Here is a 45463-nt window from a genome sequence, read left to right on the forward strand (position 1 = left end):
CTGATCACCGAGCGGGACGCCGGTTCGCACGGCGTCACCGGTCTGACCAACCCCTGCGTCAACGACCGCGTCGACACCTACCTGCTCACCGGCAAGGTGGACGCCCGGGACGTGACCTGCGCCCCGCACGCCACGCCGAAGCCGTAACCCGTCAGGGGCAGGGGCGGCCGGTGCTCGTCCGGCCGCCCCTTCCTCATGCCCTGCGCCCCGCCAGCCAGGCGTCCTCCGCCGCGTAGTCGAAGAGGTCCCCGTAGTTCCGGGCCATCTTCGGGTACGCCTCCCGCCAGTCCCGCCCCCCGGCCAGCCGCTCCTCGATGAAGGCGACGGTCTCCGGCAGCGCCTCGGCGTACCGGGTCACCGGCCGGTAGCCCAGCTCCCGCTCCGCCGCGCCCATGCCGCACACCACCGGCGCCGGCACCGACCAGGGCGTGTCGCCCACCCGGGGCGCGGGCGGAGCGCCGTCCACCAGGACGTCCTCCACTGCCACGCCCATCACCGCGTCGATCGCCCGGGCGATCTCGGCCACCGTCGGCGCGTCCGGGTCCACGGCGTTGAGCACCCGGCTGCCCGGCCGGGCGGCGGCCAGCCGGATCACCTCGGCGACGTTGCGCACCCCCGCCGGATGGAAGCGGCTCGCGCCCCCGTACGCCAGGACACGGCGGCGCCGCCCGTCGAGGTTGCGCTTGACGAAGTACAGCTCGCGCGGCGTACGGCAGTACGGCCCGTGCACCGCGCCCGCCCGCACCAGCGTCACCGGCAACCGGTCGCCCGCGGCCAGCAGTTCCCGCTCCAGCGCCGCCTTGCGGGTGCTGTAGCCGGCCTCGCCCGGCCGGACGGTGCGCTGCTCCTCGGTGAGCGGCACCGGATACTCGGGGAAGCCGCCGGGCTCCTCCTGGGTGTCGAAGCCGCGGCCCTTGTCGTCCTCGTACACCGACACGCTGGAGAGCACCACCGCCGAGCCGATCCGCCCGGCGAGCGAGGTCAGCTGCCGCGCGTGCTCCGGGCCGAACGCCACCGTGTCCACCAGGGCGTCGCAGCCGTCGCCGACCGCGGCGGCCAGGGCCCCGTCGTCCTCCCGGTCGGCCCGCACGACCCGTACCTCCTCGGGCCACCGCGCGTCTCGTCCGCCGCCGCGCGAGACGGCGGTCACCTCCCAGCCGTCCCGGGCCAGCGCACCCACCGCCGGCCGCCCGATCTGTCCCGTCGCCCCGATCACCACAGCACGTCTCATACCGGGACCGTAGGCGCCCGGGACCGGTGCCGTCCTGCTGGTCTGCCGAGGGCAGAGCGGCGCTACCCGAGCGGCAACCGGGGGAACCGGCGCGCCCGCGCGGCCTTGCTCTCCTCCTCGGCCTTGACCTCGGCGGCGTACCGGTCGACGTACTCCTGCCCGGAGAGCGCCATGATCGCGTACATGATCTCGTCGGTGACGGCCCGCAGGACCGCCTTCTCGTGCTCCATGCCGGCGTAGCGGGAGAAGTCCAGGGGCGCGCCGAAGCGGATCGCCACCGGGCGGACGCGGGGCAGGCGCCGGCCCGGCGGCTGTGCCTCGAACGTGCCGATCATCGCGCACGGCACCACCGGCACCCCCGCCGTCAGCGCCATCACCGCGACCCCGACCTTGCCCTTGTAGAGCCGTCCGTCGTGCGAGCGGGTGCCCTCCGGGTAGATGCCGAGCAGTTCGTCCCGGCCGAGCACGCCGAGCCCCTCCCGGATCGCGGCCCGGCCCGCCTCCTTGCCGGAGCGGTCCACCGGGATCTGTCCGGCACTGCGGAAGAAGGCCGCGGTCAGCCGCCCCTTGAGGCCGGGGCCGGTGAAGTACTCGGCCTTGGCGAGGAACGTGATCCGGCGCCTCAGCACGGCGGGCATCAGGAAGTGGTCCGAGAACGACAGGTGATTGCCGGCGACGATGGCCGCCCCCGACGGCGGCACATGGTCCAGGCCCTCGATGCGGGGGCGGAAGACCAGTCTCAGCAGCGGTCCCAGCAGTACGTACTTGAGCAGGTGGTAGAACACGGCTCGCCCCTCACTCCAACCGGATCCGTCATGTTGACAGCCGACCGCACCGCCTGAACAGCCCGCGGGTCCGCACGGCGTGTCCGGTTCTGGCCCGTCCGCCGTAAATGCCTGGACTGGCGGCCTCTCCCACCGGGAAACTTCCGAGTTCCGACCTTCGGGAGAGTGATGGGAACAGAAGATTCGCGCCCACCGACGCCGGGCAGGAGCGCGGTCGTCCTGGCGCTGCGCCACTACGGCAGGGAACTGCTGAGACTGCGACGGCTGACCCTGCCCGCCCTGCTGCTGCCGGCCGTCGGCAACATCGGCATCCGCTACGTCGCCCCCCTGCTCATCGCCAAACTGGCGGGGCAGGCCGCCGGGGACGGCGGTGTCACCCTCGCGTCGGCGCTGCCGTACGTGCTGGCCTTCGGCGTGACACTGCTGGTCGCCGAGGCCGTGTGGCGGATCGGGCAGCACTGTCTGAACCGCGTGGACGCCCTCGGCATGGAACGCCTGTACGTCACCGGGATGGACGAACTCCTCGCCAAGGACGCGGCGTTCTTCCACGACAACTTCGCCGGGTCCCTGACCAAGCGGGTACTGAGCTTCGGCAAGCGCTTCGAGGACTTCGTCGACACGGTGACGTACCGGATCGTGGGCAGTCTCGTCCCGCTGGTGTTCGGTGCCGTGGTGCTCTGGCGCTACGAACCGATGCTCGTGGCCGGCCTGCTGCTGATGATCGCGCTGACCGTGCTGGGCGCGACGCCCCTGATCCGCCGCCGGCAGAAGCTCGTCAACGACCGGGAGGCGGCGCTCGCCCGGGTCTCCGGGCACGTCGCCGACAGCCTGGCCAACATGGAGACCATCCGGGCGTTCGCGGCGGAGCGGCGGGAGGCCGGTGAACACCGCCGCCGGGTCGCGGACTCCCGGCGCCTGACGCTCAAGTCGTGGGACTACGGCAATCTGCGCGTGGACACCCTGGTCGCCCCGATGTCCGTGCTGACCAACGTGCTGGGCCTGTTCGTGGCGATCGCCCTGGGCGGCCCGGGCCTCGGGGTCGAGGAGATCGTCGTCGCCTTCACCTACTACTCCAACGCCACCCAGATCATGTTCGAGTTCAACCAGATCTACCGGCGGCTGGAGAGCTCCATGACCGAGGCCGCGCAGTTCACGGAGCTGCTCCTCGACCCGCCCACCGTGCTGGACGCGGCGGTGCCCGAGCCGCTCGCGCCGCGCGACAGCGGCGTCCGCTTCGAGGCGGTGACCTTCGCACACGCCGGAGCCGAGCCGATCTTCAAGGGCCTCGACCTGGACGTGCCGGGCGGCGCGCGGATCGGCCTGGTCGGCAGGTCCGGCGGCGGCAAGACCACCCTCACCCGGCTGCTGCTGCGGATGTCGGACGTCGACGGCGGACGCATCCTGATCGGCGGTCAGGACATCAGCGCCCTGCGCCAGACCGACCTGCGCTCACTGATCGCCTACGTCCCGCAGGAACCCGCCATGTTCCACCGCAGCCTGCGGGAGAACATCGCCTTCGCCCGGCCCGGCGCCACCGACGAGGAGATCCACGCGGCGGCGCGGGCCGCGCACGTCACGGAGTTCGCCGACCAGCTCCCCGACGGCTTCGCCACCCTGGTGGGGGAGCGGGGCGTGAAGCTCTCGGGCGGCCAGCGCCAACGGGTCGCCCTCGCCCGGGCCATCCTGCGCGACGCCCCGATCCTGCTGCTCGACGAGGCGACCAGCGCGCTGGACTCGGAGAGCGAGATCCTGGTCCAGGACGCCCTGTGGCGGCTGATGGAGGGGCGTACGGCCCTCGTGGTCGCCCACCGGCTGTCCACGGTGGCCGGCATGGACCGTCTCGTCGTCCTCGACCGGGGCAGCGTCGTCGAGCAGGGCACCCACGAGGAGCTGCTCGCCGCGGACGGGGCCTACGCCCGGCTGTGGCGGCACCAGTCCGGGGGCTTCCTCGCGGAGACCGTGGAGCCGGTGCCGGGAGACGGTGGCCCGGGGGCGTCTCTCGCCGGGCTGCCGGAGCCGGCCGGGCCGTCTGAGCACGCGGCGGACCGGTCCGCCGCGACGAGGCGGTGACGGGCGGCCTCGGCCTCGGCTGATCACGGGCCCTGTGGCCCGGGCGACGGGGAGGGGAGCGGTTCGCGGGCGGGCGGCTGCCTCGTACCGTCCGCGGCTCGGGCCCTATGCCGCGTCGGCCCGTCCCGCGCCGTCCCGTCCCGCTCCGCGTCGGCTTCGGGGACGGCACCGGCGTGGACGGGCCCCACCGGTCAGTCGCCCGGCCCCGGGTCCGGGTGGACCGGGGACGCGAGACCGGCGCGGGCCGCCTCCAGCTGCGCGGCGAAGGCGATGCCGAAGAAGAGGGCCACGGCGGTGAGGTTGGCCCACAGCAGCAGGGCGACGAACGCGGTCAGCGGCCCGTACAGGGCCCCGAAGGAGCCGCTCTCCTCGACGTACAGCGCCAGCAGCCAGGTCGCCGTCACCCACAGGAGGATCTGCAGGGCCGAGCCCAGGGCGAGCCAGGTGTAGCCGGGCTGGACCCGGCGGGGCGACCACCGGAAGATCACCGCGGAGGCGATCCACGCCAGTGCCAGCCCGGTCGGCACCTCCAGCGCGCTCCACCAGCCCGGCACGCCGCCCGCCCGCCCGGTGGCCCGCATCACCGCGTCACCGACCGCCTCACCGGCGACCAGGACGACGAACCCGAGCACCATGGGCATCCCCGCGGTGACCGCGAGAGCGATCGCCCTCGCGTACTTGAGGGGGAGGGGACGGTCGCGCTCGATGCCGTAGATGCGGTTGGCGCCCCGCTCGATCTGGCCCATGGCCGACGCGAGGTTCAGCAGCGCGAAGCCCAGGCCCAGCCAGAGGGCGAGCGTGCTCCACACGTCACCGTGAGCGGACCGCCGGGTCCGCGCGAAGGCGTCCGCGACGACGTCGCCGCTGGCCCCGGGCACGATCCGGCCCAGGGTCAGTTCGACGACGCGCCCCACGGTCTCGGTGTGCGCGCTGGTGGCGAGGCCCACCAGGGCGACGGTGAACGGCACCAGCCCCAGCACCACCTGGAAGGCGAGCGCCCGCGCGTTGGTGAAGCCGTCCGCGTAACGGAACCGCGCGAAGGAGTCGGCCAGCAGCCGTACGCCCCCGTAGTGCCGCAGCGCGGTGAACGCCTCGTCCCCCGACAGCTCCTCCCCACGCATGTCCCTGGTCTGCGGGACGTGTACGGCGGTGCCCACGGCGCCCACCCTTCCTCGCGGCGGACCCCTTTCCCGGTGGCCGCCGAGTGACGTGTTCCGTCCGTCCAGACTGCCCCCGTTCCGTCCGGGCATCCCGTCAGCCGACGCGGGTGTGCGGTGCGAGCCGGCCGCCGTCCGGTCAGACGCCCGACGCGGCCCGGTGGTCGTGCTCGTCCTGCGCGGCTCGATCCGCGGCCCGCGGACCAGCAGTCGCGCCGCCGCCCGCGTCGCATGGAGCGCGCCGCCCGCGTCGCCGCCGCCGACGGCCTGCCGTTCCACCCCGGCCGGGCCCGGCCCGGCAACACCGCCGACGCCCGCCGCCTGGTCCGTCCGGCCACGCGACCGACCTGGTGCTCCGCCTGTACACCGCGTACCGGGCCGAGTGCCGCCCCGTCGCCGACCGGGCCCGCGAGGTGCTGCACCACGAGGGGAGGGCGGCATCCACGCCCGCCCGGACCTGGCCGGCGCCGCACTGCTCCCCACCCATCTGGCGGCCTTCGCCTTCGGCGTCCTGTCCTACGTCTTCTGCATCGCCCTGCCCCGCTTCGCGCAGACCGGTGGTGCTGCCGGGCCCCACACCGCGCAGTGGCACCACCTCGTCCTCTACGCGGTCGTGGGCGTCGGTACGGGGGTGGTGATGGCCGCGCTGCCCAAGCTGATCGGCGCGCTCGCCCCGCCCACCCGCATCGGCACGGCCCGCCGGCACCGGACCGCCGGACCCCGTGAACGCCTCAGAACCTCGGCGCGGGAGCCAGCTCCTCCACGATGGCCGCCGCCTCCTCCTCGCTCTGCACCGACGGCGGGGACCCCTCCAGCGGCTGCCGCGCGGTCTCCTTCATGCAGGCCACCGCCACCACACCGACCAGGGCCGCCGCCATCGCGTAGTACGCCGGCATCATCTCCGAGCCGGTCGCGCCGATCAGCGCCGTGATGACCAGGGGAGTGGTGCCGCCGAACAGGGACGTCGACAGGTTGTAGCCGACCGACAGGGAGCCGTAGCGCACCGAGGTGGGGAACATCGCGGGCAGCGCCGCCGACATCGTGCCCAGCAGACACACCAGCGACAGGCCCAGCATCAGCATCCCGCCCGCCACGGCGAGCAGACTGCCCTGCCGCACCAGCAGGAACGACGGGGCGGACAGCACGAAGAAGCCCAGCATGCCGGTCATCAGCACGGGCCTGCGGCCGTACCGGTCGGAGATCCGGCCCACCTGGTTGATGACCAGCATCAGCACGATCATGGTGACGACGAGGATCAGCAGCCCGTGCGTCTCGCTGTAGTGCAGCTCGTCCGAGAGGTACGTCGGCATGTACGACAGCAGCATGTAGTCGGTGACGTTGTAGGCACCGACCAGGGCGACGCACAGCACCAGCATCCGCCAGTGCAGCCGGAAGATCTTCGCGAGGTCGCCCCGGGCCGTCGTCTCCACCGCGGTCGCCGCGTCGGAGACGTGCACGTTGCCCTCCTCCAGCTTCAGGAAGGCGGGGGTGTCGTCCAGCCGCATCCGCAGATACAGACCGACGACTCCGAGCGGACCGGCGACCAGGAACGGGATGCGCCAGGCCCACGCGTCCACCGCCTCCGTGCCCAGCCCCGCGGTGAGCGCGGTCACCAGCCCCGCCGCGCAGGTGTACCCGGCCAGCGTCCCCAGCTCCAGGAAGGAACCGAAGAAGCCGCGCCGCTTGTCCGGCGCGTACTCCGCGATGAACGTGGAGGCACCGCCGTACTCACCGCCCGTGGAGAATCCCTGGAGCAGCCGGAACAGGATGAGCAGCAGCGGCGACCAGAAGCCGACCGCGGCGTACGTCGGCAGCAGCCCGATCGCGCAGGTGCCGATCGCCATCAGGATCATCGTCAGCGCGAGGACCTTCTTACGGCCGATCTTGTCGCCCATCGGCCCGAACACCATGCCGCCGATCGGCCGCACCAGGAAGGCGACGGCGAACGTGGCGAACGAGGACAGCAACTGCGCGGTCTCGCTCCCGGACGGGAAGAAGACCCGGCCGATGGTGCCGGCCAGGTACGCGTAGATGCCGAAGTCGAACCACTCCATGGCGTTGCCGAGGGCGGCGGCCTTCACCGCCCGCTTGACCGCGCGCTCGTCCGTCACCGTGATGTCCGACCGGCGCAGCCGGGGGTTCTGCCTGCGCCTGATGGCGCGGAAGAGAGCCGGGTGACGCTTGAGAGCCGCGGAATCGGGCACGGGCCCGTTGTCGGTGGGAGACGTGGCTGCGTTCCTTTCCGGGGGCATAGTGCTCCAAACGGAACTTATGCTCGTTCATCATCTTTCCAGCCGCACCTGCCACAGAATGCGGATGTCACTCGTACGGATCGGTGTTGCGTCGATCACCGGCTAGGCTGCGGAGCATGCGGATCGCCGTCTCCTCGGACATGGACGAACCCGTCGCCCGCCTCCTGGTGGAGGAACTGCGCGGCCGGGGCCACGAGGTGCTGACCCACGGCGCGCTGCGCCCCGGGGACGACCCCGGGTGGGCGGTGTGCTCGGAGCGGGCGGCCCGTGAGGTCGCCGCCGGACACGCCGACCAGGCGGTGGTGTGCTGCTGGACCGGCACCGGCGCGTCGATCGCCGCGAACAAGGTGCCGGGCGTCCGCGCGGCCCTGTGCGCCGACGCGTACACGGCGGACGGCGCCCGCCGCTGGAACGACGCCAACGTCCTCGCCCTCAGTCTGCGGCTGACCTCCGGCCCGCTGCTGACGGAGATCCTCGACGCCTGGTTCGCGGGCGAGCCCAGCACGGACGCCGAGGACCGGGAGAGCGTGACCCACGTGACCCGCCTCGACGCCGCCCGCCCCGCCCCGTGACCCGCCTCGACGCCGCCCGCCCCGCCCCGTGACCCGCCTCGGCGCCGCCCGCCCCGCCCCGTGACACCCGCGGCCGGGGCACGGCCCCTCGGCCGACTGCCACGGTGCACCGGGCCCCGTCCCCATCCGGCGTCGCCAGGCGCCCCTGTCTCTCAGACCGCCAGCACCTTCTCCAGCGCCCGAAGCGCCCCCTGAAGCTCCTCCGCGGTGATCGTCAGCGGCGGCGCCAGCCGGATCGTGGAGCCGTGGGTGTCCTTGACCAGGACGCCCTCCCGCATCAGGCGCTCGCTGACCTCGCGGCCGGTGCCCAGCGCCGGGTCGACGTCGACGCCCGCCCACAGGCCCCGCGCCCGGAAGCCCACGACACCCCGTCCGACCAGCGCGGCCAGCCCCTCCCGCAGCAGCACGCCCAGCTCGGCCGCCCGCCGCTGGTACGCGCCCGTCTCCAGCAGCTCCACCACCGCCGTACCGACCGCCGCGGCCAGCGGATTGCCGCCGAACGTGGAGCCGTGCTCGCCCGGACGCAGTACCCCGAGCACCTCCCGCCGGCCCGCCACCGCCGACACCGGCACGATGCCGCCGCCCAGCGCCTTGCCGAGCAGCACCAGGTCGGGGAGGACTCCCTCGTACTGCACGGCCAGGGTGTGCCCGGTGCGGCCCAGCCCCGACTGGATCTCGTCCGCCATGAACAGGCAGCCCGCCCGCCGGGTCACCTCCCGCACCCCGGCGAGATAGCCGTCGTCCGGGATCAGCACCCCCGCCTCGCCCTGGATCGGCTCGATCAGCACCGCCGCCGTCGTCCCGTCGACCGCCGCCTCCAGAGCCGCCAGGTCGTTGTACGGCACGACGCGGAATCCGGGCGTGAACGGCCCGAAGCCCGCGCGGGCCGTCTCGTCCGTGGAGAAGCTCACGATCGTCGTCGTACGGCCGTGGAAGTTGTCCGCCGCCACCACGATCGTCGCCTCGCCGTCCGGGACGCCCTTCACGTCGTAGGCCCACTTGCGGGCCACCTTGATGCCGCTCTCCACCGCCTCCGCGCCGGTGTTCATCGGCAGCACCATGTCCATGCCGGTCAGCGCGGCGAGACGCTCGGCGAACAGGGCGAGACGGTCGTTGTGGAAGGCGCGCGAGGTCAGCGTCAGCCGGTCCAGCTGACGGTGGGCCGCCTCGACCAGCGCCGGGTGGCGGTGGCCGAAGTTCAGCGCCGAGTAACCGGCGAGCAGGTCCAGGTAGCGGCGGCCCTCCACGTCCTCCATCCAGACGCCCTCCGCGCGGGCGACGACCACGGGCAGCGGGTGGTAGTTGTGGGCGAGGACCGGCTCCTCCGCGCGGATCAGCTCGGCGGACGTACGGGTGTGCGCGGTGGTGGTCATCAGCGGATCTCCTGAGTGCAGCACTTGATGCCGCCGCCCGCCTTGTGGAACTCGGACAGGTCGACGGGGACAGGGACATAGCCGCGCTCGGCGAGCCGGCCGGCGAGGGCGGTCGCCCCCGGAGAGATGAACACATGACGCCCGTCACAGACGGAGTTGAGGCCGAACGCCAGCGCGTCCTCGCGGGTCGCGAGCACCGCGTCCGGGTACAGCCGGGCGAGTACCTCACGGCTGCCCGGACTGAACGCCTCGGGGTAGTAAGCCACATTGTCGTCATCGAGCACGAACAGCGCCGTGTCCAGGTGGTAGAAGTACGGATCCACCAGCGTCAGCGAGATCACCGGCACGCCGAAGAACTCCTGCGCCTCCCGGTGCGCCTCGGGCGCCGTACGGAATCCCGTGCCGGCCAGGATCCACCGCCCGGCCGGCGTCAGATCGCCCTCGCCCTCGCACACCGACCCCGGATGCTGCACCTCGTAGCCCCGCTCCTTGAACCACGCCTCGTACGGCAGTGACTCGGCGCGCCGCTCGGGCGCGCGGAAGCGGGAGCCGAGGACACGGCCCCCGACGACGACCGCCGCGTTGGCGGCGAACACCATGTCGGGCAGGCCGGGCACCGGTGCGACCCGCTCGACGGTGTGGCCGTGGTCGCGGTAGGCGTCGACCAGGGCCTGCCACTGGTCGAGGGCGCGGATGACGTCCACCGGCCGGTCGGGGCTCATCCACGGATTGATCGCGTAGCGCACGGCGAAGTGCCGGGGCTCGCAGACCAGGAAGCGCCGCCTGCGCGGCACACGGGAGTCGGGCACAGCGGGATCCCTCCGCTTCGCTCACAGGGGGTGACGGGGTGTGTCACCACGGTAAGAAAAGGCGGAGACGCGCGACAAGCGACGAAAGCTGCGTGTTCGCGCAGCAATCATGCGTAGTTCAGCCGTTCAGCGCAGGTCCACTGCGCGCGGGGGCCCCGTCAGGGACGGGATGGCTGGCCCCGGCCTCCGGGCTGTCCGGGATCAGATGCGACAGCACCATCACACTGATCGTCTTCCGGATGAACGGCTCCACCCGGATCCGCTCCAGCACCTCCTCGAAGTGCTCCACGTCCCGCGCCCGTACGTGCAGCAGCGCGTCCGCGCCCCCGGTCACCGTCATGGCCGCCGTGATCTCGGGATGGTTGCGCACCACCTCCGCCAGCCGCCGCGGCGGCGCCGCCCCCTCGCAGTACACCTCCACGTACGCCTCCGTCCGCCAGCCCAGCGCGGACGGCCGCACGGTCGCCGTGAACCCGGTGATCACCCCGGTCTCCCGCAGCCGGTCCACCCGGCGCTTGACCGCCGTGGCCGACAGCCCGATGCCCGCGCCGATCTCGGCGAAGGACGTCCGGGCGTTGGCCATCAACGCGGTCACGATCTTCCGGTCCAGCTCGTCGAAGGAGCTCGGCCTGCTGTTCATGCGGGCACTGTATCCATCGCGTACGTCCACGTCGGGCCCGTGTTCACACGTCCGGATCGCCCCTAGACTCCACGTCCATGCTGCGTGCCCTGGCCGTCGACGACGAACGCCCCTCGCTGGAAGAGCTGGTGTACCTGCTCGGTGCCGATCCGCGGATCGCGACCGTCGAGGGCGCCGGCGACGCCACCGAGGCGCTGCGCCGCGTCAACCGCGCCCTGGAGTCGGGCCCCGACGGGCCGGACGCCCTCGACGTGGTCTTCCTCGACATCCAGATGCCCGGCCTGGACGGGCTGGACCTGGCCCGGCTGCTCACCGGCTTCGCCCGGCCCCCGCTGATCGTGTTCGTCACCGCCCACGAGGACTTCGCCGTGCAGGCGTTCGACCTCAAGGCCGTCGACTACGTCCTCAAACCCGTCCGCCGCGAGCGCCTCGCCGAGGCCGTCCGCCGCGCCGCCGACCTGCGGGGCGCCCTGCCGCGCATCCCCGTCCACGAGCCCGACCCCGGCCACATCACCGTGGAGCTCGGCGGCGTCACCCGCTTCGTCGCCGTCGACGACATCACCCACGTCGAGGCCCGCGGCGACTACGCCCGGCTGCACACCGCCCAGGGCAGCCACCTGGTCCGCATCCCGCTGTCCACCCTGGAGGAGCGCTGGCGCTCCCGCGGCTTCGTCCGCATCCACCGCCGCCACCTGGTCGCCCTGCGCCACATCGGCGAGCTGCGCCTGGACGCCGGCACGGTCAGCGTCCTGGTCGGCGGCGAGGAACTCCAGGTCAGCCGCCGCCACGCCCGGGAACTGCGCGACCTGCTGATGAGAAGGACCTGAACCGTGCCCCAGGACCCCGCCGAGCGCCGCGTCACCGTCACCGGCCCGCCCCGCCGCACCCGCCGCCGGACCTCCGCCTACTACCGCCCGCGCACCGAGATCGACGAACAGACCACCCTCGGCCACACCTACGTCCGCTCCCTGATGCGCACCCAGCTGCGCGCCGCCCTCACCGTCTTCGCCGTCCTCGCCCTGCTCATCGGCCCGCTCCCGCTGCTGTTCGCCGCGATGCCCGACGCCCGCCGCCTGGAGTGGGCCGTCCTCGGCTTCGCCCTGTACGCCCCGCTCGTCCTGCTCGCCCGCTGGTACGTGCGCCGCGCCGAACGCAACGAGCGCGACCTGGTCCGCCTGGTCGAGGACCGCTAGCCACCGTGCAGTCGAGCTACGCCGTCCCCGCCGTCGCCCTCGTCGTCGTCGCCACCGTCCTGGTCGGCGCCTTCGGCCTGCGCATCTCCCGCACCACCTCCGACTTCTACGTCGCCTCCCGCACCGTCGGCCCCCGCCTCAACGCCGCCGCCATCAGCGGCGAGTACCTCTCCGCCGCGTCCTTCCTCGGCATCGCGGGGCTGGTCCTGGTCCAGGGCCCCGACATGCTCTGGTACCCGGTCGGCTACACCGCCGGCTACCTGGTGCTCCTGCTCTTCGTCGCCGCCCCGCTGCGCCGCTCCGGCGCCTACACCCTCCCCGACTTCGCCGAGGCCCGGCTCGCCTCCCAGGCGGTACGGCGCCTCGCGGGCGCCTTCGTCGTCGGCGTCGGCTGGCTGTACCTGCTGCCCCAGCTCCAGGGCGCCGGGCTGACCCTGGCCGTGCTGACCGACGCGCCGGACTGGCTCGGCGGGGTCATCGTCGCCGTCGTCGTCACCGCCACCGTCGCCGCCGGCGGCATGCGCAGCATCACCTTCGTCCAGGCCTTCCAGTACTGGCTCAAGCTCACCGCCCTGCTCGTCCCCGCCCTCTTCCTGATCCTGGCCTGGCAGGCCGACGGCGCCCCCAGCCGCGCCTTCGACGAACCCGCCGCCTTCCGCGAGCAGCGCACCGTCCGGGTCCAGGACACCCTCACCCTGAAGCTCGAAACCCCGCTGACCGTCATCGTCGACGGCACCGTCGACGGCCGCCGCCACGCCGGCACCCGGCTCCACCTGCCCACCGGCCCGCACCGCGTCGACGCCGGCACCCGCCTCACCTTCGCCCCGCACACCCCGGTCCCCGCCGCGACCGTCCACGGCGCCGACGACGCCCTGACCCCGTCCCGCGCGGAGAGCCGCACCGAACGTCCGCTGTACGCCACCTACGGCCTGATCCTCGCCACGTTCCTCGGCACCATGGGCCTGCCGCACGTCGTGGTCCGCTTCTACACCAGCCCGCACGGCGTCGCCGCCCGCCGCACCACCGTCGCCGTCCTCGGCCTGATCGGCGCCTTCTACCTGCTGCCGCCCGTCTACGGCGCCCTCGGCCGCCTCTACGCCCCCGAACTCGCCCTCACCGGCGACGCCGACGCCGCCGTACTGCTGCTGCCCGGCCGCATGATCGGGGGAGTGGGCGGCGATCTGCTCGGCGCCCTGGTCGCGGGCGGCGCCTTCGCCGCGTTCCTGTCCACCGCCTCCGGACTGACCATGGCCGTCGCGGGCGTCCTCACCCAGGACGTCCTGCCCACCCGCGGCGTACGGCACTTCCGGCTCGGCACCGTCCTCGCCATGGCCGTGCCGCTCGCGGCGAGCGTCCTGGTGGGCGGACTGCCGGTCGCCGACGCGGTCGGCCTCGCCTTCGCCGTCTCCGCCTCGTCCTTCTGCCCGCTGCTCGTCCTCGGCATCTGGTGGCGGCGGCTGACCCCGCCGGGCGCCGCGGCCGGGATGCTGGTCGGCGGCGGCGCCGCGCTGCTCGCCGTGGCCGCGACGATGGCCGGCTTCCCCGGCGACGGCGCGCTGCACGCCCTGCTGGCCTGGCCCGCGCTCTGGACGGTGCCGCTGGGCTTCCTCACCATGATCACGGTGTCGCTGGCCACCCCGGGCCGGGTGCCGGCCCAGGCCGCGGCGATCCTGGCCCGGTTCCACCTCCCCGAAGAACTGCGCACGGAGGAACTGCGCCCGCAGGAAGGCAGAGCGGCATGAGCGGATTCCTGGCGGGCCTGTGCGTGGCCGTCCTCCCGCTGCTGGCGGCCGGTTTCTGGCTGGGCCGGCGCACCGCCCGCCCCGAGAGCCTCGGCGGACTCGGCACCCCGGTCGAGCACGCCACCTTCCAGACCCTGCACACCGCCTCCCTCGCCGCGCCCCCGCTCAGGGCGGGCCTCACCGAGGAGACCGCCCGCAAGTCCGCCCGCAAACTGCGCTCCCTGCTCGGCACCGACGCGCTGTGCCTGACGGACACCGAGGAGGTCCTGGTCTGGGACGGCGCCGGCGCCCACCACCGCACCGAGATCATGGAACTGCTCGCCGGCCCGCTGGAGACCGGCCGCGGCGAGGCGTTCCCGCTCACCTGCGCCGCCCCCGACTGCGCGGTGCGCTGGGCCGTCGTCACCCCGCTCACCGTCGACGACCGGGTGCACGGCGCGCTGGTGGCCTGCGCGCCCCGCGAGTCCGCCGTCCTGGTCCGGGCGGCCGGCGAGGTCGCCCGCTGGATCTCCGTACAACTGGAACTCGCCGACCTCGACCGCTCCCGCACCCGCCTCATCGAGGCCGAGATCAAGGCGCTGCGCGCCCAGATCTCCCCGCACTTCATCTTCAACTCGCTCGCCGTGATCGCGTCCTTCGTCCGCACCGACCCCGAACGCGCCCGCGAGCTGCTGCTGGAGTTCGCCGACTTCACCCGCTACTCGTTCCGCCGGCACGGCGACTTCACCACCCTCGCCGACGAACTGCACGCCATCGACCACTACCTGGCCCTGGTCCGCGCCCGCTTCGGCGACCGCCTCGCCGTCACCCTGCAGATCGCCCCCGAGGTCCTGCCGGTCGCGCTGCCCTTCCTCTGCCTCCAGCCCCTGGTGGAGAACGCCGTCAAGCACGGCCTGGAGGGCAAGTCCGGCACCTGCCGCATCCAGATCACCGCGCAGGACGCGGGCGCCGAGGCCCTCGTCGTCATCGAGGACGACGGCGCCGGCATGGACCCCGCCCTGCTCCGCGCCATCCTCGCCCGCGAGGTCAGCCCGTCCGGCGGTATCGGCCTGTCCAACGTCGACGACCGGCTCCGCCAGGTGTACGGCGACGACCACGGCCTGGTCATCGAGACGGCCGTCGGCGCGGGCATGAAGATCACGGTCCGGTTGCCGAAGTACCAGCCGGGCGTCCACTCGGCCGCCCGGCCGGCCCGCGGCTGAACCTCAGGCGCTGCGGGAGGCGACCATCCCCAGCGTGATCAGTCCGAGCAGCACCCAGCCGAACCACAGCCAGCCGTTGCTGCCGAGCGCCACCGTGTAGGCCGTCACCGCCACCAGGCCGCCGATGGTGAGCGCCCCCATCGTCTTCGTGGAACCGTCCGTGGAACCGGGCATCGCCACACCCTCCTCATGGGCCGATCCCCTCCATGGTGCCCCGAAGCGCCCCGCTCAGCTCCCGCGTGTCTGCAAAGAGGCCAGATAGGCGTTGTACGCCGCCAGCTCCTTGTCGCCGTCCCGGTCGGCGGCCCGGTCCTTGCGCCTGGCCTGCCGCTGGTCCGAGGCGTACCACTGGAACAGCAGCGCGATCAGCACCAGGACCGAGGGCACCTCGCTGAACGCCCAGGCGATCCCGCCGGCCGCGTTCTGGTCGGAGAGCGCGTCGATGCCGAGCGAGGCGGGCGGGTTCTCGAACGTCGAGACCATCGGCGAGGACGCCATCATCAGCGCGATACCGAAGAACGCGTGGAACGGCATGCCCGCGAACAGCTCCAGCATCCGCATCAGATAGCCCGGCCGGTGCGGGCCCGGGTCCACGCCCATGATCGGCCAGAAGAAGACCACGCCGACGGCGAGGAAGTGCACCATCATCGCGATGTGCCCGACCTTGGAGCCCATCAGGAAGTCGAACAGCGGCGTGAAGTACAGCGCGTACAGGCTCGCGATGAACAGCGGGATGGTGAACACGGGGTGGGTGATCACCCGCATGTACCGGCTGTGCAGCAGCATCAGCAGCAGCTCCCGCGGCCCCTTGCTGCCCCGCACGGCGGCCGGCGGCAGCGCGCGCAGGGCGAGGGTGACCGGGGCGCCGAGCAGGATCAGGATGGGCGACACCATGCTGATGACCATGTGCTGCACCATGTGCACGCTGAACATGACCATGCCGTAGTCGTTGAGCTTGGTGCACATCACCAGCGCGATGCTCAGCATGCCGGTCACGAAGGCCACGGTCCGCCCCAGCGGCCAGGCGTCACCGCGCCGCGCGAGCCGGACGACCCCCCAGCCGTAGAGCGCGAGCCCCAGCAGGCAGGCGGCGAGGAAGAAGGGGTCCATGGACCACCCGAGCCCCCGTCCCAGCGTGAACGGCGGCAGCTCGGTCATCATGCCGTGCCCGCTGTGATCCATCGCCGGCTCCCATTTCATGCTGATTGACGCTGTCTGTCCGCCCCAAGACTAGAACCGCCCCCGGCGACCGACGTCACCGGGGGCTGAACAGCGCGTCTCAGGAACAGCGCGCCTCAGGAACAGCGCGCCTCAGGAACAGTGCGCCTCAGGAACAGTGCGCCTCAGGAACAGTGCGCCTCAGGAACAGTGCGCCTCAGGAAGGGCGCGGCCTAAAGAACACACTCCGCTTCCGCGTACCGGTCCCCCGGCACCGTCTTCAGCGTCTCCACGGCCTCCGCCAACGGCACCGTCACGATGTCCGTCCCCCGCAGCGCCGTCATCTTCCCGAACTCGCCCCGGTGCGCGGCCTCCACCGCGTGCCACCCGAACCGCGTCGCCAGCACCCGGTCGTACGCCGTGGGCGTCCCGCCCCGCTGCACGTGCCCGAGGATCACCGGCCGTGCCTCCTTGCCGAGCCGGTGTTCCAGCTCGATGGAGAGCTGCCGGGCGATCCCCGCGAAGCGCTCGTGACCGTAGACGTCCTTGCCGCCCTCGTCGAACGTCATCGTCCCCGGCTTCGGCTTGGCGCCCTCCGCCGCCACCACGATCGCGAACCGCTTGCCCGCCGAGAACCGCTCGCCGACCTTCGCGGCCAGCTCCTCTATGTCGAAGGGCCGTTCCGGCACGACGACGGCGTGCGCGCCGGCCGCCATCCCGGAGTGCAGCGCGATCCAGCCGGTGTGCCGGCCCATGACCTCGACGATCAGCACCCGCTGGTGCGACTCGGCGGTGGTCTTCAGCCGGTCGAGGGCCTCGGTCGCGACGGTGACGGCCGTGTCGAAGCCGAAGGTGACGTCCGTGACAGCGATGTCGTTGTCGATGGTCTTGGGCACCCCGACTATCGGCAGCCCGTTGTCGGACAGCAGCCGGGCCGCTTTCAGCGTGCCCTCACCGCCGATCGGGATGATCGCGTCGAGACCCAGCTCCCGGACATGCCCCCGGGCCCGCTCCACGCCGTCCCGCAGGTGCTCGGGACGGACCCGGGAGGAGCCGAGGACGGTGCCTCCGAGGGCCAGGATGCCGCCCACGGCGTCGAGGTCGAGCTTGAGGTAGTCGCACTCCAGGAGGCCCTTCCAGCCGTCCCGGAAACCGATGACCTCGTCGCCGTGGTCGGCGACGGCACGGTGCACGACGGACCGGATGACGGCGTTCAGGCCGGGGCAGTCGCCGCCGGACGTGAGGACACCAATGCGCATAGCCCGATTTACCTTCTCCAGTGGGCACGGGTCCGGACCGCGATGTCCGGCTCGGATGCCGCCACCCTAGCGGCATCCGCGGGCCCGTCCGCACGGGGCGTCCGCCTGCTGGACGTGCCCGCTCACCTGTGCGGACGTGCCATCAGACGGGCCGGTGACGTGCGGGCCGCCGCCGTGTGTCAGGCGGACTGCTGGGCCGCCGCGATGCGCTCGTCGCGCAGCGCCTCGTACCACCGGTCGTCGGTCGGCGGCAGCGCGTTCACGTCCAGGGCCAGCTTCAGCAGCAGGTCCGCGATGAGCGGGTTGCGGGCGAGGACCGGCCCGTGCATGTACGTACCGAAGACCGTGTCGTTGAACGCGCCCTCCGTGCCGTCCCCCGTGCCGTTGCCGTTGCCGAAGCGGACCTGGGCGAGCGGGCGGGCGGTCGGGCCCAGGTGGGTGACGCCCTGGTGGTTCTCGAAGCCGGTCAGCGGGGGCAGGCCGAGCCGCGGGTCGACGTCGCCGAGGACGTCGCCCACGCACCGCTCGCCCTCGCCGCGCACCGAGACCACGTCGAGCAGGCCGAGGCCGGGCTCGCGCTGGCCGAGGTCGTTGACGAACTCGTGGCCGAGGATCTGGTAGCCGGCGCAGACCGAGAAGACGATCGCGCCGTTGCCCACCGCCCGGTGCAGACCGCCGTCCCGGCGCAGCCGCTCCGCCGCGAGCCGCTGCGGCCGGTCCTCGCCGCCGCCGATCAGGTAGATGTCGCCGGAGGTCGGGATCGGCTGGTCGCTGCGCACGTCGAGCCGGGCCACGTCCAGGCCGCGCTGCCGGGCGCGGCGCTCCACGACGAGGACGTTGCCCTGGTCGCCGTAGGTGCTGAGCAGGTCCGGGTAGATCCAGACGATGCGCAGTTGGTTGTCGCTCACTCTCAAGTTCCCTACCGGTGTCGTGGGTCAGTTGCCGACGCGGCGGCGCAGGTCCTGGAACGCGGTGTAGTTGGCGATGACCTCGATCCGGCCGGGCGGGCACTGCTGCACCGCCTGGTCGAGGTTCTCGCACACCTGGAACTGCTGGTTCGCCACTTCGAGGCGGACCGCCAGGTCCAGCTTCCGGTCGCCGATCACGCAGATCGGGTGGCCGGTCAGCCGCGTGTAGTCGACGTCCCACAGCCAGGAGGTGTCGGTGCCGTCGGCGCCGCGGGCGTTCACCGAGAGGATCACCGGGGCCGGCGGCGGGTCGATCAGGGAGAAGGTCTCCAGCCAGCCGGCCGGGTTCTTGGCGAGCAGCAGGCGCAGGTCGCGGCCCTGGAACTGGACCACGTCGTAGCGTCCGGCGACCGCCTGCACCTGGTACATCCGCTCCAGGGCGACCTGCGGCGGCACCCCGAAGACGGCGGCGACGGCCGCCGAGGAGGCGGCGTTGGCCTTGTTGGCGCGGCCCGGCAGCTGGAGGTGGATCGGCCAGGCCGAACCGTGCGGGTCGATGACGTGGTCGTTGGAGAGCGCCCAGCTGGGGGTGGGCCGGCGGAAGCCGCACTCGCCGCAGAACCAGTCGTCGCCGGGGCGCTGCATCACACCGCCGCAGGACGGGCAGGACCAGGCGTCGTCCTTCCACATCTGCCCGGCGGCCACCCAGACCACGTTGGGCGAGGAGGAGGCGGCCCAGACCACCAGCGGGTCGTCGCAGTTGGCGACGACGACCGACTTGGACCCGGCCAGGCCCTCCCGCCAGGCCTCCGCGAGCATCCGGGTCTCGGCGGCGCGGTCGAGCTGGTCGCGGGAGAGGTTGAGCAGGGCGATGCACTTGGGGTCGGTGTCCCGGGCGACGCCGGCGAGGTACTTCTCGTCGACCTCGATGACGCCGTACCGGGCGTCCGAGCCGCCGGCCAGCGCCGAGGTGATGCCGGCCGGCATGTTGGCGCCGAGCGCGTTGGAGACGACCGGGCCGGCCGCCTTGAGGGCCTCGGCGATGAGCCGGGTGGTGGTGGTCTTGCCGTTGGTCGCCGAGACCAGGGTCACGTCCAGGTGCTGGGCGAGCCGGGCGAGGAGGTCGGGGTCGAGTCTCAGCGCCACCTTGCCGCCGATCACCGAACCGCTGCCGCGACCCGCGGCGCGGGACGCCGCCGCGACCGCCTTGCCCGCGGTCACGGCCAGCTTGGCCCGCGGCGTGAGCGGGTCCGAGTTGCCTGCCATCAGTTCTCGATCCTCCTTGCGTACGCGCCGCGCCTGAAGCCTGGGAAGCCTGACGGCCACGTGGTGTGGACCTCAGCCTATCGAGATCCATTCGCACTCCCGAATCGCGGCCCGCGCGGGCGGGGCGTTCAGGGCCCGTACCCTTGCCGCCATGCGACACGGCCCGATCCCGGGCGCCCGCGGGCGCGTCCGGCCCCTGACCCTGCTCGGAGACACGGTACTGCGCGAGCCGTGCCGCGAGGTCACCGGCTTCGGCCCCGAACTCGCGGGGCTCGTGGAGGATTTGTTCGCCACCATGTACGCCGCCCGCGGCGTGGGCCTGGCGGCGAACCAGATCGGCGTGCCGCTGCGGGTCTTCGTGTACGACTGCCCGGACGACGAGGACGTGCGCCACCTGGGCCATGTGGTCAACCCCCGGCTGGCGGAGACCGACGGGGTGGTGGTGCGCGGGCCCGAGGGCTGTCTGTCGCTGCCGGGCCTGGAGGCCGGGACCGAGCGGTACGACCACGCCGTCGTCGAGGGCTTCACGGCGGACGGGGAGCCGGTCACCGTCCACGGGACGGGATTCTTCGCGCGCTGCCTGCAGCACGAGTGCGACCACCTGGAGGGCCGGCTGTACGTCGACCACCTCACCGGGTGGCGGCGCAGGCGGGTGGAACGGCAGGCCGCCCGGGCGGACTGGAGCCGCCGGGAACCCGCCGGCCGGAGCCGTCAGTGACCGGCCGGCCCGAACCGTCGGGAGCCGGCTGACCGGAACCGTCAGGAAGCGTCGGGAACCGGCCGGCCCGAGCCGTCAGAACCCCGGGCCGTCCGTCCGGTCGTCGGCCGCGGCCAGCCGGCCCCACAGCAGGTCGGCCAGGCTGTGCACCAACTCCTCGCGGGAGCAGGGGCGTTCACCGAGCCACCAGTCGCCGGCGGCGTGCATCATCCCGACGATCCCGTGCCCCCACACCCGGGCCTGCCGCTGGCCGCCAGGGCCGAGGTCGAGGCGCTCCTCGATGACCTGGGCCAGTTCCTCGCCCATGCGGCGCAGCAGCGGCGCCGAGTGCTTGCCGACGTCGAAGCCCGCCTCGCCCTGGGCGCTGTCCGCCGGGTGCATCAGGAAGCGGTACACCTGCGGGCGGGCCTCGATGGCCGCCAGGTAGGTGTCCAGGGTCGCCTCGACGCGCTGCCGCCGCTCCGCCGGGGCGTCCAGGGCGGCCCGCAGCGAGGCGAGGAGGGCGTCCGTGTGACGCTGGGCGAGCGCGGCGTAGAGGCCGCCCTTGTCGCCGAAGTGCCGGTAGAGGATCGGCTTGGTGATGCCCGCCTCGGCGGCGATGGCGTTCATCGAGGCGTGGGGCCCGTCACGCAGCACCACCCGGTCGGCGGCCTCCAGCAGCTCTCGCCGTCGCCGGTCGGCGGACCGCTGCTGATCGGTCCGCGGCCTGGTCTCCATGTGCTCTCCCCACCTGTGCTGATTCGGTGACGCCTGCGCAAACTAGCACTCACCGCCCTCCGATGATCGAACGGGCTGCCGACGGATGGGGGGAGTTGACTTTTCTTACCCGCGGGTAACAGACTCGATGTTACCGTTAGTAACACGCACGTGCGTCACTGGAGGGGTCATGGCCGGGTTCACCATGGAGCTCAACGACGAACAGAAGGAGGTGCGGGACTGGCTGCACGGCTTCGCCGCCGACGTGATCCGTCCCGCCGCCGCCGAATGGGACGAGCGTGAGGAGACTCCCTGGCCCGTCATCCAGGAGGCCGCCAAGGTCGGCATCTACTCCCTCGACTTCTACGCCCAGCAGTACTTCGACCAGACGGGGCTCGGCATCCCGATGGCCATGGAGGAGCTGTTCTGGGGCGACGCGGGCATCGCCCTGTCGATCGTCGGCACCGGCCTGGCCGCCGTCGGCGTCCTCGCCAACGGCACCGAGGAGCAGATCGGCACCTGGATCCCGCAGATGTACGGCGACGTCAACGACGTCAAGGTCGCCGCCTTCTGCTCCTCCGAGCCCGACGCCGGCTCCGACGTCGCCTCGATGCGCACGCGCGCGGTGTACGACGAGGCCAAGGACGAGTGGGTCATCGACGGCACCAAGACCTGGGCGACCAACGGCGGCATCGCCAACGTCCACGTGGTCGTCGCGGTCGTCGACCCCGAGCTGGGCTCCAAGGGCCACGCCTCCTTCATCGTCCCGCCGGGCACGCCCGGTCTGTCCCAGGGCCAGAAGTTCAAGAAGCACGGCATCCGCGCCTCGCACACCGCCGAGGTGATCCTCGACGGCGTGCGCGTCCCCGGCTCCTGCCTGCTCGGCGGCAAGGAGAAGCTGGACGCCCGCCTCGCCCGCGCCCGGGAGAAGGCGAAGAAGGGCGGCGAGCGCGTGAAGAACGCCGCGATGGCCACCTTCGAGGCGTCCCGCCCGGCCGTCGGCGCCATGGCGGTCGGCACCGCCCGCGCCGCCTACGAGGTCGCCCTCGATTACGCGCAGACCCGGGAGCAGTTCGGCCGCCCGATCATCGACAACCAGGGCGTCGCCTTCCAGCTCGCCGACATGCGGACCTCCATCGACGCGGCCCGGCTGCTGGTGTGGCGCGCGTCCTGGATGGCCATCAACGGCAAGCCGTTCACGGCCGCCGAGGGCTCCATGTCGAAGCTGTTCGCCAGCGAGACCGCGAAGAAGGTGACCGCCCAGGCGGTCCAGATCCTGGGCGGCAACGGCTACACGCGCGAGTACCCGGTGGAACGGATGCACCGCGACTCCGCGATCTACACCATCTTCGAGGGCACCAGCGAGATCCAGCGCCTGGTGATCGCCCGGACGCTGTCGGGGATGCCGATCCGGTAGCGGCGGGGACCGCCCCGCCGGGGTCGAGGACCTCCCCGGCGGGCTGCCGGACGGTGCGCGTGGGGGTCACCGGTGGCGCAGCGGCGTCAGCTGCTGGATGTCGTACTTGGCCCGCAGCGCCTCGATCGCCTCGTGGTCCGGCGGGCCGCCGTCCTGGAGGATCTCCAGCAGCTCCTCGAAGTAGCGTTCGTGGTCCGGCGGCGGGCTCGCCTGGAAGAACATCTTCGCCGGGGTGTCCGTCGGGTTGGCGAACGCGTGCGGGCAGCCGGGCGGTACGACGATGACCGTGCCCGGGGTGGCGCGGACCACCCGGCTGCCCCGGCTCGACTCCCAGCGCTGCCAGTTGTCGGGCGTACGGACGCGCGGCTCGAACGCGAGCACGTCCAGCTCGCCTTCGAGGACGTAGAACAGCTCCTCGCTGCGGGTGTGCACATGGGCGCCGACGTCGAAACCCGGCGGCACGATCACCTCGAAGGTGGACGCCATACGCGAATGCGAACCCGTCACCTTGAACGTCACGTGCTGGGCCGGGGCCTCGACCACCCGGCCGTGCCCCGGCGGTACCAGCAGTCCCTCGGTCGCCGTCATCAAGCGCTCACCAGGTCACCGGCAGGGCCTCGGGCCCGCGGATCAGCGCGCCCTTCTTGAACGGCACCTCCGCCGGCTCCACCGCGAGCCGGAGCCCCGGCACCCGGTCCAGCAAGGCGTCGACCAGCAACTCCGACTCCAGCCGGGCCAGCATGCCGCCCGGGCAGTAGTGCGGGCCGAAGCCGAAGGACACATGCGGGTTCGGGCTCCGGGTGAGGTCGATGGTCTCCGGGTCGGGGAAGACCTCGGGGTCCCGGTTGGCGGCCAGGTAGGAGACGTAGACCGCGTCGCCCGCCCGGATGGGCACGCCCCGGATCTCCACGTCCTCCAGGGCGATCCGGGACAGCCCGACCGCGTTGCGGTGGGGAATCCAGCGCAGCAGCTCGTCGATGCCCAGCGGCCGGATCTCCGGCTCCGCGCGCAGCCGTCCGGCCAGTTCGGGACGGGTCAGCAGGGTGAAGAACATCTGCCCGCTGTTGTTGGTGACCGCCTCGCCGCCGATCTGCAGCAGCACCGCGAGCCCCACCGCCTCCTGGAGGGTGATCTCCTCGCGGCCCACGGCCGCGCCCAGCAGCGACGCCACCTCCTCGCCGGAGCTGTTCTCCCGCAGCCCGATCAGGTCGGCGAAGTAGGCACCCATCTCCTGCTTGGCACGCTCGCTGACATCGGCGCCGTGCGAGGAGGAGAGGATCAGCTGGGTCCAGGTGTGCATGCTGTGCCGGTCGGCCGCCGGGACGCCCATCAGCTCGCAGATCACCGCGATGGGGAAGGGGCTGAGCACCGCCTCGGTGAGATCGGCGGGCGGTCCCTGCGCCAGCATGGCGTCGATCAGCTCGTCCAGCAGGGCGCGGGCCCGGTCCCGGACGCGCTCCACGCCCCGCGCGGTGAACGCCGCCGCCACCGAGCGGCGCAGCCGGGTGTGGTCCGGCGGGTCGAGGAAGCCGACCGCGCCGCGGGCCGGGATGAAGTGCGGGGCCAGCCGGGTCACCGGCCGGTCCATCACCGCCTCACGGCCGAACCGGGGGTCGTTGGTGACCATCCGCACGTCGTCGTAGCGGGTCACCAGCCAGGCCCAGCCCTCGCCGTTGGGCAGCGAGATCCGGGTGACCGGCCCCTCGGCCATCAGCTCGCGCAGCACCGGGTCGAAGTCGGTGCCGGGCAGGTCCGGGACCGGCCAGTCCCGTACGGGCGGCGCGGTCCGGGGAATCGTCTCTTCGCTCACGTTCGTCTCACGCCCTGGGTCTCGTCCGCGGTCCGCCAGCGGCCCAGCGACATCTCCGCGGTGATGCCGGGCCCGAAGCCCGCCAGCAGTCCGCGTGCCCGATCGTCCGCGCCGCCCTCGTCGAAGAGGCGGCGCAGCGCGTCCAGGACGACGGCGCTGGCGATGTTGCCGTACTCGGTCAGCGTCGCCCTGCTGAAGCGGAACGCATGGGGTTCGACCTGGAGGAACTTGCTCAGGTCGTCCAGGATGCGCGGTCCGCCCGCGTGCACGATGTAGAAGTCGAGGTCGGTGGCGTCCCAGCCGTGGTCGCGGGCCAGTTGCACCAGCGCCGGCGCCAGCGGCTCCATGGTGGCCGGCACCCGCTTGTCCAGCAGGAAGTGGAAGCCGGTGGCCTTCACGTCGTACATGATCCACTCTTCGGTCTTCGGGATCAGGTACGAGCCGTTGCGCTCCAGGCGCACGCCGGTGCCGCCCTGGCCGCGGACCACCGCGGCGGCGATGCCGTCGCCGAAGAGGCCGTTGGAGAGCAGAGAGCCGACGCCGATGTCGGTGGGCTGGTAGCACAGCGAGCAGAACTCGCAGGCCACGATCAGCGCGTTGGCCTCGGGGTAGGCCGTGCAGAAGTCGTGCGCCCGGTTGATCGCCGCGCCGCCGGCCGCACAGCCCAGCTGCGCTATCGGTATCTGCCGGGTGGTGCTGTCGAAGCCCATCTCGTTGATCAGCCACGCGGTGAGCGAGGGCATCATGAAGCCCGTGCAGGAGACGTAGATGATCACGTCGATGTCGGTGGGCAGCACCTCCCCGTCGTCCAGCGCCCGCTGGATCACCGCGGGGACGCGCCGCTTGGCCTCGGCCTCGTAGAGCTTGTTCCGGTCCTCGAAACCGGGGTGCTTCAGGGTCTCCTCGATGGGCTGCACGATGTGCCGGGTGCGCACGCCGGTGTTCTCGATCAGCCGGAGGGCCAACGGCAGTTGGGGGTGGTCCGCGTGGCGCTCACGTGCCAGCGCGAGCGTCTCCTCCATCGTGATCACGTGCTCCGGTACGGACACCGAGGGTCTGCACAAAGTCGCCATGAACCGTGCCTGCTTTCGCCTCCCGGGCGGCCTTGCGCCCCCCGGTCAGAAAGTGGTTCACCTCCAGGGGGCTTCTGATGGACCTCCGCGGCGTCGCGACGCCCGGCACGCCGGGAGCACGCACCGAACGCCGCTCCTTCTTCCACGGATATCCATCAGAAGCCCCCTAGGGGTGTTCATCCACGATCACCCGGCGGGACGCCATTCTCTCGCGGAGTTACTCCGTCTCGGGGACCCTGGGAGGGCGGCGCGGCTGAGGAGAGGGAGAAGACGATGACCCCGACGGCACGGCACCTGCTGGAGACCACCACCGGGAAGCTGGCCCCCGACCCCCGGGCCAACCGGTTCGTGCCGCTGGTGGCGCGGGGCGCGGTGAGCCGCGACACGCTCGCCGCGCTGGCGCTGGAGCAGCGGTGGGTGATCGCCGCCGACCGGCGGGCCTTCGCGTACCTCGCGCACCGCGCGGACGACACCCCGCCCGTCGCCGCCTACTTCTCCGCGCTCGCCGAGGGGGAGGCCGTCGCCGCCGGGAAACTGGAGACGTTCGCCGCGGCCTGCGGCGTGGGGGAGTCCCGGTCGGTGGCCCACGAGCCGCTGCCGGGCTGCCAGGCGTACCCCGCCTACGTGGCCTGGCTCGCGCTGAACGGCTCACCCGCCGAGACGGTCCTCGCCGTACACGCCAACTTCTCCGCCTGGGGCGGCTACTGCGCGACCGTCGCCGGCGCCCTGCGCCGCCACCACGGCTTCACCGACGAGGCCTGCGCCTTCTTCGACTTCTTCGCCGCACCCGATCCCGGCCTGGAGCACAGGGCGACGGCCGCCGTACAGGCCGGACTGGACGGCGGCCACCTGAACGAGGACCTCGTGCACCGCTACGGACGGCTGCTCCAGGCGTACGAGGCGATGTTCTGGGACAGTCTGTGGGAGCTGGAGCACCCCCGGGGCGGTCAGGACGACTGACCGCTGCTGTGCGCGATGCAGGCCACGTCGATCCGGTCGGCCAGCTTGGCCAGCTCGATGGTGAGGGCCGCCACGGTGTCCTCGTCCAGCCGGCCGCTCTCCCCGGTCTCCACCAGGCGCAGCCACCGTCCGCCCATCGTGCGCAGCAGCTTGCTCACGTCGGCCGCGGCCACCTGCAGGGTGCCGCGGTCGTCGACGATCAGGGGAAGAGTCACTTCGCGGGTCACGGACAAGGATCGTAGTCGCGGAAGGCTCACGCTCCGTGCCATACGGTGGTGATGTTGCAGAACTCCCGGATTCCGTGCCCGGACAGCTCACGCCCGTAGCCCGACCGCTTGACCCCGCCGAACGGGAACGCCGGGTGCGAGGCCGTCATCCCGTTGACGTAGACACCGCCCGCCTCCAGATCCCGTACGAACCGGTCGACGTCCGCGTCGTCACGGGTCCACACGTTCGAACTGAGGCCGAAGTCGGTGTCGTTGGCGATCAGCACCGCCTCGTCCAGGTCGGCCGCGCGGTACAGCGTGGCGACCGGGCCGAAGGCCTCCTCGCGGTGGATGCGCGTCTCCCGTCCGACCCCGGCCAGCACGGTCGGCGGGTAGTACCAGCCGGGCCCGTCGGGGCGTTCGCCGCCGCACAGCACCGTGGCGCCGCCGCGCACCGCGTCCTCGACCAGCTCCACCAGGTCGGTCACGCCCCGCTCGCTGGAGAGCGGCCCGACGTCGGTGTCCTCGTCCAGCGGGTCGCCGACCTTGAGCGCCTTCATACCGGCCACGAAACGCTCCGCGAAGGCGTCGTACACGTCCGTGTGCACGATGAACCGCTTGGCGGCGATGCAGGACTGCCCCGCGTTCTGCGTCCGGGCGGTCACCGCGACCTCGGCGGCCCGGTCGAGGTCCGCGGACGGCATCACGACGAACGGGTCGCTGCCGCCCAGTTCCAGCACCGTCTTCTTGATCATCTCACCGGCGGTGGAGGCCACCGCGCGGCCCGCGGGCTCACTGCCGGTGAGGGTGGCGGCCTTCACGCGCTCGTCGCGCAGGATGTCGTCGACGGCCGCCGAGCCGATCAGCAGGGTCTGGAAACAGCCCTCGGGGAAACCGGCGCGGTGGAAGAGGTCCTCCAGGTACAGGGCTGTCTGCGGCACGTTCGAGGCGTGCTTGAGCAGGCCGACGTTGCCCGCCATCAGCGCGGGCGCGGCGAACCGGATCACCTGCCAGAGGGGGAAGTTCCAGGGCATCACGGCGAGCACCGGACCGAGCGGCCGGTAGCGCACCAGCGCCCGGGACGCGCCGGAGTCCTTCACGTCGCCCTCGTCGGGTTCCTCGTCGGCGAGCAGCGCGGCCGCGCGGTCGGCGTACCAGCGCATCGCCTTGGCGCACTTGGCCGCCTCCGCGCGGGCCTGCCCGATGGGCTTGCCCATCTCGGTGGTGATGACCCGGCCGATCTCTTCCTGGTCGGCCTCCAGGAGGTCGGCGGCCCGGTGCATCAGCCGGGCCCGCTCCTCGAACGTCGTCGTCCGGTACGTACGGAAGGTGGCCTCGGCGAGCTGGAGCCGGCGCTCGGTCTCCTCCTCGCCCATCGCCTCGTACGTCCTGACCGTCTCGCCGTTCGCCGGGTTCACCGTCGCGATGGGCATGGCCGACCTCCCTGGGAGCGGGGTTGCGCTTTCGACCTTCGCGCGGGGCGCGGGGCGCCGCAACGCGAGGGGCCTGTCGTCAGTCCGAGTGCTCCGCCAGACGGTCGAGAAACGCCCGCTGGGCCGTGACGATCACCTCGCGCGCCCGGTCCAGGGGCAGCCAGGCCACCCGGTCCAGCTCCGGGAACTCCTGTTCCCGTCCCGACCGCGGCGGCCACTCCATCCGGAACGTGCCGGGCACCACCGTCGCCGGGTCGAGGTCGGCCTCGACCGCCCAGACCGTGACCAGCTTGCCGCCGGACTGACGGACCTCGCCCAGCGCGACGGCCCCGTCGCCCTCCGGCGCCGGCAGCCCCAGTTCCTCCTGGAACTCGCGCCGGGCCGCGTCCCAGGCAGGCTCGTCCTCCTCGTACTCCCCCTTCGGCACCGTCCAGGCGCCCTGGTCGCGCCGGGCGAAGAAGGGGCCGCCCATGTGGCCGAGGAGGACGTCGAGGCCCTCGCCGGTCCGGCGGTACAGCAGCAGACCCGCGCTGCGCTTCACGGCGCGACCCGCGGATGCGCGGCGAGCAGCGTCTCCACCGTGTCCGCGTCCTCGGGGCGCTTGTCCTCGCGGTAGCGGACCACGCGGGCGAAGCGGAGGGTGACGCCGGCCGGGTAGCGGGTGGAGCGCTGCAGGCCGTCGTAGGCGATCTCGACGACCAGTTCGGGGCGGACGGTCACGCCCCAGGGGTGTTCGGCGACGGCGAGCCGGGTGAGGTGCCCGGTCTGCCAGGTCAGCATCGCGTCCGTCATGCCCTTGAAGGTCTTGCCGAGCATGGTGAAGGAGCCGTCGGCGGCGCGGGCGCCCAGGTGCAGGTTGGAGAGTTTGCCGGTGCGCCGGCCGTGGCCCCACTCGGCGGCCAGGACCACCAGGTCGAGGGTGTGCACGGGCTTCACCTTCAGCCAGGACGCGCCGCGCCGCCCGGCGCTGTAGGCGGCGTCCAGGCCCTTGACCACGACGCCCTCGTGGCCGCGGGCGAGGGTCTCGGCGAGGAAGTCCTCCGCCGCCCGCACGTCGTCCTCCTCCCTCATCAGGGTGCGCCGCACCCGCATCGGCTCCGGGACCAGCCGGGCCAGCTCCGCGTGCCGCTCGGCCAGCGGCAGGTCGAGCAGGTCGCGGCCGTCGACCAGCAGGGCGTCGAAGAAGACGGGGGAGACGGGCACCGCCTGGGAGGCGGTGGCGACGTCCGTACGGGAGCCGACGCGCCCGGCGGTCTCCTGGAAGGACCGGGGGCGCCCGTCGGGACGGAACGAGATGACCTCGCCGTCCAGCACGAACCGCTCGCCCGGCAGCTCAAGCGCCGCCGCGGTCACCTCGGGCAGCCGGCCGGTGATGTCGTCCAGGGTGCGGGTGTACAGCCGTACGTCGGTGCCGTCGCGGTGGACCTGCACCCGGATGCCGTCGAGTTTCTCCTCGACCGCGCAGGAACCGAGCTTGCCGACCGCCTCCGCCACTGAGGAGGCGCTGTGCGCCAGCATCGGCAGCACCGGACGGCCGACGGTGAGCCGGAAGCGGCCGAGCGCCTCGGGGCCGTCGGCGAGCAGCGCCTCGGCGACCGCCCGCAACGACCCCGCGAGCATCACCGCCCGCCGTACGTCCGCCGGGTCCGCCCCGGTGGCCTGGGCCAGCCCCTCCACGGCGACCGCGTCCAGCGCGCCCTGCCGGACCTCGCCGGTGAGCAGCCCGAGCAGGAAACGCTGCTCGTCCTCGGTGGCGGCGCCCATCAGCTCCTCGACCAGCCGGGTGCGCTCGGCCTGTGATCCGGGGCCGGACACGGCGGCGAGGCGGGTGAGCCGGGCGTCCACCTCGCGCACCGTGAGCGTCGGATCGGCGGCCGGTTCGACGCGCCGCCCCAGCACCTTCCAGCCGACGCCGATCCGGCCCTGCGGCAACCGTCCCGCGAGGTAGGGGATGACGACCGGCACGTCCGACGCCTCCGCCTCCCGGAACAGCCCGGCGAGCAGAGCCGTCTTGCGGGACCGCGCCGAGGTGGCGGCGACCTCCTGGGACACACGGGCCAGCCGGGCAAGCAGCATGCCCTTCATGGTGCACCGGGAGGGCGGGGCTCACACCTGGTCGCCGGTTCCTCGGCCGTCCAGGGACGCGTCCAGGTCCGACATGATCAGCTCGCCGACGATCGCGGACGCCGCCCGGTAGCCGCCGCTCACCGCGTGCACGACCTGCTCGGCGAAGCCCATCGCGTTGCCGGCCGTCCACACCCCCGGCACGCTGGTCCGGCCGGTCGGGTCCACCACGGGGTAAGCCCCGAACGGGGTCTCGTCCAGCTCGGCGCCGAGCTGCTCCAGCAGGCCCGTCTGCGGCACGGCGCGCGGCGCCACGAACACCACCGACCGCTCGTGCACCGAGCCGTCCGCCAGCCGTACGCCGGTGATCCGGTCGTCCTCGACCACCAGCCCGGCGACCTCGCCCGGCACCACCTTGACGCCCGCCGCGGCCAGCCTGCGCAGGTCCTGGTCGGACAGCTCGCCCTCGTCGACGGTGTGCAGGAACAGGGTCACGTCGGCCGACCAGCCGGACACCATGAGCGCCTGGTGCACGCTCATCGGGCTCGACGCCAGCACGCCGAACCGCTCGTCCCGCACCTCCCAGCCGTGGCAGAACGGGCAGTGCAGCACGTCCCGGCCGAATCGCTCCGCGACCCCGGGGATCTCCGGAAGCTCGTCCTTCAGCCCGGTGGTGACGATCAGCCGCCGGGCGCGCACGGTCCGCCCGCCGGCCAGCTCCACGGCGAAGTCGCCGCCCTCGGCGTCCCGCCGGGTGACGCCCACCGCCCGGTCGCGGACCAGTTCGACGCCGTACGACGCGACCTCCTCGCGGCCGATCGCCAGGAACTCGGCGGGCGGCATGCCGTCCCGCGACAGGTAGCCCTGCATGTGCGCGGCCGGCGCGTTGCGCGGCTCCCCGGCGTCGACGACGAGGGCCCGCCGCCGGGCCCGGCCCAGCACCAGCCCGGCGGACAGCCCGGCCGAGCCGCCCCCGACCACGATGACGTCGTACTTCTCGGCCGTCTGCCTGTTCTGTTCGGTCACGGTGACCACCTCCGGATCCGACAGTCGCCCCGACCGCCGCGGATTGACAAACAGATTTGCCGGTTCTGCAATAAATCCATGACGAAGGACGATGTACTCGCCGGTGTGGGTCCCCGGCTGCGGCAGCTGCGCAAGGAACGCGAGGTCACCCTCGCCGCGCTCGCCGAGGCGACCGGCATCTCGCTGAGCACCCTCTCCCGGCTGGAGTCGGGACTGCGCAAGCCCAGCCTCGAACTGCTGCTGCCGATCGCCCAGGCCCACCAGGTGCCGCTGGACGAACTGGTCGGGGCCCCGCCGGTCGGCGACCCCCGGGTCCGGGCCAAGCCGATCCAGCGCCACGGCCGCACCTACTGGCCGCTCACCCGCCAGCCCGGCGGGCTCCAGGCGTTCAAGGTGCTGGAGCCGCGGCGCCGCGAGGAGCCCGACCCGCGGACCCACGAGGGGTACGAGTGGATCTACGTGCTGTCCGGACGGTTGCGGATCGTGCTGGGGGAGCACGATCTGGTGGTCGGGGCCGGTGAGGCCGTCGAGTTCGACACGCGGGTGCCGCACTGGTTCGGGTCGACGGGGGAGGGGCCGGTGGAGTTCCTCAGCCTCTTCGGGCCGCAGGGGGAGCGGATGCACGTACGGGCGCGGTCCACGCGCTCGTGACGGCTCTTCGGTCATCTGCGCGTGACGGTCCCTCGATCGAGACGTCCGGGACGGTTCCCTGATCGGCAAGCGACCGCTTAGTATGCGGTGGACCCGGACGGACGACGCAGTCGGTGGAGGCCCCGCATGCAGGCATGGCAGGTGCACGAGAACGGCGAGCCGGGCGAGGTGATGCGCCTCGCGGAGGTCCCGCCGCCGACACCGGGAGACGGTCAGGTCCTGCTGCGGGTCCGCGCCGCGAACGTCAACTTCCCGGACGCGCTGCTGTGCCGGGGCCAGTACCAGGTCAGGCCGCCGCTGCCGTTCACGCCGGGCGTGGAGGTCTGCGCCGAGACCGAGGACGGCCGCCGGGTGCTGGCCAACCCGGCGCTGCCGCACGGCGGGTTCGCCGAGTACACCGTCGCGGACGCCGCCGCCCTGCTGCCCGCACCGGACGCCCTGGACGACGCCGAGGCCGCCGCCCTGCACATCGGCTACCAGACGGGCTGGTTCGGGCTGCACCGCCGGGCCGGTCTCCAGGCCGGCGAGACGCTGCTGGTGCACGCCGCCGCGGGTGGGGTCGGCAGCGCGGCCGTACAGCTCGGCAAGGCCGCCGGGGCCACGGTCATCGGCGTGGTCGGCGGCGCCGGCAAGGCCGCCGTCGCGCGGGAGCTGGGCTGCGACACGGTGATCGACCGGCGGAGCGAGGACGTGATCGCCGCCGTCAAGGAAGCCACCGGCGGGCGTGGCGCCGACGTGATCTACGACCCGGTGGGCGGCGCCGCCTTCCAGCAGTCCACCAAGGTCGTCGCGTTCGAGGGCCGGATCGTGGTCGTCGGCTTCGCGAGCGGGGACATCCCGAGCGCCGCCCTCAACCACGCCCTGGTGAAGAACTACGCGATCCTCGGGCTCCACTGGGGCCTGTACAACACCAAGAACCCGCGGCTGGTGGCCGAGTGTCACCAGCGGCTCACCGAACTGGCCGCGACGGGTGCTGTCAAGCCGCTGGTCAGCGACCGGGTACCGCTGGACGGGGCCGCCGGGGCCGTGCAGCGGGTCGCCGACGGGGTGACCACCGGCCGGGTGGCCGTCGTCCTGGAGAAGGGAGCCGCCGCATGACCAGCACCGGGGAACTGCGCCGCCGCACGCGGGAGTTGCTGGCCGCGTACCCGCCCGCCTCCACCGACCGCCTCGACTTCCTGCGGGCCCGCTTCGACGCGGGACTCGCCTGGGTGCACTTCCCCGAGGGCCTCGGCGGACTCGGTGCCCCCCGTACCCTCCAGCCCGTCGTCGACGCCGAACTGGCCGCCGCGGGCGCCCCCGACAACGACCCCCGGCGCATCGGCATCGGCCTGGGCATGGCCGCCCCGACCATCCTCACGTACGGCACCGAGGAGCAGAAACGGCGCTTCCTGCGCCCGCTGTGGACCGGCGAGGAGGTGTGGTGCCAGCTGTTCAGCGAGCCCGGCGCCGGCTCCGACCTCGCCGCGCTCGGCACCCGCGCCGTGCGCGACGGCGACAGCTGGGTGGTCGACGGGCAGAAGGTGTGGACCTCCAGCGCCCATCTCGCCCGCTGGGCCATCCTCATCGCCCGCACCGACCCGGACGTGCCCAAGCACCGCGGCATCACCTACTTCCTGTGCGACATGACCGACCCCGGAGTCGAGGTCCGGCCGCTGAGGCAGATCACCGGCGAGGCCGAGTTCAACGAGGTGTTCCTCACCGGCGTCCGCATCCCCGACTCCCGGCGCCTGGGCGAGGCCGGCGACGGCTGGCGGGTCGCCCAGACCACCCTCAACAACGAGCGCGTCGCCATCGGCGGCCGGGTCCTGCCCCGCGAGGGCGGCATGATCGGCCCGGTCGCCAGGACCTGGCGCGAACGCCCCGAACTGCGCACCCACGACCTCCACCAGCGCCTGCTCACCCTCTGGGTCGAGGCCGAGGTCGCCCGGCTCACCGGCGAACGCCTCGGCCAGCAGCTCGCCGTCGGCCACCCCGGCCCCGAGGGCGCCGGCATGAAACTGGCCTTCGCCCGCCTCAACCAGGAGATCAGCGGCCTGGAGGTCGAACTCCACGGCGAGGAGGGCCTGCTCTACGACGACTGGACCATGCGCCGCCCCGAACTGGTCGACTTCACCGGCCGCGACGCCGGTTACCGCTACCTGCGTTCCAAGGGCAACAGCATCGAGGGCGGCACCAGCGAGATCCTGCTGAACATCGTCGCCGAACGCGTCCTCGGCCTGCCCGCCGAGCCCCGCACCGACAAGGACGTCGCCTGGAAGGACCTGGCCCGATGAACTCGCAGCGCGACCTGCTGTACTCGGAGGAGGAAGAGGCGCTGCGCGCCGCCGTCCGGGACCTGCTCACCGACCACTGCGACGCGGCCGGCGTCATCGCGCGCACCGAGACGGACACCCCGCACGACCTGACCGTCTGGAAGTCCCTCGCCGAGGGGATGGGCCTGGCCGGTCTGCTGATCCCCGAGGAGTACGGCGGTCAGGGCGCCGGCCACCGCGAGACGGCCGTCGTCCTGGAGGAACTGGGCCGGGCCGTGGCCCCCGTCCCGTACCTGACCAGCGCCGTCGTCGCCACCGAGGCGCTGCTGGAGTGCGCCGCCGGTCCGGCACTGGCCGAGCTGGCCTCCGGCCGCCGGATCGCCGCGCTCGCCGTCGGCCTGCACACCGCCCCCGGCGCCGCCTTCCCCGCCGTACGGGTGGAGAACGGCGTCCTGAGCGGCTCGCTGACCGGCATCGCCGACGCGGCCGTCGCCGACGTGCTGCTGGTCCCGGCGGACGACGGCGGGCTGTACGCGGTGCGCGCCACCGACGCCGCCGTCACCCCGCGGACCTCCCTGGACCTCACCCGGCCGGTGGCCGACGTCTCGTTCGACGGAGCACCGGGCGAGCTGCTGGGCGAGGCCGCGCCCGCCGTACGGCGCGCCCTGCGGGCCGCTGCCGGACTGCTCGCCTCGGAGCAACTGGGCCTGGCCGACTGGACGCTGACCGAAACGGTGCGTTACCTCAAGGAACGCAAGCAGTTCAACCGCCCCGTCGGCGGCTTCCAGGCGCTCAAGCACCGGCTCGCCGCGCTGTGGCTGGAGGTCGTCCACCTGCGCGCCGCCGCCCGGAACGCCGCGGACGCGCTGGCCACCGGCCGGGACGCCGACGTCTCCGTCGCCGTGGCGCAGGCGTACGCGGCACCCGTCGCCGTCCGTGCCGCCGAGGAGGCCCTCCAACTGCACGGCGGCATCGGCATGACCTGGGAGCACCCGGTCCACCTGTACCTGAAGCGGGCCAAGGCCGATTCGATCGCCTACGGCACGGCGGGCGCCCACCGCATGGCGCTGGCCGCGCTGGTGGAGCTGCCGGCGCCGTAAGGACCGCGACAGCACTCCGGAGAAGCCCGCCCGGCCCCGGGCGGGCTTCTCCGCGCGCCCCGCCCGCACCAAGTGAACAAGTGACGGCCCACCGGCCAACTTCCCCGCACCGGCCTGCTCCTGGCCCCCTCCGCCTCGCATACTCACTGAGGTCCCGTAAGGCCTACCAGGGAGGCAGAGCATGGCCCTCACCACCCGTCGCGGAGCCCTCACCACCCTCGGCGCCGCCCTCGCCGGCGCGGTCGCCCTGCCCGCCGCCCCCGCGCTGGCCGGCGAACGGACGCCGCGCCCGCGCCCGTTGTGGCGCGCCCACGCCCACAACGACTACGAACACCCCCGTCCCCTCCTTGACGCCCTCGACCACCGCTTCGGCAGCGTCGAGGCCGACATCTACCTCGTCGACGGCCGGCTCCTGGTCGCCCACGACGCCGTGGACCTCGACCCGGCCCGCACCCTGGAGTCCCTCTACCTCGACCCGCTCGCCGCCCGCGTCCGTGCCCAGGGCGGCCGGGTCCACCGCGGTGACCGCCGTCCGCTGCAACTGCTCATCGACATCAAGACCGAGGGCGCGGCGACCTACCTCGAACTCGACCGTCACCTGCGCCGCTACCGGCACCTGTTCACCACGTACGCCCACGGCAGGGTGCGCACCGGCGCCGTCACCGCCGTGATCTCCGGCGACCGGGCGGCCCGCGCGCCCATGGAGGCGCAGACCGAGCGCCGCGCCTTCTACGACGGCCGCCTCACCGACCTCGGCACCTCAGCCCCCGCCTCCTTCGTCCCGCTGATCAGCGACAACTGGACCAACCACTTCACCTGGCAGGGCGTCGGCTCCTTCCCCGCCGCCGAGCGGCGCAAGCTGCACGACATCGTCGGCGCCGCGCACTCCCGCGGGCAGCGCGTCCGCTTCTGGGCCACGCCCGACCTCGCGGGGCCGGCCCGGGACGCGATGTGGGCGGAACTGGTCGCCGCGGACGTCGACCACCTCAACACGGACGACCTCGCCGGCCTGGAGGCGTTCCTGGACGCCCACCGGGCGGCGTAGCGCGCCGGGCACGACGGAACCACACGTTCGGAGGACATGTCAGCCGCCCGGACGAACCCTCCGCTACGCCACACTTGCGGCCGAACGCCGTGAACCAGACATGCGGCGTGGCGGAGGAGGTTGACGATGGCCGTGTCCATCTCTGTGGTGCTGCTGCTCTCGATCCTGGCGGTGATCTTCCTGCGCAACGGCGGACTGAAGGTCTCCCACGCGCTGGTCTGCCTGCTGCTGGGCTTCTACCTGGCCGGTACGAACATGGCCCCCACCATCAGCAGCGGGCTCACCGCCACGGCCGACATCGTCAGCGGCCTCAGGCCCTGATCCCGCGTGCCGTGATCAGAGAGTGTGGTCGGCAGGCGTTTCAGGAGGCCTGTCAGCAGGCGTATGCCTGTCAGCAGGCGTATCAGGGAGCCTGTCGACAGGCGTGTCTGGAGGCGTTTCAGGAGGCCGAGAAGACCCCGATCCCGTTCGGGACGGGGCGTTCGGCCCCGCCGCTGGGGTGGTTGCGCACGGAGACACCGGTCGCGCCCGGCGCGCGGGCGACCAGCGTCGTCGAACCGCCGCCGTCCAGACTGAACCCCTCCGTCGCCCCGCGTGCGCGCAGCGCCCGCGCCACCTCGGCGATGGTCAGGCCGGAGCGGTACGCCGACGAGCCGTCCACCGCGAGCAGCAGCACCCGCCGCCCGCCGTCCGCGATGCCCACCGCGGTCCGCACGGCCGACGTACGGTCGTCCAGTCCGGGCAGCGGCTGCCCGCCCGAGAGCACCGGATAGCCGCCGAGGGCGAAGCCGAACGCCGCCCCGGACGCGGCGGCGACCAGGCGATGGGTGACGGTCACGGCATCCCCGGTGGCGACCTTCCGCAGCTGCCGCGCCCCTTCCTCGCGGCCCACCAGCACCGTCGTGTCGTCGGCGATCGGGCCGCTGCCGGGAGTACCGGACGCGGAGACCACCCGGCCGCCGCGGACCGTCACCTCGTAGGTCTCCGTGCTGCACGCGGCGGCCCGGTCGGTGTCCGTACCGCAGGTGGCACGCACCCGGGAGGCGCTGCCCCACTCGCCGGTGAAGGCGCCCACCGAGTCCACCGGCAGCGCGTACTGGTTGAACCCGCCGAGCGGCAGCGTGCCCTCCGGCGTGCGGATCTGTCCGTCGAGGGCGAGACGGTCGAGCCGCGCCCGCCGGTCGGTGCCGACGCCGAAGACCGCCTCGGTGGTGGTGCCGGGCGGCAGGGACGGCCCGAACCGCTGGCCCTTCGGCACCGCCCCCTTCAGCGCCCGGCCCTCGGCGATCGCCGGTCCCACGCTGGCGCCGGTCGCCTCGACGCCCGGGTGCTGGGTCTCGGTGATGTTGAAGAAGTCCCCGTTGACGCCCCCGACGGCGCCCTGGGCGCCGGCCATGCGGGAGACCGTCGCCCGTGCCGCCACCGCCCCCGGGTACAGCAGACCCAGCCGGACGTCCGGGACGTTCAGGTCGACGCCGAGCACATGGGCGTGGGTGGTCCCGTTCGCCGCCGGCAGGTCGAACTCCTCGTAGGTCACGCCCGGCGCGATCTCCCCGGCCGCCGGCGCGGCGGCGGCCGGGGCCGCGCCCACCAGCGCGCCGAAGGCGACCAGGAACGTCAGTGTCCGGCGGAATGCCGCACGACGTGTCACATGCCCTCCCTGATGTTCCGTCAGTTCCACGGGATCAGAGAGCAGTGCATCAGATCGCGGCCGCTGCGGAGGCAGCCGAGGGACCAAGACGCGCGGAAGGACGGTAAAACGCACTCCCTCGGGTGCGTGCGGGCGGCGGCGGCCCGGAGCGGCGTCACCGGCGTCCTCGGCCGGGGGTGGGGCGGGCCGTTTCCGTTTCCCGGGGTATCAGCCGTCCAGGACGCCGTCGCGGTGCAGCACCGTGACGCGGTGGAAGTTGCAGCCGGTCGGCGATTCCGCGGCGGGCCACGTCTGGTGTGCCTTGAGCGCGATGCTCACCAGGCTCATCAGCAGGTCGACATCGGTCTCGCAGTCCAGGTGCACGGTCACCCAGGGGGAACCGGGGATCAGCTGGATCGCGCTGGAGCCGCCGAGGTCGTAGTGGAAGCGCTGGATGGCCCGTTGGGTCAGGTGCAGGTCGACGTCCCGGTCCGAGTGGAAGTGGACGATCTCGTCACGGACGGAGCGGAGCGCCTGTCCGGTACCGCAACTGGCCGGCCCCGCCGTGAGGTCGGGCCAGTCCTGCAGTCGCTCCAGGGCACGCTGGGCCAGAGTCATGTCCCTATCGTCGCTCCATTACCGCCCGGCAACCAGGGGTTGAGCATTTTGTAACCGGCACGTGAGGTAATTGGACCGGTACGAGGTACCCGACCGCGCCGGACACACGGGAAGCGCCGCGCGGTCAGGCGCGGCGCTTCGTTGTCGTGAGCACAGTAGATCATGGTCGAGCGGCGGACACCATGGATCTTGCCCGGCACTCTCGGGGCCAGGGACGACTACTCCAGGGACGACTACTCGTTCACACAGCCGATCGTCCCGATCGGATAGTCGTTGCCGGTGGAGGTCGCGGTGAATCCGAAGGTCACGCTGCCGTCCGCGGCTATGACCCGGTTGTGGTCCACGTTCCGCACCGTGACGGACCCGCCGGCCCCGGTGGACAGCGCACCGTTCCACACGCTGTTGATCCGGGTTCCCGTGCCGGGCGTCCACTGCACGGCCCAGCCGTCACGGGGCTCCGTTCCGTGGTTCATCACCTCGACGGAACCCTGGAAGCCGCCGTTCCAGCTGTTCTGCACGGTGTACATCGCCATGCAGGACCCGGTGTGCGGCGGATCGGTCGGGGTCGGGGTCGGAGTAGGGGTCGGTTCGGGGGTGCCGCCGGAGCCGCGGATGCCGGTCACCTCGCCGTTGCCGCCGTCGAAGACGATGTCGGAGCAGGAGAAGAAGTTCTCCTGGCTGTCCGACCGCACCCACTGGATGAAGAGCAGCGCGTCACCGGAGCGGCCCGAGGGCAGCGCCAGATCCCAGTAGTAGTGGCCGCCGTTGCTGCCCGGCGAGCCCTGCTGGGGCGGGTTGGTGACCGTCTGTATCAGCTCCAGGTCGTCCCAGGCCAGCTCGGAGGTGGGCGACCAACCGGGCTCGGTCAGATAGACCCGGAAGTCGCCCGGATGCGCGGCCCAGTTGCTGTACTGCAACTGTATCGTCGCCCCGGACGTCAGATGGGTCTTCGGCCAGTCGGCGCGGGCCGCGTTGTAGGCGGAGAAGTCGTACGGCGAGCGGTCGCCGGCACTGCACAGGGCGCCGTCGGGCACGTAACCGGCACCCCGACCGCCCGCGTTGGAGTCCAGCACGGCGAACCAGTTGTACAGCGCCGTCGCCCCGCTCTGGTCCAGTGCGTCCTGGCAGGCGGGGTTGGTCGGGGCCAGGGCGCCGGTGCCGGTGATGGCGTCCAGTTGGCAGAGGTAGGTGCGCGACCCGGGCGTCATCGCCACGCCGTGCGCTTCCGCCTTGCCCTGCCAGAGGGCGGTCAGCCCGAGTGCGCCCAGCAGGGTGGCCAGTACCGCCGCCAGGGAGAGGAGTCTGCTGCGTCGAGCCATGGAATCTCCAGTTTCCTGTTTCCTGTTTCCTGTTTCCTGGTTGGTGTCGGGCGTGGTGCGGGTCCTGTCGCTGATGTGGTCCCGGCCGGTCCAGGTCGGCCCGGTCGGAGCCCCGTCAGAGGGCCCTGCAGGGCGTGCCGTTCAGGGTGAAACCGTCGGGCTCGGCGAACGCGCCGCTGTAGGTGGCCTGGAATCCGAACGTCTGGCTGCCGCCTGCCGCGATCCGCGTACCGTGCTCCGGTCCGCGCACCGTCACCGCACCCGTCGTCGGCGTCACCGACCCGTTCCAGGCGTGGGCGATCTGCTGCCCCGGGGGCAGGGTGAAGGCCAGCCGCCAGTCGTCCACAGGCGCCGGTCCGGTGTTGCCGACTCTGACCTCCGCGGTGAAGCCGCCCTGCCAGACCTGCGGGGTGTAGGTGACCTCGCAGGCGGCCGGGGTGCCGGGACCGGACGGCCCCTCGTCGTCGGTGACGACGGTCGAGGAGAAGGCGTCGACGGACAGCCCCGCACCGTTCTGCCACGGCTCGAAACCGGCCTGAACGCTCGTCAGGTACCAGTCGTTCCCGGCGAGGCCGCGGGAGACGGCCTGCCGGACGAAGTCCATGACGTCGAAACTCCAGCTGTCGACGGCTGCCGGGGCGACGAAGGACAGCACGTCATTGGAACCGTTGCCGCCCGACCACACCTCCCAGTTCCGCCCGGCCACCGTGGCGGTGCCGACCTGGGAGCCGATCGGCTGGATCGGACCGACCCGGTTGAACCAGATCATGATCTCGGTCCGGTTCACCCCGTCGGTCCGCGGCGTCGGGTCCAGCCAGATGTCGTACGAGGCGTTGTAGACGGCGTCGGCGACGAAGCCGTACGAGACGCTGCTGGGCGCGCTCGCTATGGAGCCGACCCGGGCGGGGAGCGCGGTGCCCGGCGAACAGTTGGTGTAGTGGCAGCCGTTGAAGACCGAGGGGTACGACTTCGGCGCGCCGTTGGTCGGCACCGAGCCGTCCGCTGTGCTCAGCCGGAAGCCGGTGTCGGTCACGGTGACGCACTGCTCGGCGCTGCTGCCCCAGCGGTTGTTCTGGACGACGTAACGGTTCTGGATCGTGGCCGTTCCGTACTGCTCGCAGATGGTGGTGTCGGCCGCCCCGGCCGGCGCGGTGGCCGTCATGAGCGCTGTGAGCGCCGCGATGAGGGAGAGGGCCATGAGCAGCGCTCCGAAGACGCCGCACGGGGCGGGGACCTGGTGGGGGGACGATCGCATGCGGGTGACCTCTCTGAGGGGGAGGCTGGGTTGGGGGACGGAGGACGGGGACGGGGGACGGGGGACGGATAAGAGTGGGAGCGCTCCCATCGCTTGTTGTGGAGGGACTGTAGGAGTTGCCCATGTCCCTGACAAGACTGTGCGCGGCTCCATTCCGGTCGGGTGGCGGCCCGACCGGACAGTCGCGGGTCACATGAGGTTGATCAGTCTGATGTAGCGGGTCCAGTCCCACAGCGGACCTGGGTCCGTGTGGTCGCTGCCCGGTACCTCGTGGTGCCCGATGACGTGCTCCCGGTTCTTGGGGATGCCGAATCTCGCGCAGATCGCCGAGGTCAGCGCCGCCGAACTCGCGTAGAGCGCGTCGGTGAAGTACGCCGGTTGATCCACCCACCCCTCGTGCTCGATCCCGATGCTGCGCGTGTTGTAGTCCCAGTTACCCGCGTGCCAGGCGATGTCGGCCTCGCGGACGCACTGTGCGAGGTGCCCGTCGGAGGAGCGCACCACATAGTGCGCGGACACGTTCTTCTGCGGATTCTGGAAGATGGCCAGGGTGTCGGCGTAGGTCTCCTGGCTGACGTGGATGACCACGTAGTCGACGGGATAGGCCTGCGGTCGGCTGGACCGGGTGTAGTTCGACCCGCTCGCCGGCCGCCATTCGGCGCCCGGTTGGTCGACGTCCTGGGGCCTGGCGTCGGCCCGGGCGTTCGACAGCAGCGTGTAAGAGGCGGCGGCGAGGGCGGCGCCGCCGGCGAGGAGTCGTCGTCTGCTGGGGAGCGGTCGTGTCCGTTCCATGAGGAGTCGCCTTTCGGTGCCTTCGGGCTGGTGGGAGATCGGCCGGCTTTCGTGCGTGGCTGAACTGGCTTGCAGTTGACGTTGCGTCGTGGACGTGTACGCCCTCGCGTACAGGGCCAACGGCGTAGCGGAGACCGAGGTTGCGGACGAGGGTGGTGTGCTCAGGGTGGCGCGCACACCCGCGCGAGCACCGTCACGACCCGGGCCCTCCTCTGGGTGGCGGTGGGCCCGGCGGACGCGTCCGCCGTCCTCGTGGCAGTTGCGTTCCGCGTGAATCACGGTACGGGGAGCGCGGGTTGGGCAGGAAGAAGCGGCGCCTTCCGGTGGACAACCGTCCGACTGTGGACAACTCCGCCACCCGATCGAGTGAGGGCCGGCCGTGTGCCGGAACGCCGGTGAGGCAGCGGCGGCGACCAGGGCAGGCCGGGGCAGGTGGGGACGGTCGAACGGGATCGGGCGGACGGGGTCAGGCGAACCGGATCGTGGCGGAGGGGATGGGCGGACGGGATCGGGCGGACAGGGTCGGGCGAACCGGATCGGGCGGACGGGGCCGGACCGGTCCGGTCGCGATCGGTCGCGATCTCTCGGGACCGGTTGGGACCGGTCGGGACTGGTCGTTCCGGGTCAGGTCCGTTCCGCGACCGCCGCCGGGTCGTCCAGCACGGTCCGCACGACCGAGTGCGCGGCGCCCAGCAGCGGTCCCTGCGGTCCCAGGGTGGACACGGTCACCGGGCATGCCGGACCGGCGGTGCGCCGGGCCAGTTCGTCGCGGAGCGCGGGCAGCAGCCAGGGTGCGAGTTCGGCCAGGGCACCGCCCAGAACCACGCTCTCGGGATCCAGCAGGTTCACCGCGCCGGTCAGCGCGATGCCGAGCGCGGTCCCGGCACCGGTCAAGGCGTGCCGTACGCGCTCGTCGCCTTCCGTCGCGCGCTGCGCGAGCAGCCCGACGCGGTTCTCGCCCGGCGCCAGACCGGACGCCCGCAGGACCGCCTCCTCACCGGCGTACTGCTCCAGACAGCCGCGTCCGCCGCAGGCGCACTCGGGTCCGTCGGGACGGACCGGCACATGCCCCAGCTCACCCGCGAAGCCACGGGTGCCCCGCAGCAGCAGCCCGTCCACGACCACCGCCGCGCCGATGCCGATCTCGGCCGAGACATGGAGGAAGTCCCGTGGGGTGCCGTCGCCGAGCCAGAGTTCGGCGAGCGCCCCGAAGTTGGCCTCGTTGTCCACGGTCAGCGGCATGTCCACGGCCAGAAGGTCGCGGAGGTCGGTGTCGTGCCAGTCGAGGTTGGGGGCGCGTACGACGGTCCGGGTGTCCCGTGCCACCAGGCCCGGTACCGCCACGGCGAGCCCGGCCGGCCACAGGCCCTCCGCCTCGGCCTCGTCGACGACCTGGCGAACCAGAGCGGTGAGCTGTTCGAGTACCGGTGCGGCGGAGCGGTCGCGGTTGCCGCCGTGGCGTACGGCCCGGGACCGCACCCGGCCCCGCAGATCGACAGCGCACACCGCGAGGTGGTCGACACCGATCTCCGCACCGATCCCGGCGGGCCCGCTCCCGCTGACCGCCAGCGCCGACCCGGGTCGGCCGACCCGGCCCGGCCGCTCGGGCCCCAGTTCCTCCAGCAGGCCGGAACGGATGAGCTCGTCCACGAGGGTCGACACCGCCGCACGGGTCAGCCCGATCCGCGACGCGACGGCGGCCCTAGAGAGCCGGCCCTCGGCGCGGACGGTGTGCATCACCCGGGCGAGATTGCGGCGGCGCATGCCCTGCTGGGTGTCCGGCAGCGGACGCCCGGTACCGGCCGGGTGCGCGGGGTGCGGCGGTGCGGTCATGCCTCCTCGGTCCTCGTCGATGTTCTCGGTCGATGCCCTCGGCGAGGTCATGGCTGATTCACGGTGGATTCGTGGTGGCCACGAGCGTCGGCGGCGCCTTCCGGTGCCCGCCCGCCTGACAACGGGTGCTTCGGCGGGCGGTGCTCGACTGGCCGGCCTCGGCGGGTGGTGATCACCTGACGGTACTCACCTGGTGGGCGTGCTCCGCTCCAGCAGCGGGGCCGCGTCGGAGAGTACTCCGGAGATCCGGGACAGCGTCGCCTCGTCCCGTTCCACGGCATCCAGGACCGGACCGGCGGCGGTGTTCCAGCGCCGCGCGACCGCTGCCGCGTCCTCCCCGGTGAGCAGACCGGCCGCCTGCGCCGCCGCCCCGAGAGCCACCAGTTCCCGGGCCTCGGGAATCTGCACCGGGCGCCCCGAAAGCCGCCGTACGGTCTGCTGCCAAGCCGCGCCGCGGGCACCGCCGCCGATCAGCAGCAGCGGAGCGGAGGGGTCGGCTTCCGCGCCGAGGACCAGGTCCAGCGCGCCCAGCAGGGCGTGGACCGCGCCGTCATAGGCGGCCTGGAGCAACTGGCCGCCGGTCGTGTCGTGCCGCAGCCCGTGCAGCAGGCCGGAGGCGCTCGGCAAGTTGGGGGTGCGCTCACCGTCCAGATACGGCAGCAGGGTGACGTCGGCGCAGGGCTCGACGGCCTCCCGGTCCAGCCCCAGCAGGGTCGCGACCCGGTCTACGGCGAGCGTGCAGTTGAGGGTGCACGCGAGCGGCAGCCAGTCGCCGCGCGCGTCGGCGAAACCGGCCACCGTGCCGGTCGGGTCGGCGGGTCGGTGCCGCGTCACGGCGTAGACCGTCCCTGACGTCCCCAGGCTCATCACGGGCACGCCGGGGCTGACCCCCAGGCCCAGCGCGGCGGCCGCGTTGTCGCCGGTGCCGGGCGCGACCAGGGTGCCCGTGGCGAACGGCAGGTCATGACCGCCGCGTACGGTGCCGGCCACCTCGCCGGGCCGCACGACCCGGGGCAGCAGCGCCGGATCGAGCCCTACGCGCGCGAGGGTCTCCTCGTCGTAGGCCTCCGTCCCGGCCGCCCACCAGCCGGTGCCGGACGCGTCGCCGCGGTCGGTGGTCCCCTCGCCGGTGAGACGCTCGGTGAGGTAGTCGTGGGGGAGGCGTACGGCCTTGGTCGCGCGGACGGCCTCCGGCTCGTTCTCGGCCAGCCAGGCCCACTTGGTGACGGTGAACGAGACACTGGGGACGCTGCCCGTGCGCTCCGCCCACGCCTTGGGGCCGCCCAGTTCCTCGATCAGGCGCCGCGCGTGCGGCGCCGAACGCACGTCGTTCCAGAGCAGGGCCGGGCGCACCGGCTCTCCCCGCGCGTCCAGAGTCACCAGTCCGTGCTGCTGCCCGCCGATCGACACCGCGGCCGCCTCGTGCGCCGCCTCGCCGCACTGGCGCAGGGCCTCGCACAAGGCGTCCCACCACTGGCGCGGATCGCTCTCGCGGCCCGCCCCCGACGACACGGTGTGCGGGGCCTGGCCGCTCGCGACGACCCGGCCGGTGGCCGCGTCGACCACCAGTGCCTTGGTGGACTGGGTGGACGTGTCCACACCGACGACGAGCGGACCCTCGGCTGCTGACATCGGGCTTCTCCCTCTTTCCGCGGCTCTGCGCGATTCCGACCTGGGGACTCCAGGGTGTCTCCACGGGTGACCGCTTGGGGAGCCGGGACCGCGAGGACACGGACATCACTCCTCCGAGACACCCTGGCTCTTCCCAGGAATGCGTTCGCATACTAATTTGTAAAGCGCCATGACGAAATAGTCGCAAGCGAGCAAGGAGCCGCGACATGAGCTACCAGCCCACTCCCGAGGACAGGTTCACGTTCGGTCTGTGGACCGTTGGCTGGCAGGGCAGGGACCCGTTCGGGGACGCGACCCGGCCGGAGCTGGATCC

The 45463-nt window shown here is 72.7% G+C and carries 43 protein-coding genes and 1 pseudogene (1 of these 44 running past the window's edge); 16 read left to right on the forward strand and 28 right to left on the reverse strand.

The window, feature by feature from the left end; genetic code table 11:
- On the forward strand, positions 1-147 hold the final stretch of the coding sequence (locus ACZ3IG_RS31980; RefSeq protein WP_467436459.1) for an alpha/beta hydrolase. The gene continues 1455 nt to the left of window position 1, outside the view; only the last 147 of its 1602 coding nucleotides appear in the window; its start codon lies beyond the left edge, outside the window; its stop codon occupies positions 145-147.
- Positions 148-193: 46 nt separating this feature from the next.
- On the opposite strand, the gene ACZ3IG_RS31985 is transcribed toward ACZ3IG_RS31980, so the two are convergent.
- Both ACZ3IG_RS31985 and ACZ3IG_RS31990 read right to left on the reverse strand, forming a co-directional pair.
- Positions 194-1231: an NAD-dependent epimerase/dehydratase family protein gene (locus ACZ3IG_RS31985; protein WP_467436461.1), complete on the reverse strand. Its 1038-nt coding sequence runs from the start codon at positions 1229-1231 to the stop codon at positions 194-196.
- Between the two features lie 62 nt (positions 1232-1293).
- Positions 1294-2016 carry a lysophospholipid acyltransferase family protein gene (locus tag ACZ3IG_RS31990; RefSeq protein ID WP_467436462.1) on the reverse strand — a complete coding sequence of 241 codons (723 nt, stop codon included), beginning with the start codon at positions 2014-2016 and terminating at the stop codon, positions 1294-1296.
- Positions 2017-2184: 168 nt separating this feature from the next.
- Here ACZ3IG_RS31990 and ACZ3IG_RS31995 point away from each other — a divergent pair, with 168 nt between their 5' ends.
- Positions 2185-4086, forward strand: a complete 1902-nt coding sequence (locus ACZ3IG_RS31995) for an ABC transporter ATP-binding protein (RefSeq protein ID WP_467436463.1) — start codon at positions 2185-2187, stop codon at positions 4084-4086.
- Positions 4087-4277: 191 nt separating this feature from the next.
- On the opposite strand, the gene ACZ3IG_RS32000 is transcribed toward ACZ3IG_RS31995, so the two are convergent.
- Positions 4278-5243, reverse strand: a complete 966-nt coding sequence (locus tag ACZ3IG_RS32000; protein WP_215168307.1) for a YihY/virulence factor BrkB family protein — start codon at positions 5241-5243, stop codon at positions 4278-4280.
- 731 nt (positions 5244-5974) lie between these two features.
- The gene (locus ACZ3IG_RS32005) at positions 5975-7495 is read right to left on the reverse strand and encodes an MFS transporter (protein ID WP_467436465.1); all 1521 of its coding nucleotides are present in this window, start codon (positions 7493-7495) and stop codon (positions 5975-5977) included.
- A gap of 116 nt (positions 7496-7611) precedes the next feature.
- On the opposite strand from ACZ3IG_RS32005, the gene ACZ3IG_RS32010 reads away from it, so the two are divergent.
- Positions 7612-8067, forward strand: a complete 456-nt coding sequence (locus ACZ3IG_RS32010) for an RpiB/LacA/LacB family sugar-phosphate isomerase (RefSeq protein ID WP_467436466.1) — start codon at positions 7612-7614, stop codon at positions 8065-8067.
- Positions 8068-8219: 152 nt separating this feature from the next.
- Here ACZ3IG_RS32010 and rocD read toward each other — a convergent pair whose 3' ends face one another.
- The 3 genes from rocD to ACZ3IG_RS32025 all read right to left on the reverse strand — a co-directional run bounded on the left by rocD (position 8220) and on the right by ACZ3IG_RS32025 (position 10889).
- The gene (rocD, locus tag ACZ3IG_RS32015; RefSeq protein WP_467436468.1) at positions 8220-9440 is read right to left on the reverse strand and encodes an ornithine--oxo-acid transaminase; all 1221 of its coding nucleotides are present in this window, start codon (positions 9438-9440) and stop codon (positions 8220-8222) included.
- Positions 9440-10249: a dimethylargininase gene (gene ddaH / locus ACZ3IG_RS32020; protein WP_467436469.1), complete on the reverse strand. Its 810-nt coding sequence runs from the start codon at positions 10247-10249 to the stop codon at positions 9440-9442. Before ddaH ends, rocD begins: the two co-directional genes overlap by 1 nt.
- A 118-nt stretch (positions 10250-10367) precedes the next feature.
- The gene (locus ACZ3IG_RS32025) at positions 10368-10889 is read right to left on the reverse strand and encodes an Lrp/AsnC family transcriptional regulator (RefSeq protein WP_467436470.1); all 522 of its coding nucleotides are present in this window, start codon (positions 10887-10889) and stop codon (positions 10368-10370) included.
- Between the two features lie 77 nt (positions 10890-10966).
- Here ACZ3IG_RS32025 and ACZ3IG_RS32030 point away from each other — a divergent pair, with 77 nt between their 5' ends.
- The 4 genes from ACZ3IG_RS32030 to ACZ3IG_RS32045 are packed head-to-tail and all read left to right on the forward strand — an operon-like array spanning position 10967 to position 15026.
- Positions 10967-11716, forward strand: coding sequence for a LytR/AlgR family response regulator transcription factor (locus ACZ3IG_RS32030; RefSeq protein WP_215168302.1), 750 nt, complete (start codon positions 10967-10969; stop codon positions 11714-11716).
- A gap of 3 nt (positions 11717-11719) precedes the next feature.
- On the forward strand, positions 11720-12082 hold the full coding sequence (locus ACZ3IG_RS32035; protein ID WP_403543684.1) for a hypothetical protein: 363 nt from the start codon (positions 11720-11722) through the stop codon (positions 12080-12082).
- Between the two features lie 5 nt (positions 12083-12087).
- Positions 12088-13824 carry a sodium/solute symporter gene (locus ACZ3IG_RS32040; RefSeq protein WP_467436472.1) on the forward strand — a complete coding sequence of 579 codons (1737 nt, stop codon included), beginning with the start codon at positions 12088-12090 and terminating at the stop codon, positions 13822-13824.
- Positions 13821-15026 (forward strand): sensor histidine kinase, encoded by a 1206-nt coding sequence (locus ACZ3IG_RS32045; RefSeq protein WP_467436473.1) that lies wholly within the window; start codon positions 13821-13823, stop codon positions 15024-15026. The genes ACZ3IG_RS32040 and ACZ3IG_RS32045 overlap by 4 nt, the downstream gene beginning before the upstream one ends.
- Positions 15027-15029: 3 nt before the next feature.
- Here the strand turns inward: ACZ3IG_RS32045 and ACZ3IG_RS32050 are convergent, their stop codons facing one another.
- The 5 genes from ACZ3IG_RS32050 to ACZ3IG_RS32070 form a co-directional block, all read right to left on the reverse strand.
- Entirely contained in the window at positions 15030-15200 is a 171-nt protein-coding gene (locus ACZ3IG_RS32050; protein WP_215168298.1) for a hypothetical protein, read from the reverse strand.
- A gap of 54 nt (positions 15201-15254) precedes the next feature.
- Positions 15255-16208 carry a cytochrome c oxidase assembly protein gene (locus ACZ3IG_RS32055; protein WP_467436475.1) on the reverse strand — a complete coding sequence of 318 codons (954 nt, stop codon included), beginning with the start codon at positions 16206-16208 and terminating at the stop codon, positions 15255-15257.
- 209 nt (positions 16209-16417) lie between these two features.
- Positions 16418-17443: a 6-phosphofructokinase gene (locus ACZ3IG_RS32060; protein WP_467436476.1), complete on the reverse strand. Its 1026-nt coding sequence runs from the start codon at positions 17441-17443 to the stop codon at positions 16418-16420.
- Positions 17444-17622: 179 nt separating this feature from the next.
- Positions 17623-18351: a type 1 glutamine amidotransferase gene (locus ACZ3IG_RS32065; RefSeq protein WP_467436477.1), complete on the reverse strand. Its 729-nt coding sequence runs from the start codon at positions 18349-18351 to the stop codon at positions 17623-17625.
- Between the two features lie 27 nt (positions 18352-18378).
- Entirely contained in the window at positions 18379-19617 is a 1239-nt protein-coding gene (locus ACZ3IG_RS32070) for a MurT ligase domain-containing protein (protein WP_215168294.1), read from the reverse strand.
- Positions 19618-19768: 151 nt separating this feature from the next.
- Between ACZ3IG_RS32070 and def the strand changes: the two genes are divergently transcribed.
- On the forward strand, positions 19769-20335 hold the full coding sequence (def, locus tag ACZ3IG_RS32075) for a peptide deformylase (RefSeq protein ID WP_467436479.1): 567 nt from the start codon (positions 19769-19771) through the stop codon (positions 20333-20335).
- Between the two features lie 75 nt (positions 20336-20410).
- Here the strand turns inward: def and ACZ3IG_RS32080 are convergent, their stop codons facing one another.
- Positions 20411-21052 carry a TetR/AcrR family transcriptional regulator gene (locus ACZ3IG_RS32080; RefSeq protein WP_467436480.1) on the reverse strand — a complete coding sequence of 214 codons (642 nt, stop codon included), beginning with the start codon at positions 21050-21052 and terminating at the stop codon, positions 20411-20413.
- Positions 21053-21221: 169 nt separating this feature from the next.
- Between ACZ3IG_RS32080 and ACZ3IG_RS32085 the strand changes: the two genes are divergently transcribed.
- On the forward strand, positions 21222-22448 hold the full coding sequence (locus tag ACZ3IG_RS32085; protein WP_467436481.1) for an acyl-CoA dehydrogenase family protein: 1227 nt from the start codon (positions 21222-21224) through the stop codon (positions 22446-22448).
- A 66-nt stretch (positions 22449-22514) separates the two neighbouring features.
- Here the strand turns inward: ACZ3IG_RS32085 and ACZ3IG_RS32090 are convergent, their stop codons facing one another.
- From ACZ3IG_RS32090 to ACZ3IG_RS32100, 3 genes and pseudogenes are all read right to left on the reverse strand, one after another.
- Positions 22515-23036, reverse strand: coding sequence for a cupin domain-containing protein (locus ACZ3IG_RS32090; RefSeq protein WP_215168290.1), 522 nt, complete (start codon positions 23034-23036; stop codon positions 22515-22517).
- Positions 23037-23043: 7 nt separating this feature from the next.
- Positions 23044-24258, reverse strand: a complete 1215-nt coding sequence (locus tag ACZ3IG_RS32095) for a cytochrome P450 (RefSeq protein ID WP_467436482.1) — start codon at positions 24256-24258, stop codon at positions 23044-23046.
- A pseudogene (locus ACZ3IG_RS32100) lies at positions 24255-25334 on the reverse strand (type III polyketide synthase); the annotation flags it as partial. The pseudogene ACZ3IG_RS32100 and the gene ACZ3IG_RS32095, both read right to left, overlap by 4 nt.
- Before the next feature lie 270 nt (positions 25335-25604).
- On the opposite strand from ACZ3IG_RS32100, the gene ACZ3IG_RS32105 reads away from it, so the two are divergent.
- A complete protein-coding gene (locus ACZ3IG_RS32105) occupies positions 25605-26291 on the forward strand; it encodes a thiaminase II/PqqC family protein (RefSeq protein WP_467436483.1) in 687 nt (228 codons plus the stop codon).
- Here ACZ3IG_RS32105 and ACZ3IG_RS32110 read toward each other — a convergent pair.
- The 5 genes from ACZ3IG_RS32110 to ACZ3IG_RS32130 form a co-directional block, all read right to left on the reverse strand.
- Positions 26279-26518: a DUF6213 family protein gene (locus ACZ3IG_RS32110; RefSeq protein WP_215168286.1), complete on the reverse strand. Its 240-nt coding sequence runs from the start codon at positions 26516-26518 to the stop codon at positions 26279-26281. The two genes, ACZ3IG_RS32105 and ACZ3IG_RS32110, sit on opposite strands and share 13 nt — an antisense overlap.
- 26 nt (positions 26519-26544) lie before the next feature.
- Complete coding sequence (locus ACZ3IG_RS32115) at positions 26545-27930, reverse strand: NADP-dependent succinic semialdehyde dehydrogenase (protein WP_467436485.1); 1386 nt, start codon at positions 27928-27930, stop codon at positions 26545-26547.
- 79 nt (positions 27931-28009) lie between these two features.
- A complete protein-coding gene (locus tag ACZ3IG_RS32120) occupies positions 28010-28471 on the reverse strand; it encodes an NUDIX hydrolase (protein ID WP_467436486.1) in 462 nt (153 codons plus the stop codon).
- Positions 28468-30006 carry an ATP-dependent DNA ligase gene (locus ACZ3IG_RS32125; RefSeq protein ID WP_467436488.1) on the reverse strand — a complete coding sequence of 513 codons (1539 nt, stop codon included), beginning with the start codon at positions 30004-30006 and terminating at the stop codon, positions 28468-28470. Before ACZ3IG_RS32125 ends, ACZ3IG_RS32120 begins: the two co-directional genes overlap by 4 nt.
- Before the next feature lie 30 nt (positions 30007-30036).
- Positions 30037-31020 (reverse strand): NAD(P)/FAD-dependent oxidoreductase, encoded by a 984-nt coding sequence (locus ACZ3IG_RS32130; protein WP_467436489.1) that lies wholly within the window; start codon positions 31018-31020, stop codon positions 30037-30039.
- 78 nt (positions 31021-31098) lie between these two features.
- Between ACZ3IG_RS32130 and ACZ3IG_RS32135 the strand changes: the two genes are divergently transcribed.
- The 6 genes from ACZ3IG_RS32135 (at position 31099) to ACZ3IG_RS32160 (ending at position 36392) form a co-directional block, all read left to right on the forward strand.
- Complete coding sequence (locus tag ACZ3IG_RS32135) at positions 31099-31671, forward strand: helix-turn-helix domain-containing protein (protein ID WP_467436490.1); 573 nt, start codon at positions 31099-31101, stop codon at positions 31669-31671.
- A gap of 126 nt (positions 31672-31797) precedes the next feature.
- Complete coding sequence (locus tag ACZ3IG_RS32140) at positions 31798-32769, forward strand: NADPH:quinone oxidoreductase family protein (RefSeq protein ID WP_467436492.1); 972 nt, start codon at positions 31798-31800, stop codon at positions 32767-32769.
- Positions 32766-33947, forward strand: coding sequence for an acyl-CoA dehydrogenase family protein (locus ACZ3IG_RS32145; protein WP_467436493.1), 1182 nt, complete (start codon positions 32766-32768; stop codon positions 33945-33947). The genes ACZ3IG_RS32140 and ACZ3IG_RS32145 overlap by 4 nt, the downstream gene beginning before the upstream one ends.
- Entirely contained in the window at positions 33944-35026 is a 1083-nt protein-coding gene (locus tag ACZ3IG_RS32150) for an acyl-CoA dehydrogenase family protein (protein WP_467436494.1), read from the forward strand. The genes ACZ3IG_RS32145 and ACZ3IG_RS32150 overlap by 4 nt, the downstream gene beginning before the upstream one ends.
- A 181-nt stretch (positions 35027-35207) precedes the next feature.
- Positions 35208-36071: a phosphatidylinositol-specific phospholipase C/glycerophosphodiester phosphodiesterase family protein gene (locus tag ACZ3IG_RS32155; RefSeq protein WP_467436496.1), complete on the forward strand. Its 864-nt coding sequence runs from the start codon at positions 35208-35210 to the stop codon at positions 36069-36071.
- 126 nt (positions 36072-36197) lie between these two features.
- The gene (locus tag ACZ3IG_RS32160; protein WP_467436497.1) at positions 36198-36392 is read left to right on the forward strand and encodes a hypothetical protein; all 195 of its coding nucleotides are present in this window, start codon (positions 36198-36200) and stop codon (positions 36390-36392) included.
- 118 nt (positions 36393-36510) lie between these two features.
- On the opposite strand, the gene ACZ3IG_RS32165 is transcribed toward ACZ3IG_RS32160, so the two are convergent.
- From ACZ3IG_RS32165 to xylB, 7 genes are all read right to left on the reverse strand, one after another.
- A complete protein-coding gene (locus tag ACZ3IG_RS32165) occupies positions 36511-37722 on the reverse strand; it encodes a phosphodiester glycosidase family protein (RefSeq protein WP_467436498.1) in 1212 nt (403 codons plus the stop codon).
- A gap of 207 nt (positions 37723-37929) precedes the next feature.
- Positions 37930-38319, reverse strand: a complete 390-nt coding sequence (locus tag ACZ3IG_RS32170; RefSeq protein WP_467436500.1) for a luciferase domain-containing protein — start codon at positions 38317-38319, stop codon at positions 37930-37932.
- A 233-nt stretch (positions 38320-38552) separates the two neighbouring features.
- Positions 38553-39638 (reverse strand): lytic polysaccharide monooxygenase, encoded by a 1086-nt coding sequence (locus tag ACZ3IG_RS32175; protein WP_467436501.1) that lies wholly within the window; start codon positions 39636-39638, stop codon positions 38553-38555.
- Positions 39639-39753: 115 nt separating this feature from the next.
- Positions 39754-40893, reverse strand: coding sequence for a GH12 family glycosyl hydrolase domain-containing protein (locus ACZ3IG_RS32180; RefSeq protein WP_467436502.1), 1140 nt, complete (start codon positions 40891-40893; stop codon positions 39754-39756).
- A gap of 189 nt (positions 40894-41082) precedes the next feature.
- Positions 41083-41685, reverse strand: a complete 603-nt coding sequence (locus tag ACZ3IG_RS32185; RefSeq protein ID WP_467436504.1) for an N-acetylmuramoyl-L-alanine amidase — start codon at positions 41683-41685, stop codon at positions 41083-41085.
- Between the two features lie 624 nt (positions 41686-42309).
- The gene (locus ACZ3IG_RS32190; protein ID WP_467436505.1) at positions 42310-43518 is read right to left on the reverse strand and encodes an ROK family protein; all 1209 of its coding nucleotides are present in this window, start codon (positions 43516-43518) and stop codon (positions 42310-42312) included.
- A 186-nt stretch (positions 43519-43704) separates the two neighbouring features.
- Complete coding sequence (xylB, locus tag ACZ3IG_RS32195; RefSeq protein WP_467436506.1) at positions 43705-45150, reverse strand: xylulokinase; 1446 nt, start codon at positions 45148-45150, stop codon at positions 43705-43707.
- Positions 45151-45463: the final 313 nt, after the last annotated feature.

The organism is Streptomyces sp. NPDC016677 (assembly GCF_055562815.1).

Bases quoted from the DNA above. Each gene is read 5' to 3' on its own strand.
- ACZ3IG_RS32140 (WP_467436492.1), top strand. From the start codon at position 31,798: ATGCAGGCATGGCAGGTGCACGAGAACGGCGAGCCGGGCGAGGTGATG.
- ACZ3IG_RS32185 (WP_467436504.1), bottom strand. From the start codon at position 41,685: ATGGAACGGACACGACCGCTCCCCAGCAGACGACGACTCCTCGCCGGC.
- ACZ3IG_RS32025 (WP_467436470.1), bottom strand. From the start codon at position 10,889: ATGAACAGCAGGCCGAGCTCCTTCGACGAGCTGGACCGGAAGATCGTG.
- ACZ3IG_RS32085 (WP_467436481.1), top strand. From the start codon at position 21,222: ATGGCCGGGTTCACCATGGAGCTCAACGACGAACAGAAGGAGGTGCGG.
- def (WP_467436479.1), top strand. From the start codon at position 19,769: ATGCGACACGGCCCGATCCCGGGCGCCCGCGGGCGCGTCCGGCCCCTG.
- ACZ3IG_RS32115 (WP_467436485.1), bottom strand. From the start codon at position 27,930: ATGCCCATCGCGACGGTGAACCCGGCGAACGGCGAGACGGTCAGGACG.
- ACZ3IG_RS32160 (WP_467436497.1), top strand. From the start codon at position 36,198: ATGGCCGTGTCCATCTCTGTGGTGCTGCTGCTCTCGATCCTGGCGGTG.
- ACZ3IG_RS32005 (WP_467436465.1), bottom strand. From the start codon at position 7,495: ATGCCCCCGGAAAGGAACGCAGCCACGTCTCCCACCGACAACGGGCCC.
- ACZ3IG_RS32090 (WP_215168290.1), bottom strand. From the start codon at position 23,036: ATGACGGCGACCGAGGGACTGCTGGTACCGCCGGGGCACGGCCGGGTG.
- ACZ3IG_RS32150 (WP_467436494.1), top strand. From the start codon at position 33,944: ATGAACTCGCAGCGCGACCTGCTGTACTCGGAGGAGGAAGAGGCGCTG.
- ACZ3IG_RS32030 (WP_215168302.1), top strand. From the start codon at position 10,967: ATGCTGCGTGCCCTGGCCGTCGACGACGAACGCCCCTCGCTGGAAGAG.
- ACZ3IG_RS32105 (WP_467436483.1), top strand. From the start codon at position 25,605: ATGACCCCGACGGCACGGCACCTGCTGGAGACCACCACCGGGAAGCTG.
- ACZ3IG_RS32045 (WP_467436473.1), top strand. From the start codon at position 13,821: ATGAGCGGATTCCTGGCGGGCCTGTGCGTGGCCGTCCTCCCGCTGCTG.
- ACZ3IG_RS32060 (WP_467436476.1), bottom strand. From the start codon at position 17,443: ATGCGCATTGGTGTCCTCACGTCCGGCGGCGACTGCCCCGGCCTGAAC.
- ACZ3IG_RS32080 (WP_467436480.1), bottom strand. From the start codon at position 21,052: ATGGAGACCAGGCCGCGGACCGATCAGCAGCGGTCCGCCGACCGGCGA.
- ACZ3IG_RS32190 (WP_467436505.1), bottom strand. From the start codon at position 43,518: ATGACCGCACCGCCGCACCCCGCGCACCCGGCCGGTACCGGGCGTCCG.
- ACZ3IG_RS32055 (WP_467436475.1), bottom strand. From the start codon at position 16,208: ATGGATCACAGCGGGCACGGCATGATGACCGAGCTGCCGCCGTTCACG.
- ACZ3IG_RS32010 (WP_467436466.1), top strand. From the start codon at position 7,612: ATGCGGATCGCCGTCTCCTCGGACATGGACGAACCCGTCGCCCGCCTC.
- ACZ3IG_RS32180 (WP_467436502.1), bottom strand. From the start codon at position 40,893: ATGCGATCGTCCCCCCACCAGGTCCCCGCCCCGTGCGGCGTCTTCGGA.
- ACZ3IG_RS32145 (WP_467436493.1), top strand. From the start codon at position 32,766: ATGACCAGCACCGGGGAACTGCGCCGCCGCACGCGGGAGTTGCTGGCC.
- ACZ3IG_RS31995 (WP_467436463.1), top strand. From the start codon at position 2,185: ATGGGAACAGAAGATTCGCGCCCACCGACGCCGGGCAGGAGCGCGGTC.
- ACZ3IG_RS32170 (WP_467436500.1), bottom strand. From the start codon at position 38,319: ATGACTCTGGCCCAGCGTGCCCTGGAGCGACTGCAGGACTGGCCCGAC.
- ACZ3IG_RS32155 (WP_467436496.1), top strand. From the start codon at position 35,208: ATGGCCCTCACCACCCGTCGCGGAGCCCTCACCACCCTCGGCGCCGCC.
- xylB (WP_467436506.1), bottom strand. From the start codon at position 45,150: ATGTCAGCAGCCGAGGGTCCGCTCGTCGTCGGTGTGGACACGTCCACC.
- ACZ3IG_RS32135 (WP_467436490.1), top strand. From the start codon at position 31,099: ATGACGAAGGACGATGTACTCGCCGGTGTGGGTCCCCGGCTGCGGCAG.
- ACZ3IG_RS32070 (WP_215168294.1), bottom strand. From the start codon at position 19,617: ATGGCAGGCAACTCGGACCCGCTCACGCCGCGGGCCAAGCTGGCCGTG.
- ACZ3IG_RS32175 (WP_467436501.1), bottom strand. From the start codon at position 39,638: ATGGCTCGACGCAGCAGACTCCTCTCCCTGGCGGCGGTACTGGCCACC.
- rocD (WP_467436468.1), bottom strand. From the start codon at position 9,440: ATGACCACCACCGCGCACACCCGTACGTCCGCCGAGCTGATCCGCGCG.
- ACZ3IG_RS32125 (WP_467436488.1), bottom strand. From the start codon at position 30,006: ATGCTGCTTGCCCGGCTGGCCCGTGTGTCCCAGGAGGTCGCCGCCACC.
- ACZ3IG_RS32050 (WP_215168298.1), bottom strand. From the start codon at position 15,200: ATGCCCGGTTCCACGGACGGTTCCACGAAGACGATGGGGGCGCTCACC.
- ACZ3IG_RS31985 (WP_467436461.1), bottom strand. From the start codon at position 1,231: ATGAGACGTGCTGTGGTGATCGGGGCGACGGGACAGATCGGGCGGCCG.